The sequence below is a fragment of the Psychroflexus sediminis genome (assembly GCF_900099815.1).
In the GTDB taxonomy this organism is placed as follows: domain Bacteria; phylum Bacteroidota; class Bacteroidia; order Flavobacteriales; family Flavobacteriaceae; genus Psychroflexus; species Psychroflexus sediminis.
This window is the reverse complement of record NZ_FNCW01000007.1, coordinates 57672-115342: the sequence shown is the minus strand read 5'-3', so window position 1 is coordinate 115342 and position 57671 is coordinate 57672. Positions and strand designations below refer to the sequence as shown.

The window sequence follows — 57671 nt, the reverse complement described above, 5'->3', positions numbered from 1 at the left end:
AGGAAACTTTTTCGCTACTACCGGTAATGATGGCTACCAGAAATTTGGTGGTACAGTTTCTACTGGACGTATGGAGAATGGCTGGGCGGCTACAATTTCAGCGTCTAAAACAACTGGTAACGGTTTTATTGATGGAACCTGGTTTGAAGGCTATTCCTACTTTATAAACGTAGCCAAAGATTTAGGAGAAAATCATCAGCTTTCGTTTACAGCTTTTGGTGCACCACAAAAACACGGTCAGCGTCAAAACAGAGAACTGATCAGTACCTTCCAAAGAAGCGAAAGAGGGATCAAATTAAACCGGGACTGGGGTTATAAGAATGGCCAGGTCACGAGTGTGGAAGACAACTTTTACCACAAGCCTCAAATGTCCTTAAACCACTACTGGGACATCAGTGAAAAAACACAGTTATCTACTGCGCTTTACGCCTCGTTTGGTACTGGTGGTGGTGGAGGTTTCTCCGGTGTTAATAAATTTGGTTTGGATTCTGATTACAGAGATGGCTTTGCTCAACCTGTAAACTTTGATAAAATTGTGGATGAGAATGTGCAACGTGGAGCCCTGGGTTCTGAAACGATCCTAAGAGATTCCAGAAACGATCACGTCTGGTACGGAGGTTTGTCTACGTTAACGACAGATTTAACTGAGGATATTAAATTATTAGCCGGTCTTGATCTAAGATATTACGAGGGAAAACACTTTCAGGAAGTAAAAGATTTATTGGGAGGTCAGTTTTATTTTGATGACAGAAACGTAAATAATCCAAATAACACTGCTGAAGTTGGAGATAAAATCAGCTACTGGAATGACGGTATTGTGCTTTGGGAAGGTGGTTTTGTTCAGGCGGAGTATGCCACTAACGACCTGTCAGCATTTGTATCTTTTGCGGCTTCCAATACCTCCTACAAGCGTATTGATTATTTCAATTACTTAGATTCTGATCCTGAACAAGAAACAGATTTCCAAAACTTTTTTGGTTACTCTGCAAAAGGTGGCGCAAACTATAACCTAGATGATAATCAAAACGTCTTTGCTAACATTGGTTATTTTGAAAGAGCACCATTCTTTAGAGCGGCATTCCTAAATTTTGATAATGATATCAATGCAGACGCAGTAAACCAAAAAATATTTAGTGCGGAAGTTGGCTATGGTTTTAGATCGAGCAAATTCTCTGGAAACCTGAATATTTACCATACGCGCTGGAATGATAGAACATTAATACAAGGATTCCAAAACCAAGATGGTACGTTTGGTTCTGCAAACATTTCAGGGGTAAATGCGATTCACCAGGGTATTGAACTGGACTTCAGATACAAGCCAACTAACCGTTTAACAATCACAGGTATGGTGTCTTTGGGAGACTGGACCTGGGAGAATAATGTGACTGATGTTCAGATTTTCGATGATGAACAAAATCTTGTAAGAACCATAGATTTGTATATCGAAGATTTAAAAGTGGGTGACGCTGCTCAAACAACTTTTGCCTTAGGTTCTCAATACGAAGTATTTCCAGGAACCAACCTTCGTTTAGATTACAACTTTGCAGGGGACTTCTATGCAGATTTTGACCCAAATTCAAGAACTACAGAAGGCGCACCACAATCCTGGAAAGTTCCTGAATATGGTCTTTTTGATTTTGGCTTAACGCATAACTATAAAATAGGGGCCTTAAACGGTACTATCATTGTAAACGTCAACAACTTATTTGATACCGACTATATTGCTGATGCAAGAAACGGTTCTAGTGCAACGGCTTCAGATGCACTCGTATGGTACGGTTTTGGAAGAACGTATACAGTAGGAACTAAAATTAACTTTTAAAACACATTAAAATGAAAAATATATCTCTCTTAGCAGGCTTGTTTTTTAGCTTATTCATCTTAAGCTGTGAGCCGGTAGAAGACATTGAAAACGAAATCAATGCGCAACTTGACAGTGAGCCTGTGGTAGGCGCTGTGGAATACACCTTGGTTGAAGAAGACTATACGGATGTTCTAGACCTCAGATTTCCTAACTTCAGCAATACAGACCAGGCCAAAGAACTCGTACCTGTGCTGCTAAGTGACATGTTCCCGTTTTGGGGAAAGGGTTCTCAGGCACTAATCACATATGATTTATATTCACCTGTATTAAGAGTTAGAGACAATACCACTAGATATAGGTTGACAAGTGAAGACTATGAACCCTATTCAAGATATGGTAACTTCGATAACTACGCAGACATCAAAGACTTCTTAAGCAATAAATATCCAAATGCCGAAGAAGACGAGCTGGTTTTATTGACGTTTAAGTTTTATGACGGATCGGTGAATACTTGGACTGAAGGATTCATATTTGACGGTTCAAAGTGGAACGAAACCATGAGAGTGACAGATGCTCAGTATGAGGAAATGGGACACGGTAGATTCAATAATTTCAACAGCCAGGATCAGGCGGAAACTAAACTTCAAATTTTACTAAACAATACCGTTTTTTATGATGAGGAAATTGTGGATGGTACTGTAAAACATGTCTTATACAAGTATTATGATGGCTCGGTAAACTATCAATTTGCCAATTATATATTTAAGGATAACATGTGGACCTTATTGACCAACGTGGTTCCTGAAACGCTTCAGTTTGGTAATAACGGTGAAACCTGGGTTCCGGATAATACGATTAAATACGAATTAACCGCTGGTGATTTCAGTATCATTGCTGATGCTTTAGCAGGTAAATATCCTGAACCAGCAGGCAGTGCAGGCAACTATGCCAACTTTGACCGCAGAGAGGGAAGATCTGCTTACTGGAGTGAAGACATGATCCTGGAAGCGATGAACATCTTATTAGAGAGTAAAGTTCCTGATGCTGAAAATGGACAGAAGTTTGTTGTAACCTATGCCGTATATACGGGTACTTCAGGTACAGAAACCGTTTATTTAATCAAGGAAGAGGGAAGCTGGATCTACAATCCGGATGCCTAAAAAAATAACTTATTTTATTTTTAAACGAGATCCTTTATGGGTCTCGTTTTTTTTTACAATTAATTCAAACCTGTCGTAAGTTAAGTTGCGTTTTTTCTTGTAATTTTAGCCAAGTCTATGATTAACAAGCGCCTCCTTATCAAAAATCTTCTTGCCCATAATGGGGAGAATAGTTTCTATGACAAGAAACTACTGGTCGATATTGGCTCCAAAGAGGGCAAGGCTAAATTCCTGAAACACGTTTGTTCCCTGTCCAATACCAACCCTGTAAGCAATAGTTATATCGTCATAGGGGTTGAGGATGAGAACAACCGAATTGTTGGCGTCGATTTTTTTGATGACAGCAAGATTCAGAATCTGGTGAATGCCTATCTGGAACATCCACCCATTGTTTCTTACGAGAATGTACAATTTCCGCATTTGCCAGAAGATAAAGTCGTGGGATTGGTCTCCATACGTCCCAAAAACGATAACAGCATTTGTGCCCTGAGAAAGAACATCTGGAAATACTGGGGCGGAACTGTTTTTATGCGGGAAGGCAGCATCAGTAAGCCCAAAGTGTTTGACATCGAAATAAAGGATATCAATTCTGAAATTGTCGCTGCCATAGAACAAAACTCTCAGAATAATATTGAATTAACCCTGGATGGCTTTCATGATTTTATTCTGAAGAGTCGTGATTTTAACCCTAAATACAAAGTCTTTAAAGAATATTTCGTCTTATGTTGGGCAGCCAAGCCTAAACTTGTTGGCGATAAAACCTTTTATTCCAGAGTCAATATACAATTGATCAACGAACAGGTCAAGCTCTTTTATTCCGATCTTGATGAAGTTGAAATTCAATACGATGATGACAAGTTCGAGATTTTAGAATACGTTCAGCTGGGACTTCAAAATAAGTTTAAGTACTATCCTTTAGAAAAAGTGTCTATTCAGTTTAAAGACAATATGCATTACGACATCGAATCGCAACTGGTCTTTCAGCCGCCGCAATACGATCAAAAAACCCTGAGACACTATCTTAATCATAACGATAGTTTGTTGAAAAAACTAACCAAAAAGTTGCCCCTGAATTCAGCAGAAAAAAAAGAACTGATCAATATGTCTACGATCTATCTTATCGCCTACCTCAATGGTTTTGAGAACTCTTTGGAAAAACTGGAAGAAGCCAAGCCTTTGCTGAAACAGATTCAAAAGAAAGCCTACGAGCGGCTTAAAGACAACATGAGAATTTTACGAAAAATTAAATACAATTAAGATGAGCAGAATATTAGCAATTGGAGATATACACGGAGGATTTCGAGCTTTAGAACAGGTTTTGAAACGGGCGGAGGTAAGCAAAGGTGACCAATTGATTTTTCTTGGAGATTATGTAGACGGCTGGAGCGAAACCCCCGAGTTGTTATCCTACCTCATCCAGCTTAAAGAAGAGCAGGAGTGTATTTTTATAAGGGGCAATCACGACGATTTGGTTCTGGACTGGTTTCGCACCGGAGAAACCAATGCCAAATGGCTTGAACATGGCGGCGGAAGTACCTTAGAAGCCTACCGTGACGTGAGCTCTACGATAAAAGACCTGCACCATCGGTTTTTAGAAAACCTGACCAATTATCACATCGACGAGCAGAATCGCCTGTTCTTACATGCTGGTTTTGCCAATCTGCATGGCCCTACAGCAGAGTTTTATCCCAATACGGTGTATTGGGACAGATCGCTTTGGGAAATGGTGAAAGCTATGGATAAGACACTGTCTCCTCAGGACGATTTTTATCCGGATCGCTTAAAATTGTTCAAGGAAATATACATCGGTCACACGCCTACCACGCGCATGGGGAAGACCAAGCCGGTGAATCTGGCCAATGTCTGGAATATAGATACCGGTGCGGCCTTTAAAGGCCCTGTAAGCCTTATTGATGTTGATACTAAAGAAGTCTGGCAGAGCGATGCTGTGTACGAGTTATATCCGGAGGAGCCGGGCAGAAATCAGGATTGATTCAAAATGCAAAGGATTATTTCTTTTATTTTTTCTGAAGAAATTCCCGCCAAGGCATAGAGTTCGTCGGTATCCCCGTGTTCAATAAACCGGTCAGGAATGCCCAGCTTATGGATATGGCCCGTGTAGTTCTGGGTTTGGGCAAATTCCAGAACCGCATCTCCAAATCCGCCTTTTACGGTTCCGTCTTCAATGGTGATGATCTGCTGAAACTTATCAAAAACAGATTCTAGTAAATTTTCATCAAGAGGTTTCAAATACCGCAAGTCGTAGTGAGCTATGCTGAACCTGTCACCGACAGACCTGATGCTTTCAGACACGTGCCTCGAAATACTTCCTAAGCTTAAAACTGCCACATCCGAACCTTCCTGAAGGCATCTTCCTTTGCCAATGTCCAGCTTTTCGAAAGGCGTTTTCCAGTCTTTAATCTGTCCGCGTCCTCTTGGATACCTGATGGCCATGGGTTGTTGAAGATTTTGAGTAGCGGTATAAAGAAGCTGCCTCAATTCAATAGCATCTGCTGGTGCAGCAATAATCAAATTAGGGATACATCTTAAAAAAGCCAGGTCAAACACCCCATGATGCGTGGCACCGTCATTACCGACCAGTCCGGCCCGGTCAATGCAAAACACAACCGGCAGATTTTGCAGGGCCACATCATGAATCACCTGATCGTAGGCACGCTGCAAAAAGGTGGAATAGATGGCACAAAAGACTTTATGCCCCTGAGTAGCCATGCCCGCAGCAAGAGTAACCGCGTGCTGCTCGGCAATACCCACATCAAAGGCACGGTCCGGAAACGCATCCATCATATACTTCAGCGAACTTCCCGTAGGCATCGCCGGCGTAATGCCAACAATGGCCTCATCTTGTTGGGCCAGTTCCAGCAACGTCAGTCCAAAGACATCCTGAAACTTGGGGGCTAAGTCCTGGTTGTTTTTGGGCAGGACTTCGCCGGTAAGTTTATCAAATTTGCCGGGAGCATGGTATTTCACCTGGTCTTCTTCGGCTTGTTTTAAACCCTTGCCTTTTTTGGTAATGACGTGGAGGAGTTTAGGGCCCGATTTGGTTTTCAGGGTTTCGAATGCTTTTAAAAGCTCGGGTAAATCATGTCCGTCGATAGGCCCTTCGTAGTGAAAGTTGAGCGCTTCAATGATATTATCCTGACTTGGTTTTTTACCGATTTTAGCTTTGGTGAGGTAGGTTTTAAGAGCGCCCACGCTGGGATCAATACCGATGGCGTTATCGTTGAGTACAATCAAAAGGTTAGCTTTAGTCACTCCGGCGTGATTCAGGCCTTCAAATGCCATCCCAGAGGCTATGGAAGCATCTCCAATCACAGCGATGTGCTGTTTTTGGAAATCCCCTTTCAGCTGAGATGAAATCGCCATGCCCAGAGCAGCAGATATCGAGGTGGAACTATGGCCGGTGCCAAAGGTGTCGTAAATGCTTTCTTCCCGTTTAGGAAATCCAGAAATCCCATTGAGTTTTCTATTGGTCTCAAAACGGTCACGACGCCCGGTCAGGATTTTATGCCCGTAGGCCTGGTGGCCTACATCCCAGACCAATAAATCCTTTGGGGTTTCAAAGCAGTAGTGCAGGGCAATGGTGAGTTCCACCACACCAAGGCTGGCCCCGAGATGACCTTCTTTGGTGGAGACTACGTCGATGATAAATTCTCTCAGCTCTTTGGCTAATTGCTCCAGCTGCTTAGCCTTAAGCTGACGTAAGTCTTCAGGTGAATGTATGTGAGAAAGCAAATCTAAAGTCATGAGACAAAGTTACCAATAGTCTGTGAGTTTTTAAGCGATGAGAGGTGAGTAAAACTCAGTGAATTTAAAACCTGATCTAGGTTTCATGCTGAACCTGTCTTCCAAAGTGAAACGCGGGCAGGATGATGGTTTTTTCACCACTAAGTCACGGAGAACACTGAGAGTTGTTTTTGGTTTTTTTTATAATCCATTCGAGTTTTTAGCGCCTCTGCTTAATAAAATACTACACAGGAAGGTTTTTTGGTTTTTTCTCCGCCATTCGGTTATACTCAGGGCAGGCTGAGACCCGTAGAACACAAAATTTTATAACTAAAAATTATTTAATTTAATCCTTTTCTCTGTGAACTTTGTGACTCCGTAGTTTTTTCTCTGTAGAGCTGAAGTTAACACAGGGTTGACTTGAAGAAGGTAATTTAAGATATGAAAATTATTTTAAGCAGACCTGATTTCTATCATAAACTTAAACTTTAGTTTTCCTTAAATTAGTGATACTTCTAAAGATAGGATTATGAAAATTAAAAAGAATCCAAAAAAAGACCTCTCCAGGTATAGTCTTATCTTTTTTCAAATAGGACTTATCATATCCCTTTCGTTCTCACTTATAATGATAGAACGTAAAACTTACAGAAATGAACACACCGAAACAGAAGTCTTATATCTTAATTTAATAGAAAAAGAATCTGCACCTATAACAGAAATAAAAAATACTCCACCACCACCGCCTCCAGCCCCGCCGGCACCTGTTCCGGAGGCTATTAGAATTGTTGATAATGATTTAGACATACAGGAGGTGAACATACAATCTAGCGAAACCAACCAAAATGAGAGTGTAGAAGTGAAAGCAGCTTCAAACACAGGAGAAATTGTGGGCGTGGGAGAAGTGGAAGATGTAGAAGAGGAGATAGAAGACGTGCCCTTTTCGGTGATTGAAACCGTACCGGTGTTTCCTGGATGTGAGGGCCTGAATAGCAATGAAGAGCGAAAAGAATGCATGAACCGGAAAGTAAATGAATTTATGCATGAAAAATTTGATATGGATATCGCGAACGATTTAAAACTCAGTGGAACACATCGCGTATTTATAGGCTTTAAGATTGATCATACAGGATCTATCGTTGATATTGCTGCCAGGGCTCCTCACCCAAAATTAGAGGCTGAAGGTATAAGAGTTGTTGAAATGCTGCCAGACATGAAGCCTGGTGAACAGCGCGGTCGACCTGTGGGAGTATTATTTTCACTATCTATCATTATCAAAATAATAGAATAAATTCTTTTCATGTTAACTATTTGGCTTTTTCACCACAAAGTCACGGAGAACACAGAGAGTTGTTTTTTGGTTTTTTTATAATCCATTCGAGTTTTTAGCGCCTCTTTTTAATAAAATACTACGCAGGCAGGTTTTATGATTTTTTTTACCAGCCTTTGATTATACTCAGAGCAGGCTGAGACAAGGAGTTTAACTTTGTGACGCCGTGGTTATTTTCACCACAAAGTCACGGAGAACACAGAGAGTTGTTTTTTTTGGATTCTTTTATAATCCATTCGATTTTTTAGCGCCTCTGCTTAATAAAATACTACGCAGGCAGGTTTTAAGATTTTTTCTCCGCCATTCGGTTATAATCAGGGCAGGCTGTGATCCGTAGGACACAAAATTTTATTTGTAACTAAAAATTATTTAATTTAATCCTTTTCTCTGTGAACTTGGTGACTCCGTGGTTTTTTTCTCTGTAGAGATACAGTTAACACAGGGTTGACTTCAAGAAATTATAGTTTAAATTATGAAAGAGAACGAACTTGCTACCAAAATAATTGGAGCTGCCATAGAGGTTCATAAGCAACTTGGTCCAGGTCTTTTAGAAAGCACTTACGAAACCTGTCTAGCATTTGAGCTTAGACAGATAGGACTGGATGTGAATCAACAAATTGCACTACCTGTGATTTATAAGGATGTAAAGCTTAATGCAGGTTATAGAATAGATTTATTGGTCGAAAATAAGGTGATTATAGAAATAAAAAGTGTTGAAGCTTTGGCAGATATCCATACTGCTCAACTTTTGACTTATTTAAAATTGAAAGATTTAAAATTAGGCTTATTGATCAATTTTAATGAAGTGTTATTAAAAAATGGATTAAAAAGAGTGTTGAATGGATATTTGTAGTTTTTAGCTTATTTGGTTTTTTCACCACAAAGTCGCAGAGTTCGCAGTGTTTTTTAATGCGAGACTTCTTTGCGTTCTCAGCGCCTTTGCGGTTAATTTTAGTAACTAAGAGGTGAAGAACAGAAAGGTTGTGACTAAGAAATACTATTTTTGACTATGCTAAACCCTTTTGACGATACCTATTTTATGAAAAAAGCCCTGGAAGAAGCCCATTTGGCTTTGGAAAAAGGCGAAGTTCCTGTGGGGGCTGTCATTACGCATAAGAACCAAATCATCGCCAGAAGCCATAACCTTACCGAGCTTTTAGTGGACGTCACTGCTCATGCCGAAATGCAGGCGATCACTTCGGCAGCTAATTTTATAGGTGGTAAATACCTCAGAGATTGCACCATGTACGTCACTTTGGAGCCCTGCCAGATGTGTGCCGGGGCTTTGTACTGGAGTCAGTTGTCTCGACTGGTCTTTGCTGCCGAAGATGAAGTCCGTGGCTATAGAGCCATGCAGACAAAGCTTCATCCCAAAACCAAAGTAGATTTTGGGACGCTTAAAGAAGAAGCCTCCAAACTGCTCAAGGCCTTTTTTATACAGAAGCGGAATTTGAATTGAAACCCCATTTTTAAATTTAAAATTATCAAAAAATACTTCATTATTGTTGCGAATCGTTACGGTTCATCCGTAATTGAATTACGGTTTAACCGTACATTTTACCCTATCATTAAAAATATAACAGTTTAAGATATGATAGTTAATTTTTTTTTCTAGTTTAGAGTAACAATATAAAAATCATGTCAATGTTCTTCTAATTTTTAAAAAAGGAAATGCTTCTCCGAAGAAAAGCATTTCACAAACCAAGCATGAAAAGATCCATACTCGCTCACGCTACAAGTATATTCATTTTTCATGAGATCTTTACTTAGGTTTTGACCTATGTTCAATAATCTGGCAAGATTTAAACTTGCAACATATAATTCTTAAATTTAAATATCATGAAAACTTTATTAATTTCATTTTTGATGTTACCCTTATTGACTCTGAACTCTATTTCATCTGAAGAAACTTCTATTGAAGCTTTAGGTGGTAACCAATGCTCGGCTTATGTAGATTGTGACGGAGATGGTAATCCTGAATATGATATGCCTGTAGACTGTGAGTTTGCAGCTGAGCTTCGAGATCAATTTGAAGATTCATGTCAGTAAATTTTAGTACTATGGCTGGAGTTTGAGACTCCAGCCTTAATCTTAGTAATATGAAATATTTTTTAATTTTTATCTGTTTAACTAGTCTAAATGTTTTATCCCAAACTGGTATAGTCAATTATGGCGAAATCCAAAGTATGAGAATGGGAGAATCTATTGGACCAGATTATAAAGCCATGTTGGTGTTTAATAAAGATAACTCTCTATATGTGACAAGAAAAGACTCTTTAGAAGGAGGACATATTCGTGAACAAAAATCATATTTTAATAGTTCTGGTAATGGTCATTATATGACAGTTGTTACCAATCCTGATGGCTTTCAATATTATTATAAGCCAAAAAAGAAGATTTTATATTCTCGAGATTTAGGGTTTCAATACGTTAAGGATACGACAATAAATATTCCTTGGGATATACAAAAAGAAACCAAAATGATAGGGATTTATAAAGTTCAAAAAGCAACCGCTCACTTTAGAGGGCGAGATTACACAGCTTGGTTTACATCACAAATTCCCTTACCTTATGGTCCTTGGAAATTAGTAGGTTTACCAGGTTTAATTTTGGAAGCTTATGATACCAATAAAGAAATCTACTGGTATTTCAAAAATATAGAATATCCTACTAAACACTCTCATTTGCTTCAACCAATAGACAACCCAAATTCATCTTGGATATCATTTGAAAGCTTTAAAGAAAACCAAATTAAATCCTTTCTTGATGCTAGAATGGGAGGAAGAATGGTTGCAGAAAATATAGGTATATCGAGCGGAGAATCGAAAATTTTAAAAACAAATTATTTTATAGAAGTTTTTGAAATCAAAAAAAAGTAGTCAATAAAGTTTAATATGTTAAAGCCTAAAACAATTAAACTATGTATTTAGTTTATTATTAGCTTTATGTAAAATCTATTTTATGAAAGCTTTAATTCTACTTATAGTTTCAAGTGCAGTGTTGTTCTGTCATAACATTAACGCCCAAACAGGCATCGTAAACTACGGTGAAGTTCAAAGTATGGAAATGGGAGCTCCTATTGGACCAGATTATAAGGCCATGCTAGTGTTTGATAAAATTAATTCTCTTTATGTGACAAGAAAAGATTCCTTAGAGGGAGGGCATATCCGCGAGCAAAAATCATATCAAGCTTCTCCTGAACAAGGCTTTTCTATTACTGTTGTGACTAATCCTGAAGGCTTTCAATACTATTACAATCTTAAAGAAAAGGTTTTATATTCTCGAGACTTAGGATTTCGATATGTCAAGGATAAGACCATAGATATATCATGGGACATCACAGATGAAACAAAAAAAATTGGAACCTATGAAGTCCAAAAAGCAACGGCTCATTTTAGAGGGCGAGATTATACCGCTTGGTTTACATCAGAAATTCCTCTGCCCTACGGCCCATGGAAGTTAGTAGGCTTACCAGGTTTAATCTTGGAAGCTTATGATACTGATAAAGAAATCTACTGGTATTTTAAAAACATAGAGTACCCAACTGAGAATTCTTACCTCCTGAAACCTATAGACAATCCGAACTCTTCCTGGATTTCATTTGAAGAACTTAAAGAAAGGCAAATCAAATCTTTTATTGATGCAAGATATGGTGGTAGGGTGATTGCAGAAAATATGGGAGTATCTGGTTCAGAATCAAAGGTTTTGAAAACAGATAGTTATATAGAAGTCTATGAAATTAAGGAATAATATTAGCTAACTAACTTAATAATCAAAATCCAATTACTTGAAAATCTTTCGTTTTGTCCTTCTTCTTGTTTGCTTTATTGTATCTGCTATAAGTTATGCCCAAGAGTTTAAAATAAAAGGTCAAATCCTAGAAAAGGAAACTAAGATACCGCTAGAAGGATCTAGTATCGTTATAAGTTCACCCACCAAAACTATTTTAGATTACACTTATTCTAAAGAAGAAGGACTGTATGAATTAGCAGTAGACTCAAAGGCTGATTCACTTTACGTCAAAGTGAGTAGTTTTGGTTATGAGTCGCAGGAAATCATTATTCCTAATACTAAGTCTACTATCAATCAAGATTTTGAACTCATACCTAAAGTAGAGCAACTCAATACAGTCGTTCTGGAAACTGAAGAAAAAATAAAAGTCAATAGAGATACTGTAGCGTATCGGGTATCTGCTTTCACAGATCAGACGGAGCAAACCGTGGAAGATGTTTTACAAAATTTGCCGGGTATTGAAATTGATGAGGATGGGAACATCAAAGCCCAAGGCAAGAATATTCAAAAAATACTGATAGAGGGAGATGATCTTGCCGATAGAAATTACAAAGTGATTTCCAAAAATCTGGATGCCGACGTGCTAAGCAAAGTGGAAGTCATCAACAACTATAGTGAAAATCCAGTCTTGAAACAATTTCTGGATAGCGAAACCGTGGTGCTCAACTTAAAGCTAAAAGACAAAGCCAAATCTATTTGGTTTGGAGCTGCTAAAGCTGGATTAGGAAATGAAAGCCGCTATGAAGCGGATCTTAACCTTGGATTAATTAGGCCAGAAATCAAGTTTCTGGATTTAGGAAACCTCAACTCCATAGGTAAGCCTGCTGGAGAACAGTTAGATAATTATGTATATCAGCAAATGGGGTTCAATGATTTTGATGAAAACTTCAGCCTGGATCAAAACTCATATCTGAACTTGAGGACAAGCTCTATATTAATCGACGATAAGTTTTATGTCGAGAACCAAAGTCTATCCAACAATTTATTAGCTAATAAAACCATTTGGGGCGAGAGCAAGCTAAGGAATTCTTTGTTTGTCACCACAGATCAGCTGAACAGTGATTATAGGAATAGGGTTTCTTATTTTCTGCCAGATGGTGATATTGATTTTCAGGAAGATAATGCCTTTGACACCCAAAACTTAAATCTAAAGAATGATTTTGAAATTAAACATTCTATAGATGAAGACCATTTCATCACGTTTCAAACCGATGTGTCAGCGACCAATTCTGATGTGAGTCATGAGTTGCTTTTTAATTCTAATGAAAGCATTGCTCAGGTTTTGGATGAGCGCAACTTAAGTTTATCAACCAATATTCATCTCACCAAGAAAATCAAGAACGGAGCGCTAAGCTTTTACGGGTTTATGGGTTTTAATCAAGATCGGCAAAAATTCAATATCTCACCAAACACCATTGCTGAAGAAGAGAATTCCAACCAACTTCAAACCAAAATAAAAGACAATAGGGTTTATCAAGGTTTGGAAGGCAGTTCCATTTTTCAGTTTAACGAACTCAGTTTTGCTGTAAAGCTAGGGGTTTTAAATCAAGAACGAGAGTTTAATTACAGCGCTTTAGACCTAGAAAATGGCTTAGGTTCTTCTGAAATCGATAGTCTAGCAGGATCAAATTCAGAAGCAAGATTCAAATCTTTTGTAAATTTTAAAACACAATACCATTTTATTCCCGATCGATTGATTGCTGAAGCGGATGTAGAATTGTCTAACTTGAACATGCGAACAAATGTGGATTCCAGAAGTTTTCTTTTTCTTAATCCTAATGTTACTCTTCGTCTTAGAAAAACAAAAGTTGGCAGTTTTTCTTTGCGTTACAAACGAATTAATGAGCTTCCAAGTTTAACCGACCTTAACCAGAATTTTATTGTGCAAGATTATAGAAGCTTAGTTCTGGGTGTCAATAGGCTTGAGCAATTGACTAGAAACCAATATTCATTCAATTATATCTTTTCAAAACCTAAAAAACGAATTCTTATTGAGGCTGGTATATCTTATTCAGATTATGAACAACAGTTATCTGCCGATAAACTGCTAAGTGAAAGACTCAGTTTATCACAACGCCAATTTATACCTGGAGGAAGTTTATTGACTGGAAGACTTGGTTTTACCACGTTTTTAAAGTTTATAGATGCCACATTGAAGCTGGGGTATACCAAAACCAGATTTGAAAATCCGTTTGTTTTGAATGATGAATTATTTAAAGTGACCAATGAGAGTGATAATTACTATTTCCGAGGGACAACGTATTGGGATGGAATCTTAAATTTTAAGTTTTCTGGAAGTTTAAATTCTAATTCTGGAGGTATTGGAAACTCTTCAAATGCTAATGACATTTATAATGCTAAACTAGAGACTGTCCTGAAACTCTACGATAGGCTTTTCGGGAATTTCAAGAATGAAATTTATGATGTGAATTCTGAAGTTTATCAAACCAGTAGCTTTAATTTAGAATATCGACCGAAGCAAAAATCTTATGTATTTGGAATCGATGCTCAGAATATATTCAATACAAAGAATTATACCTTTAGTTCCATCACGAACTTTCAAAGAGGAGATTTGGTGTATAGAGCTGTCCCCCGTTTTTTTGTAGGGTATGTGAAGTTTAGGTTTTAAGTTCAGCACCTAAATCAATAGTAGCTCCGCTAAGAATCGAACTTAGATCTAAAGTTTAGGAAACTTTTGTTCTATCCATTGAACTACGGAGCCTATTATCATATTATTCATCCTTGTCCTTAGGACGATCTTCATACCAGTCCCTAAAGGTCTTATCGGTCTGGTAATCGTCGGTGAGCACCTTATACACGGCAAACACAAGCGTAGCCTGTCCTAAAACAGTAAGGTAAAACACCCAGGAAAATGCCATGTCAAGTGCTGCAAAGATAGTGACAAGAATCAGAATTAAGGTGGTGAGAATCAATAAAGGTATGCCGGGATTTTTCATTTTTTATTTTAAACTTAAATAAAATACACCTATGCTCCTGATAAAGAGGTATTAAAATAATCTTATTTATTCAGTAAGAGTCACTTCGCCAGAATCGGTTTTTTTTTGATAAGATACAAATAGACCGGAAAGTGATCGCTATAGCCTCCAGTGAATCCGCCATCGGCAAAGGCCCGGTAAGGATAACCTTTGAAGCGGCCTTTTGGGTTTTGTAAATAAAAGGGATTGAAAATATGAGCCTGGTAAAGCCTGTACGTGCTGTAGTTTTCAGTATTAATTAAAGGTTTGGTGACTAGCATCATATCGAAAAGGTCCCAGGTATCCATCCAGGCAATGCTTCCTACGCCTTTTTTGTAAAGCTTTTCGAAAGGATTGTAAAGGTCGGTGAGATTGACATCGTCGGCATGCGCTTTACCTTCCAGCACTTCTTTTATGCTTTCATTGTAAGGCCCGTCATTAAAATCACCCATGATCATGAGTTTAGCATAGGGATTTTGTATTTGAATAGAATCTTTTAGGGTTTTGGTAAGTCTGGCTGCTTCTACTCTAAAAGGCCTGCTTCTCTTTTCACCCCCGCTTCTGGATGGCCAGTGATTCACGATAAAATGCATGTCTTCGCCGTCCAGTTTGCCTTTGACGTGAAGCTGATCTCGGGTATATTTACGTTTACCGCTGTCGGTCTCACTGAATAAAATGAGTTCGTGGGCTTTGGAATAGGAAGGGCGAAAGAGGTTTTTTTGATAAAGTAAAGCTACGTCTATGCTTCTGGCATCTGGTGAGTTATAATGAATGATCCCATAATCGTAAGCAGATAAATGCTTGTCGTTTACCAGGTCTTGTAAGACCTTGAAATTTTCAATTTCACAAACCCCGATTACCGCCGGTGGCATGCCTGTAACCTCAGTGCCTATATCGGCAATCACTTTAGCCATATTGGCAACTTTCTTTTGATAAATAGCCTCGCGTTCTCCCTCAGAAATCTCCATAATGGGTGAGGATTCATCAAATTTATTTGGATCGTCTTCGGTGTCAAACAGATTTTCTAAATTATAAAACGCAACAGTCGTGATGAGGAATTCGTCGGCTTTCTGTGAGGCAGAGCTTGTTTTCCGGGCAGAATGACAACCCGTCAATACCAGCAGAAAACTTATCAAAAATACCAGTGGCTTTAAACCTGATCTCATCCCAATCCTGTTTGTGAGAATTTTTTTTGAATGCCTAAGATACAACTTATCTATTATTTAAATATCTTAGTAGTATTCAAGCATTTGATAATCAGGGTGATATGATAAGGTTTGGGCAAATATTTGTGATATTAGTGTCGATGCTAATTAGCTTTGAGTTTTATGCTCAAACCACAGATATTGTTGGGATCATCTTAGATATAGATACCGAAGAGCCACTTCCGGGAACCCGGATTTCTATAGGAGGAACCGGGATTGAAGTCCTTACCGATGCGCAGGGTAAATTTTCCTTTGTCAACCAGGAATTGCCCTTGGGAGAACAAATTTTAGGAGTCCAGCGAAACAATTACGAGTCAAAGCGGTATCCGGTGATTATTGAACAGGGACAAATACTCAATCTTGGCGAGTTGTTTCTGGAAGTCGATATCAGTGAAGTCAACCGGCAAATAGGAACCATTTCTTTGTCTGAAGATGAACTCGACGGAGAAGATGCCTCTTCTTTCAATATTTCAGGTCTTCTGGCGGCATCTCAGGATACGTATTTACGGGCGGCCGCTTTCGATTTCAGCGCCGCCTTTTTTAACCCGCGAGGTCTGGATAATGCCAGCGGGAAACTCCTGATCAATGGTATTGAAATGAACAAACAATTCACCGGAAGACCCAACTGGGCCAACTGGGGAGGACTTAACGACGTGCAGAGGAATCGGGTGTTTTCGATGAGTACATCCGCAAGCGATTATACCATAGGAGATGTAGCCGGGGTGTCCAACATTATCATGAGAGCTTCCAAAATGCGAAAAGGCGGCCGTGTGTCCTATGCGAGTTCCAACAGGAGCTACCAGGGCAGGGTCATGGCAAGTTATAATACTGGCCTGATGAATGGCGGGTGGTCGTATTCGTTGCTGTTATCCAGGCGGTTTGGCGAAGAAGGCTTTAGAGAAGGAACCCTGTACGATGCCAATTCCATAGCACTTTCCGTAGAAAAACGCATCACCGATAAACACAGTTTAAACTTTACCGGGTTTTATGCGCCCAACCGACGAGGGATGGGTACCCCGGTCACTCAGGAGGTCGTGGATTTAAAAGGCATTGAATACAACCCGAACTGGGGGCTGTTGAACGGCGTTCAAAGGAATTCCAGAATCCGAAAAACCGAGGAACCTGTTTTGATGCTGAACCATTACTGGGATATAAGCGACAGGCTTACGCTCAATACCAATATCGGTTACCAGTTTGGCTTCTCTTCCACAACCAGAATCGATAATGGAGGAACACGGCTTTTTGAAGACCCGGCTACCGGGGAACAGGTTTTCCTGGGAGGCGCCCGAAATCCGTCACCCATTTATTATCAAAACTTGCCGAGTTATTATTTGAGAAACCCAAATCCTTCACCCTTCGATTATCAAAGTGCCTATCTGGCTCAAAGAGAATTTCAGGCGGACGGGCAGTTCCCCTGGACGGAACTTTATTTTGCCAACTACTTAAATCAGTCCAGAGGTGGGAATTCTACCTATGCGCTTCAGTCTGATAGGGTAGAGGATAAAATGTTTTTGGCTAACTCGATTTTAGATTATAAAGTAAAAGACAATATCACCATCAATACCCGACTCAACTACAGAAGTCTGGAAAGCGAAAACTTTGCCCAGATGGAAGATCTTCTTGGTGGAGAACGCTTTCTTGATGTCGACTTCTTTGCGGAGGAAACAGATTTACTCTCAGGTTTGGGGTCAGATTTGGCCCAATCCAACTTAAGAACTCCCAACCGGAAGGTGCAGGTGGGAGACCGCTATAAATACAATTACAAAATCCATGCTGAAGTCATGGATGCCTTTGCTCAGGTACAGTTTCAATTTAGAAGACTTGACGTTTATACGGGTCTGAGTTTTGGGAAAACAAGCTACCAGCGCACAGGACTTTATGAGAATGGATTTTTCCCGGGGGACAGGTCTTTTGGGCCTGGAGAAAAACTGGATTTTACCACCTATGCGCTTAAGGCAGGATCGACATACAGATGGTCCGGGCGTCATATATTCACCTTAAATGCAGCCTATTTCCAGAACGCACCAAACCTCCGAAATTCTTATAGCAATGCCAGGCAAAACGGGGATACGGTGGACGGTATTTCAGAAGTGAAAATCCAGTCAGCAGATCTTAGTTATATCTATAAGTCCCCCGTTTTAAGCGCCCGTCTTACGGGCTTTTACGCCAGCTTTCAGGATGAAACCAGTGTAGGCTTTTATTATACGGAGGAGCTGACAGGCCTGCCCTCGGCCAATAATCAAAACAATGCCTTTGTACAGGAAGTGATGACGGGGATGGACAGGTTGCATTACGGGCTTGAGTTTGGTGTGGAAGCCCAGGTTTTACCAACTTTAAAACTCAAAACGGCGGGTTCATTCGGGCAGTATGTCTATACTTCCAATCCAGAGCTTTATTTGACCAGTCAAAACTTTCCGGATATGCAGCTGAGGTTTGGGGACGGAAAAACAGACATGAAAGGCCTGAGAGTTCCGGGAGGACCAGAGCGTGTGTTTCAAGTAGGATTTGAATACAGAGATCCCAGCTACTGGAATCTTGGCGTGACCCTCAATCACTTTTCTCACGCTTTTATAAGTCCAGGGGCCTTGTTAAGATCAGATAATTTTGCCCTGGATACCGACGGGATTATCTATAACGACTACGATGAAGAGCTGGCAGGCGAAATTTTAAAACAAGAACGGTTTGAGGCGTATAGGCTTGTCAACGTCATTGCCGGGAAGTCCTGGAGAGTCGACCAGTATTATATTGGATTTTTCGGAGTCATCAATAATATACTCGATCAGGCGTATAAAACCGGAGGCTTTGAGCAATCCAGAACCAGCAATTTTAGAAGTCGAGGCGAAGACCTCAGCAGGGAAAACGGAGCATTATTCGGTAACCGCTATTTCTTCGGCTTTGGAACGACCTATTATTTGAGTGCTTATATACGATTTTAAAAAACTTAAAACTAAAGCGATGTACATTTTAAATCAACACCCGGCCTTCTTCTTCCTCGGTTTAGGGATGCTTTTAGCCTTCAGCTCGTGTGTGGAAGATGATGATTTTAGCGCCCCCGAGTTTGAGCAGACGCCACCTGAAATAGAAGGAAATAAAGTGAGTCTTTCTGTGTTAAAAGGCATTTTGGCACAGAATGATAACGGGCCTTACACTTTTGAAGATACTCAGGATTATGTGGAAGCCTATGTGATTTCAAGCGATGAATCCGGCAATTTCTTCAGGGAACTCATCGTCCAGGATAAACCGGAAAATCCAACCTACGGCATAGGGGTTCAGGTGGATAAGAATCCGCTTTTTACCAAATATGATTTTGGAAGAAAGGTGTATATCAGGCTGGAAGGGCTTTCGGTAGGTAAACGGGAGGGCAGCGAACCAAGACTGGGCATTGTGAATGGCATCGATATTGGAAGAATTCCGGAAGCCCTGGTCGAAGAGGTGATCCTAAGAGATACAATCGTGGCAGAAATCATCCCCCTGCAAAGACAGCTTTCAGACTTATCCTTTTCAGAGGTGAATACCTATGTAGAACTTATGGATGTCCAATTTTCAAAAATTTATTTTTCAGAAAATTCATCAGCTACTTATGCGGCTGGAACCGAAGATAGTTTTGACGGGGAGCGCATTTTAGAAAGCTGCGCAAGTGCTTATAAACTGATTTTTAGCACCAGTACCTTTGCCGATTTTAAGACCCTGAGTCTGCCCTCGGGCTCTGGTTCTGTGCAGGGGGTTTTAACACGGGATTTCCGTGGAGATTTTTTTACGTTTTATATCAACTCGCCGGAAGCTGTGGATATGACCGGGGAAAGATGCGATCCGCTCGTGTTTTCCTGTGGCTTAGCGGCCTCTCCGGCGTCCAGCCCGTTCATCGCTGTGGACTTTGAAGATCAAAGAACCAACAGACCCATCGCTATTCCTGGCTGGACCAATTATATCGAGGCCGGAACTGAAGCCTGGGAAGCTTATTCTTCACGAAGTGACAGCAGTAACCCTTCACTGGGCATTTCTGCAAGAGTAAGGTCTGAAAATTCCGGGGATGCCCATACGATTTCCTGGTTAATCACTCCTGAAATTCCTGTCGAAACCAACTCCAAAATCACCTTGGAATTCAAAACCTCCAACAGTTTTGCGGATGCCAGTTTTATGGAGGTCCTCTATTCTGTGAATTGGGATGGAACCGAAGAAGGCATCTCCAGTGCAGAGTGGGGTAATGTTCAGGATGCATTTATCGTTTCAGACGAGCAGTTTTTTGGAGACTGGGTAAGCTCCGGCCTTGTGGATATGTCCTGTTTTGACGGGAATGGTCACATCGCTTTCAGATACACGGGCAAAGAAACCGAAGACGGCGAGTTTAACGGGGTTTATGAATTAGATGATATCGCAATTCATGTGGAGTAAAATTTTTTTTTATTCTGAATTTGCCTCCGTTAGCTTGTGTGCTCATAGATACATTTCTTCACGCTCTTTCTTAACTTGATGCGGATGTTCGGATCTAGCTGGCCTGGTTGATATCAACTCCAATTGAAATGAGAGCTAACCTGAATTCAATAAGACAGAAGCAAAAAGGCACAGATGGGGGATCAAGATTTTTGACTATAAGACCTTCGATGGTCTGAAAGTCCCCTCCAAAATGACCTCCACCTGGAAACTCGAGCAGGGGGACTGGACCTGGTTGAAATTGGAAGTGACCGATATACAGTATAACGGGAATGGGAGTCGCTAGAATTCACTTTGATAACATGCATCTTTCTTAGCTTAGAGTTGTGATCTTAATTATTTAAGCAGGATCTCCATGTTATTCCCTAAGTTGGAAGCAAGACGATCTCGCGTTTATACTTCATATTTTGCTACATTTGAAAAATCAATTTTAGCCAGTGAATATCTACAAAAAGCTTTTTCAACAAACCTTCATTTATGGATTAGCGACGGTTTTACCTAGAATGATGAGTTTCTTACTGGTGCCTATTCATACTGAATATCTTTCTGATGAATCCATTTATGGCGAAATCTCTGTGATTTTTGCCTATTTCGTGCTGTTCAATGTGGTGTTGTCCTATGGTATGGAGACTGCGTTTTTCAGATTCTTCAACATTAAAGAATCAAAAAACCAGGTCATGTCCACTTCGGCATGGTCAATAGTCATTTCTACATTGGTTTTTCTCGGTCTTGGAATTGGATTTCAAAATCAAATTTCAGTATGGGTTCAGATTCCTGTAGAATACATCAAACTGATGATTTGGATTTTAGCTCTGGATGCTTTTGTGATTATACCATTCGCATACCTGCGTGCGCTTGGTAAGCCTAAAAAATATGCTATTATTAAATTCATCAATGTTTTCATCAATGTTTTACTGAATTTCTTTTTCCTGGCCTGGCTTGTAGAATGGCAGTCTGGTTCCGGTGTTTTAAAAGAAATTTATGTTCCAAACTTCCAAATCAACTATGTATTTATTGCCAACATTGTGGCTAGTGCAGCAACTCTGGTGTTGTTATTACCGTTTTATTTTAAGTTGAAATTTACGTTCAATGTCCCGCTTTGGAAAAAAATGATGAGATATGGAATTCCCGTACTTATTGCGGGTGTGGCTTTTTCTATCAACGAGGTTTTTGATAGAATTTTGCTGAAATACCTTTTGCCGTCAGATATCGCCGAAGCTCAAATTGGTGTGTATTCGGCTTGTTATAAGCTGGCTGTTTTTATGACCTTATTTGCCACTGCTTTTCGATTGGGGATAGAACCTTTCTTTTTTAGTCACGCCAAAACCAAAAACCCGCAAAAGGCTTATGCTTTGATTACTAAATATTTTGTAATTACAGGAAGCTTGATCTTTTTAGGAGTCATCACCTTTATAGAACCTTTAAAATTATTACTTGTAAGGGACGATGCATATTATGAGGCTTTAGATATTGTTCCTATTATTCTTTTAGCCAACTTGTGCTTAGGGATATATCATAACCTGTCAGTATGGTATAAAATAACAGATAGAACAAGGTTTGGAGCCTATATTTCTGTTGTGGGTGCCATTATTACTTTAGCGGTGAACTTTATTTTAATTCCAATTATAGGCTATTATGGTTCTGCCATAGCAACCCTTTTGGCATATTTCACGATGATGACTTTGTCTTATATTCTAAGTAAAAAGTATTATCCTATTCCGTTTCAGGCCAATAAACTTATGTTATATCTATTAGTATCAACGGTATTGGGTAGCATAACATTTTATTATTTTGCAGAAAACTATATATTCGGCATTCTAAGTATTTTGATGTTGACAAGTTGGATGTATGCCAACGAACATAAAGAAATCAAAAGCCTGCTGAAATCATAAACGAAATAAACCCATGAAAGTAAATATCATTAACCGTTCGGGATTCGATTTGCCTCAGTATGAAACCTCACTGTCTGCTGGCGTAGACCTCAAAGCACATATCGATGAACCTATACATCTGGAAAGTCTGGAGCGTTGCCTGGTCAAAACAGGTTTGTTTTTGGAACTTCCTGTCGGTGTAGAAGCTCAGGTAAGGCCACGAAGTGGTCTGGCCCTCAAAAAAGGAATTACAGTACTTAACTCGCCTGGAACCATCGATGCCGATTACAGGGGCGAAGTGGGCGTGATTCTTATCAATTTATCCAAAGACACCTTCACTATAAATCCAGGTGATCGTATTGCTCAGTTGATATTTGCAAAACACGAACAAGCCGATTTTAATGAAGTCGAAATCCTGTCCGAAACCGATAGAGGCGGAGGCGGATTTGGAAGTACAGGGAAAAACTAATGGATTCGAAATTACTTTAGTCAAAATTGAGATATGAAATTTAGCAAAGAACTCAAAGAAGCTATCAGTCATTTACCGGATAAGGAAAAGGATAAATTGTTGATCCGTTTGCTCAAAAAAGACCTCATTTTAGCAAAACGCCTGGAGTTTGAATTGGTAAGTGCCCAAAGTGTCGATGAAAAACGGACAGAGATGGAAGAGCAAATCAAAGAACGCGTAAAGGAATTTAGTGAAGGGTTTTATTCTTTGGGCTATCTCAATATGGACATTCGGTTTTTGAGTGGAGACATCACCGAGTATGTGAAAGTGACTAAAGATAAATTTGGGGAGGTAAGTTTAAATGTTTTATTGCTTACAGAAGTTTTGAATAGAAACAATTATAGAATTCAAAGTTTCAGCATGCAAAAAGGGAGAAAACTTCTTGTGGCCATTATAGCAAGAGCCTTTAAGATTATTTTGCTTGCTCATAAGCTACATAAAGATTACCATATTGAATTGGAAGACCCGATGCGAAAATTAGGGCGTTTGATAGGTCAAAATCATTACCTGATGAAAACTGCGATTTTTAATGGATTTGACGTGAACTGGATGATAACGGGTGATATACCAGAGGATATCGAAAGTCATTACAAAGATTTAAGAAAACAAGGATATTTAAGATAAAGAAAATAAACGATTTGTAAATTACAGAATATGAAAATTATAGTTCCCATGGCCGGAAGAGGCTCAAGACTAAGACCCCATACACTTACCATACCCAAACCCCTTATTCCTATTGCTGGAAAGCCTATCGTTCAGCGCCTTGTAGAAGGCATTGCTGAGGTTCTGGAGGAAGAAATTGATGAAATCGCTTTTATTATTTCTGAAGATTTTGGAGTCGAGATTGAAGAAAAACTGAAAGAAATCGCCAAAGGACTTAAGGCCAAATCGACGATTTATTACCAGGATAAACCCTTGGGGACGGGACATGCGATCATGTGCGCCAAGGAATCTTTGGAAGGACCGGCAGTGATTGCCTATGCCGATACTTTGTTTAAAGCTGATTTTAAACTTGATAAAGAGGCCGATGCGGTGATGTGGGTGAAGAAGGTGGATAATCCTGAAGCTTTTGGAGTGGTGAATTTAAATGAAGACGGTCACATCACCGAGCTTGTAGAAAAGCCTCAAGACTTTGTTTCTGACCTGGCAGTGATTGGGATTTATTACTTTAAAGACGTTGCTCAGCTGAAAACCCAGCTGGAGAAAGTCATCGAAGAAAACATCATGCATGGCGGGGAATACCAGATCAACGATGGTATCAAAAAGATGCGGGAACAGGGAGCTGTCTTTAAGCCTGGCCAGGTGGACGAGTGGATGGACTGCGGGAATAAACACGTGACTGTCGAGACCAATTCACGTATGTTGAAATTTATTCACGAAGAGCAGAAAGAAAAACTGATCTCGTCTTCACTCAAAATTCATGATGCTGAAATTATTGAGCCTTGTTTCATCGGTGAAAATGTATTTTTAAAAAATGCTAAAATCGGTCCAAATGTTTCTATAGGAAATGGCACGGTTGTCGATAACTGTACTATCAAAAACTCCCTGATTCAAGAGCACTCCGAAATTACCAATGCGAAGTTAGATAAAGCCATGATAGGCAATTTTGCTAAATTTAACGGGGAGTTCACCTCGGTAAGTCTTGGAGATTATTCCACTTTAGAATAAAACCTATGTCTCACGCGATTCGTCTTCTTTTTTTCTTCTGCCTTGCGGTGGTGTTAAGCAGTAATGCCCAGGATAAAGACAATTTATCTAAGGACCTCAATGTGGATGAGCTTGGGAATAACACAGACGAATTTCAGGAGGTATTTTTTAGAGCCATTGCTCAGCGAGCAGTAGAAAATCCGGATAAAGCCATAGAAGCACTGGAAAAGTGTCTTATACTCAAACCTGACCATACAGCGGTTTTTTATGAACTGGCCAAAAATCATCTCGATTTAGAAGCTTACGAAAAGGCTGAAGAATTTCTCAAAAAGACACTGGCAGATTCAGCTTATCAAGATGACATCTACATCCACAAGCAATTATTTTATGTCTATTCCATGCAAAAAAAGTATGATCAGGCGATAAATGAAGCCGAATTTATTTCTGAATTCGATCCTGTTTATTTTCAGGAACTGGCCAATATATATTTGTTGCAGAATAAGTATCAACTTGCATTGATGGCTATAGATGAATTTGATGCGATTGAAGGGTCTAATAAATTTCGAGATGATTACAGAATGCTCATTTATAAAGAAGGCTCGCTACTAGATCAAGGCATTGAGTTTTTCAAAAATAGATTTCAGAATTCAGAAGAGGATATCAGAGCTGCCACCTTACTCATGCAGCTTTACAGGCTCAATAATTCACCACAACAAGCCATTGAAGTCGGTAGAGCCTTGCAAGAGAATTCAGTCCTTAATCCCGAGCTTTATGTAGAAATGGCAATGTCTTTTTTGGCCAGTAAAAATATACCTGAAGCACAGAGATACAGCAGAAAAGTTGTGGAAAGTCTGACTTTAGACGAAAAAGACAAAGTGAAAGTCATCAATACCTTTAAAGCTTTAGCTTTACAGGATCCGGCTGCCCAAGATGCCTTTGTAAGCGTTTTGGATACTGCTCTGTCTTCAGAAAAAAATTCGTCCAGCAAAGCTGAGTTGGGACAATTTTACAAATCCAGAGATAAAGACAAAGCTCTGGAAAATTTCAAGTCTGCTTTGCGCAATAAGCCCAACGATTTTATGTTGATTAGGAACATACTTGATTTGGAAATAGAATTACAGAAATACGAAGACGCTCTGGCAACAAGTGAAAAGGCTTTGGAAAGTTTTCCGTCTCAGGCTTATTTGTACTTTGCAAAAGGCCTGGCCTTAGGGCAATTGAATAAAGATCAGGAGGCGATTGAAGTTTTAGAAAATGCTTTGGATTATATTTTCGAGGATAATGAACTGAAGCAGAGAGTGTATCTGGCCTTGAAAGAATCCTATCTTGCTTTAGGAGAGCAGGATAAAGCTAAGGCTTATGAGCAGAAATTAATCATAATATCTAATTGATGTATAAAAGATTTTTTAAAATAAGTAGTGTTTTAGTACTATTGATTGCTTTTTCAAGTTGCAAATCCTCTAAAGTCGAGGGTTCTACTAAAGCAAAATCCGCCAGAGTTGTTTTGAATACGTTTGAAGATAATTTAGCCGGTTTTAAAACGGTCAACGGCAGAATAAAAGCGGGTTATATTTCGGAAGACAATTCGCAATCTATCAGCATCACGTATAGGATAGAAAAGGATAAAGCCATTTGGATGAGTGCTAAGGTGATGGGCTTGTTGCCCGTGGCTAAGGTTTATATCACACCAGATCGGTTACAGTATTATGAGAAGATAAACAGAACGTATTTCGATGGAGATTTTGCTTTGGCAGAAGAGTTTCTGGGCGTAGAAGTTAACTTTGAAAACCTTCAAAATTTACTCATCGGCAGACCTATGTATGAACTTAAAAGGAATCAAATGCTCTTTGATGATAATGCCTATGTTTTTCTTCAGAATATAAAATCTATCTTAGCCTACTCGGCTATTATTGACAGTCGCCAATTTGAACTGAAATCCCAGTCTTTACGAAATGTAAAAAATGAAAGTCTCGATATTAATTACTCCAGGTTTCAATCTGTCGGCCAGAAAAACTTCCCGAGTAAATTGATTATGACCGCCAAAAAAGATGAGGAAGTTGTCGTTATCGATTTGGAATACCGCTCTGTCATTTTTGATGAAGACTTGAGTTTTCCGTTTTCAATCCCTAACAATTACGAACGTATAGAATTTTGATAAAATATTTTCAGTACATACTTTTATTTATCATGCTCTTCGGAAGCACTACCTTACTGGCTCAAACCAGGGAAGAGCTTGAAGCCAAACGTCAGGCGATTCAGCAGGAAATAGAACAAATCAACAACATTATCAGAACTGCCGAAACCAAAGGCCGTTCTGCCTTGAATGAGTATGAAGACCTTCAGAAAAGGATAAACGCTACAGAAAAGTTAATACAGGTCAACAACCAGGAAGCCAATTTACTCACCAGAGAAATCAACGCCAATGCCAATAAAATAGATAGATTGAGAAACGAGCTAAAACAGCTGAAGACCGATTATGAGCAGATGATCCAAAAGTCCTATAGGAGTAAATCCGACAAAAACCGAATTATGTTTTTGTTTTCTTCAGAGTCTTTTTTACAGGCATACAAACGGATTCAATACATGAAGCAATTTGCTCAGTATAGAAAAAAGCAGGGGGAGGAAGTCATGAAGCAAACCGAGGAGCTTCAGGAGCTCAATTCCACTTTGTTTGAACAACGCAGGGATCAGGAAAAAATCATTGCTGAAAACCGGAAAACCAAATCCAAACTGGTAGGTGATAAAAACAATTTAAATCAGTTGCTTGCCAGCATCAATAAACAGAAACAGAAATATTCAAAAGAACTCAAACAAAAGCAGAAGGAAATCAGCCGAATAGATCGAGAGATAAACCGATTGATACGCGAAGCCATTGCCAGGGAAAACAAAAAAAGCGGTTCGGATGCGAAAGCGACCTTCAATCTGACTCCCGAAGCAAAAGCGCTTGCTAAAGATTTCGCACAAAACAAAGGTAAATTGCCCTGGCCTGTAAGGTCCGGGCAGGTTTCAATGCGTTTTGGAGAACGGCCACACCCCATTGTAAAAACTATTAAAATCATGAGTAACGGGGTAAGGATAGACACCGAGAAAAATGGGAAAGCAAGAGCTATTTTTGAAGGCGAAGTCAGTCAGGTGAGCAAAATCCCCGGGGCTAATATATTGGTTATGGTTAGGCATGGGGACTATTTGTCTATCTATAATAACCTGCAAAAAGTTTTTGTGAAATCAGGTGATCAAGTAGCCAGAGGAGAAGAACTCGGCGAAGTGGGAATCAATTCTTCTTCTGGAAAAACCACACTTTTTTTTCAACTTTTCAAAAACACCACCAAGCTCAATCCAGAGCAATGGATTTATAAATTGTAGGTATAAGTTGAGTTTAAATCAAAACCGAACTTAATCATAAGCTTATCGTAAATCCCTGATTTTTAACCAAGCCTTAACAACAAGAAATGGATTAAATTTTCATTTTGCATCGATTTATAAGAATAGATTATAACACTATAAGAAAATGAATATGGAACAGGATCAAGCTAATGTAGACATTGCCTCCATCAACGAAAAGATAGAACGAGAAAGTGCCTTTGTAGATGTACTCACCAACGAAATGAATAAAGTTATTGTTGGGCAAAAGCATATGGTTGAGCGATTATTGATAGGACTTTTAGGTCAGGGTCATATTCTGCTGGAAGGTGTTCCAGGTTTGGCAAAGACACTGGCCATTAATACATTGGCCAAAGCCGTACAAGGCAGTTTTAGCAGAATTCAGTTTACCCCAGATTTACTTCCCGCCGATGTCGTGGGGACGATGATCTACAACATGAAGGAAAATAGTTTCAACATCAAGAAAGGGCCGATTTTCGCCAATTTTGTGCTGACCGATGAGATCAATCGTGCGCCTGCCAAAGTTCAGTCTGCCTTGCTGGAGGCCATGCAGGAAAAGCAGGTGACCATCGGGGATGAAACCTTTATTCTCGACAGACCCTTTCTGGTTATGGCCACCCAAAACCCCGTAGAACAAGAGGGAACCTACCCCTTGCCGGAAGCGCAGGTCGATAGGTTTATGCTTAAAACAGTCATCGATTACCCCAACCTGATGGACGAACAACTGGTGATGAGAGCCAACCTGAACAATAGTTTTGGAAAAGTAAATCCGGTAGTGACGACAGAACAAATCCTACGGGCACAGGCAGCCGTAAGAGAGGTATATATGGACGAGAAAATCGAGAAGTATATCCTGGATATTATATTTGCCACCCGTTATCCTGAAAAATACAAACTTGCTGAAATCAAACCTCTTATCAGTTTTGGAGCTTCTCCAAGGGGAAGTATCAACCTGGCCATCGCTGCCAAATGTTATGCGTTTATCAAACGAAGAGGTTACGTGATTCCTGAAGATGTTCGTGCTGTGGTTTATGATGTCCTAAGACACAGGGTCGGTATTACCTATGAAGCTGAAGCAGAAAATATCAAATCTGAAGATCTGATCAGTAAAATTATAAACGAAGTAGAGGTCCCTTAAAATTTCTTTAGAATACAATCAGAATAAGCTTAAAAGTTTCTAGATAATGTTTTTGCGATTTAGTTCTAAATCGAATGACACGTTTTTATACCCTATGGATACCAAATCACTTTTAAAAAAGGTAAGAAAAATTGAAATCAAAACACGGCGATTAAGCGATCATGTGTTTGGTGGAGAATACCATTCTACGTTCAAAGGTCGGGGAATGACTTTTAGCGAAGTGCGTGCTTATCAATTTGGAGACGATGTCAGGTCTATAGACTGGAATGTGACGGCAAGATATAACGAACCCTTTGTCAAAGTCTTTGAAGAAGAGCGGGAACTTACGATGATGCTGCTTGTGGATATTTCAGAATCTACAGCCTTTGGAACCCGGGAAACCTTTAAAAAAGATATCATTACGGAAATAGCCGCTACACTTGCCTTTTCTGCTACTCAGAACAATGACAAGATAGGACTGATGTTGTTCTCAGATCAGATAGAACTCTACATTCCCCCTAAGAAAGGCAGAACACATGTGTTGAGAATCATAAGAGAACTGATAGAGTTTGAGCCTTCACACAAAACCACAAACCTGAGCAAAGCCTTTAGAAATCTCATTGATATGATGAAGAAAAAGGCCATTGTATTTGTGATGTCAGATTTTCTGGCAGACGATTATGAGCATACGCTGAAGATCCTTGGAAAAAAGCACGATGTGACAGGAATCCGAATTTACGATGAACGCGAGGAAGAATTACCAAATCTGGGCATGGTGCAAATGAAAGATGCGGAAACGGGGAAAGCCGTGTGGGTCAACACCTCCAGCGGATCCACGAGGAAAGCTTATACCAAACACTACAGAGACAGAGTCGATTATTTTCAAAGAGCGTTTAAGCTAAGTGGATCGGGGTTTATGAGTACCCGTGTCGATGAGAATTACGTCATTAAACTACTGGGATATTTCAAATCCAGATAAAAATATATGAAGAGAAAACAACTTACTTATAACTATTATTTAGCCTTCAAACTACCTTTGTTTTTGATGCTGTTTTTGGTCTGTGGTATTGGATATTCTCAAGAGGTAAGATTCAGCACCGATAGAGATACCATTCAAATTGGTGAACAGCTGGAATATGAAATAAAGGTCGATGAGGTGAGTCTTGAAGATGTGGTTGTCTTTCCAAAAGATCAAACCTTTGTTCCTCTGGAAATGGTGGAAGCCTACAAAATCGACACCTTAAATCCACAGGCCAAAACCTTTCAGCTTACCAAACTTTATAAACTCACTGCCTTCGACTCAGGTGCTTATGCGGTTCCGCCGCAACTGGTGAAAATAAACGATAAGGCCTTTTATACAGATACGCTCAAAGTAAGCGTAAAGGATGTGGTCCTGGATACGCTAAACCAAAAGTTATATCCTATCAAACCTTCTTTGGAAGCCGATAAACCTTTTGCGATTCCGTCCTGGTTTTGGTGGACTCTGGGAATCATTGCCCTTTTGGCAGTCATCGCCTATTTCATTTTCAAACTGAAGAAAAAACGAGATGAAGCCAAGCGAAGAATCCCTCCTTTTGAGCAGGCGATGTTGTCTTTAAAAACCCTGGATAAATCTTCAGTCCTGGAAAACAGAGACTTTAAAGCTTACATCTCAGAACTGACGTATATCACCAGACGATATCTGGAGGAAAAACTAGAGATAAGAGCTTTGGAATATACGACCAGCGAACTTATTTCTGAGTTAAAATCTAGAAAGGAGAAAAAGGAACTTTCGCTTAAAGAAGAGATGATTTCTGACTATGAAAAGATCTTAAAACGTGCAGATCTCGCCAAGTTCGCCAACAGAAAACCGGATTTGCTCACTTTAAAGTCGGACAGGAAACAGATTGGAAAGTTCCTGAAACACGTTCAAAATGCCATTCCACAAATCACCGAAATCGAGAAACAGAAAGATGAAGCTTTCCAGAAGGCTTTAGCCAAAAAGAGAAGAAAACAAAAATGGGTGGTTGGAATCCTACTTGGTATTATATTGATTTTTGTAACGGCTACGGCTGTTGTAGCCACCAAAGGCTATGAGTACCTGAGAGACAGCCTTATAGGTAATCCCTCCAAAGAATTGCTCGAAGGAGACTGGATTACAAGTGATTACGGCGTGCCGCCGGTAAGTTTAACGACGCCGGAAGTTCTGGTAAGAGGAGAGATTGAACTTCCCGAAAGTATATCGGAAAATGTAACCGATAAAGAGACCTATAGTTTTGGAAGCCTCTATCAGAATTTATACGTCACGTTAAATCAGGTTCGGTTTAAGGAGAATCAGGACATAGATTTGAATGCAGTTGTAGACAGGGTTTATAAAAATTTGGAAGAACGCGGCGCTTACAACATCATCACCAAATCTGAAGATTTCGAAACCCTCGGTGGGGTTCCCGGTAAAAAGGTGTTTGGTAGTTTCTCCATAGAAAATCCGATTACAAAGGAAGACATTAAGAAAGAATATCAGATTCTGAATTTTGGAAAAGGGGGACTGCAACAGATCATTATTTTCCATGATCGCGATGATGAATATGGTGAGAAAATTGCTAATAGAATAGTGAATGCCGTGGAATTTAAAACGATGGAAGAATGATTTTTGAAAACTTCACCTTTGAAAATCCAGCCTGGTTCTGGCTATTATTGGCTATTCCGCTGGCGGTATTCTGGTATTGGAAGAAACGGCATAAACAAAATGCCACCTTAAAAATATCGAGTACGCAAGGATTTACTAAAAGCACATTGGCCCGACTTCGTCCCCTGCTGTTTTTCTTAAGAATGCTTGCTCTAGCGCTTTTAATTATTGCCATGGCCAGGCCCAGAACAGTAGATGTCACGACCAAAGTAAAAAAGACAGAAGGTATCGACATCATCATGGCTGTAGATGTTTCCGCCAGTATGCTGGCCAGAGATCTGGAGCCTAACCGACTGGAAGCGCTTAAAAATGTGGCGAGTAATTTTGTAAATGGGAGACCTAATGACAGAATAGGTCTGGTGGTTTACGCTGGAGAAAGTTATACCAAAACACCGCTGACCAGTGATAAATCCATCATCTTAAATGCTATAGGTGATTTAGAATACACTCAAACTATAGAAGGAGGTACGGCCATAGGCATGGGTCTGGCTACTTCCGTAAACAAATTGAAAGACAGTAAAGCCAAAAGCAAAGTCATCATCCTACTAACCGATGGTGAAAATAATGCGGGCTTTATAGATCCCATTACATCAACACAGCTGGCGACAGAATACGGGATTAAGGTATATACAATTGGCGTAGGAAGTAATGGCACTGCATTATCCCCCGTAGGGATTAAGCCTAACGGGCAATTTGAATATAGAAGGATAGAAGTGAAAATAGACGAAACTTTATTGAAAACCATAGCAGAAAAGACAGGGGGAGAGTACTTTAGAGCGACAAACAATGAAAAATTTCAATCCATTTATGAGGAAATCGATGCCCTGGAAAAAACGGAAATAGAGGAATTTAAATTTTATAATTATGATGAGAAATATAGAATTTTTCTTATCCTGGCAGGGGCCTTATTGTTTTTAGAATTTTTACTAAAACACACACTTTTTAGAAGCTTTGTATAAATGATTTTAGAAGAACAGATATATTTTTGGGGTTTTCTGGTGTTGCCGGTATTACTGCTTTTGTTTCTAACTTACGCCTACTGGAAAAAAAAGACGCAAAAGAAATTTGCAGAGAACAGGCTGTTCAAAAAACTGGCTCCAGACCAATCCAGGTTTAAGTCCAACTTAAAATTTCTAGTTTTAAGTTTAGCTTTTGCCTGTTTTGTGATGGCACTTGTAAATCCAAAACTGGGAACCAAACTGGAAACGGTTAAACGAGAAGGTGTAGATATTGTTTTTGCTTTGGATGTTTCCAAAAGTATGCTTGCAGAAGATATTGCTCCCAACAGACTCGAAAAGTCTAAGCGAATCATTACGGAAATTATCAACAACCTTGCGGCAGACCGGGTGGGCCTGGTAGGTTATGCAGGAAGTGCCTTTCCACAGGTGCCGATTACAACCGATTACTCCACGACCAAGACCTTTTTGCAAAGCATGAATACTGAAATGGTCTCAAGCCAGGGGACGGCGATTTCTCAGGCTATCGATCTGGCCACGTCTTATTATAACGACGATGACCAGACCAACAAAGTTTTAATTATTCTTTCTGAAGGAGAAGACCACAGCGATAATGCTATAAGCATGGCAGAACAGGCTGCAGAAGAAGGCATAAGAATATATACAGTTGGCGTTGGAACCGAACGCGGCGGACCTATTCCCATAAAAGAAAATGGAAGAATTCAATCTTATCTTAAAAATGATGCCGGGGAAACTGTCATTACCAAAAAAGACACGGAAACCCTGAGAAAAATTGCAGAAATTGGAAATGGGGCTTATATCGATGGCTCAAGTACTTCTGAGGCTGTTGACGAAATCTTAAAAGAATTACAAAAAATTGAAAAAACAGAGTTTGAAGCGAAACAATTTGCAGATTTTAAGAGTAAATATCAGTGGTTTTTGGGGTTTGGTATATTTTTGGTACTGATTGATATCCTCTTACTCGAGAGAAAAACATCCTGGGTAAGACAATTAAATTTATTTAATGAACGCAAGAACGATGAGACTTAAGCTATTTTTTTTAACGCTGATGCTAAGTGTAAATACGGCCTTTGTGACTCAGGCACAAAATTTCACCAATGCACCCAAAAAGGCAAAAGCCCTTTTGGCAGAATCGCAATCTGAAGACCTTAGCTTTCCTCTGTCTGAAGCTAAAATCAGGAAAGCCAAAGCCATAGATCAAGACAACTCAGACATCAGCTATAACTTCGGTAATCTCTATATTAAAAACAACGAACTGGAGTCGGCCAGACTTCGCCTCATCGAATCTATAGAAAGCACAGAGGATAAATCTTTAAAGCATAAAAGTTACCATAATTTAGGCAATGTTTTGATGGAGGAAAAACAGTATCAAATGGCTGTAGAGGCTTATAAAAACGCTTTAAGAAACGATCCTACCGACGAAGAAACCCGCTATAATCTGGCTTATGCGAAGTCCAAGTTAAAAGACGAAAAAAACGACGACAGCAAGGACGGAGACGACAATAAGGATAAAAATCAGGATAAAAAAGAAGACGACAACAAGGATAAAGATAAAAAGGATAAAGGAGAAGACGAAGACAAGAAAGAAGGCGATCAGGACAAGGAGCAGGGCAAAGAAAAAGGAGATCAGGACGAAAGCGAACAGGATCAAAAAGACGATAAGGGCAATAAGGATAAGCAGGAAAAAGAAAAAGAAGGCGAGGGAGGCGATAAAGATAAAAAGCAGCCACAGCAGCCGCAAAATACAAAAGGACAGATTTCTCCACAGCAAATTCAGCGCTTGCTGGAAGCTATTGAGAACCAGGAAAAAGACATTCAGGAAAAGCTCAATGCTCAAAAAGCAAAAGGGCAAAAATCTCAAACAGGAAAAGACTGGTAACATGAAACAAATTGCATTTTTATTGTTTTTATTACTCGGCTGGTCTTCAATTGCACAAGTCACTTTTACAGCAGAAGCCAGCAGACCCCAGCTCGGCATCAACGAACGCTTAAAGGTTGAGTTTAAGGTAGATGCCAACGGCGACAATTTTATTCCACCGAGTTTTAATGGATTTACGAAAATAGGGGGTCCTAACCAATCTATTTCTCAATCCTGGGTGAATGGGAAGAGTACCTTTCAAAAAACCTATACCTATTTTTTCCAACCTGCAAAACGGGGAACATTCACCATTGGCCAGGCCGAAATTACAGTAGACGGGCAGGTATATAAAACTTCGCCTATCCAAGTGGAAGTAACCGCTGCTGTGGATACGCCTAACCAGTCCAGAGCTGTGGCAGAAGCCGAAGACGGCATACATCTCATCGCCGAAGTCAGCGATTCTAAACCCTACCTCAACGAAGGGATTTATGTGGTGTATAAGCTGTTTTTCAGTTCTACCGTAAACATCAGGAACTGGAGACCTCTGGATAATCCTAAGTTTGAAGGATTCTGGAGTCAAAACATCGATATCGATCAACTCGAGTTGAAAGAAGGCGAGTTTGGCGGACAGCCTTACCGCTATGTCGAGCTTCGCAAAACCGTATTATACCCCCAAAAAACAGGGGAACTCAAAATTGAGCCTTTATCCCTTGCCGTTTCTGTGGAAGTGCCTACCGACAGGAGGGATTTTTTTGGCAGACGTATGTACGATGTGGTGGAAAAAAACTTTTCTGCCAATACCAAAACCATCGATGTAAAACCTTTGCCGGAGGAAGGGAAGCCCGAAGGATTTTCTGGCGCAGTCGGTGAATTCGACTTTCAACTCAAAGCCAGTGAAAAGACGGTAGTAGCTCAAACCTCGTTCGAATTAAGTTCAGAAGTCAGCGGAAAAGGGAATTTGAAACTTTTTAATCTGCCAAAAATTCAGACACCCTCAGCTTTTGAAGTCTATGAGCCTGAACGCAGTGAAAATGTGAGGACTTCCAGCCTTGGAATGCGTGGAAGCATTACCGAAAAATATACGGTGATCCCCGAATTTAAAGGCGATTACGTTATCCAGCCAACGACTTTTTCGTATTTTAATCCGAGGACCGAAGCTTACGAGAGACTGCAATCTGAACCTATAAAAATAAAGGTGGAACCCAATCCGCAGCGTCCGGAAGAAACTGTGGCTTCAGCAAACGATACTGCAAAGCCTCAAAACATGATAGCTTCCAAAAACACTTTCAATTATATCAAGCTGGATACCAGCTTGAAAGCAAAAGGTAAAACTCAGTTTTTTCAATCTCCTCTTTACTGGACTTTGTTTTTTATCCCCTTTTTGAGTATTCCCCTGATGCTGATTTTCGGTAAGGTAAAAAACAGAGCTACCGATGAAAATCAGTTGCAGCAAAAAAGAGCCAGTAAATTAGCTAAGCGCTATTTATCTGAAGCCAAAAAAAACATAGGGGATTCTAAAGCCTTTTATGAGTCTTTAGAGAGAGCTTTGCATAATTATATGAAAGCCAGATTGAAGATACAAACCCTGGACATGCAGAAAGAAAAAATACAGGCTTTATTTGCCCAAAAAGGAGTTTCTCAGGAAACCACTGAGAATTTCATCAAGATTTTGGAAAGCTGTGAGCTGGCCAGGTATACGCCAACAGTCACAGAAGATATGCAAAAGAATTTTAAGCAAGCAGCCAGGGTTATTTCTGAAATTGATAGAGAAGTTTAATATGCAGCAACCCGTATGCTTATTTTAATCGTCAAAGCTTAGACCCTCCCTTCTGTCTTATTCAGGCGGGAGTGGCCTTAAAAAAAATAAACACATGAAATTCTATACGTATTTACTGTTCTTTTTATTCACCTCGTTTGGGTTTTCTCAGGCTGAAGAAACTTTTGAACAGGCTAATTCTGCATATGCAGATGATCAGTTTGCAGAAGCGATTCAGTTTTACAACAGTATTCTGGAAGAAGGTTTGGTGTCTTCCGAAGTTTATTTCAATCTGGGGAACGCATATTTCAAACAGAATGCGCTGGCCAATGCGATTTACCATTATGAAAAGGCCCTGCAGTATGACCCTGCCGATCCGGAAATAAAAGAAAATCTTGAGATTGCCAAAACACAAACCATAGACAAGATAGCAGACGCCCCGGAGTCGCAGCTCAATGCTTTCATTTACGATGTCACTCACATTTTCAAACTAAATACTTGGGCCTGGGTTAGCCTTGTTTTTTCAGTCTTATTCGGCGTTTGGATGGTCTTCTACTTTAGGTCATCAACTGCGAAAGGCAAGCGAAAAAATTTTTCTATTGCTCTTATTTTTTTGGTGCTTGCCATTGGAAGTTTACTCTTGGGACGCTTTCAGAATCAACTTCAGAACGAGCGCTCCTATGCGATTATTTTTGAAAATCAGTTGCCTGTTTATGGGGAACCAAACCCAAGAAGTGATGTGAATTTCGAACTCAACGCGGGTACAAAAGTAAGCCTGGGCTCAAGCTTTAGAGAATATACAGAAATCGAACTTTCCGATGGCTCTAAGGGCTGGGTAAAAAGAACAGCTTTCAAGAAATTATAGGAGGAATCCAAAGCCTGATTTCTGATAAATCCATATATTTGTTTAATATATGCGATTAAAATTATTTATACTTGTTTTTTCCTTTGCCAATCTTTTGGTAACACCAACCCTGCTCACTTTACAGGGGAGTGGAGATATTTCTTTTTTTATAAGTCTTAATGAAGAGGAAAATTCAGAAAAAAATAATGTCTCCTTCGGCGAATATATTTTCGATGAATCTGGCAAAACAATCCATTCTTTAGACGCGTATTATTCCCAATCTTTTGCACACTACGTATCCAATTATAAAAGTGTAACTCAAAAAATAGTCTCCCCCCCTCCCGATTTTAAAATTGAATCTTAATTAAGTTAATCATTTCATTTTCAATTTTAAAACTAAATACTTTTCTAAGAAAAGTATTATTACAACTATTTTATGTTTAAACATTTAAACAAAGACATTCCATCTAGTGTGGTTGTTTTTTTCGTGGCTTTACCTTTATGTTTAGGTATTGCTCTGGCCAGTGGAGCGCCACTTTTTTCAGGACTTATTGCAGGAATCGTAGGAGGAATCGTGGTGGGATCGCTTAGTGGTTCTTCTGTGGGTGTCAGTGGTCCGGCGGCAGGACTTGCAGTGATTGTACTCGGGGCTATTGCAAGCCTTGGTAAATACGAATACTTTCTTGTCGCAGTCGTCATCGGTGGCGTTTTTCAAATTCTTTTAGGGTTTCTCAAAGCTGGAGTTATAGGCTATTATTTCCCTACTTCAGTCATCAAAGGAATGCTGGCTGGTATAGGAATCATTATTTTTCTCAAACAGTTTTCGGTGGCCTTCGGACTGCCGGATGATTACCGGTTTTTTGATTATAATTTAGAAGTCTTATTTGATAATATAATTCTAGGCTGGGATCAGCTTTCTCTGGGGACCTTAACCATTACCATTCTCAGTATTGCCATCATGGTGCTTTGGTCCAATATTCTTGAGAAAAAGCATAACATTTTCAAAATTATTCCAGGACCCTTAGTTGCAGTAGTTGTAGGGGTGCTGTATAAGCTGTTTATCGATGATTCGAGTTTGCTTGGAATATCCGATTCAAATTTGGTAAGCGTACCGGTACCGGATAATTTCTCCGATTTTATTGGCCAGTTTACCTTCCCGGATTTTTCAATTATTACCTCGAGTCAGGTTTGGGTGGTAGGAATCACTATAGCCATTGTAGCCAGTCTGGAAACTTTATTGAGTGTGGAAGCGACAGATAAGCTCGACCCAAGGAAAAGGGTAACACCCACCAACCGAGAGTTGCTTGCTCAGGGAACCGGGAATATGGTTTCTGGGTTCATCGGGGGTTTGCCGGTAACTCAGGTCATTGTGAGGAGTTCTGCAAATATTCAATCGGGCGGACGAACAAAAATGTCAGCTATATTACATGCCTTGTGGTTACTGCTTGCAGTGGTTTTTATTCCAAATTTACTCAATCTTATTCCTCTAGCTGTTCTGGCAGGGGTTCTGTTAATCGTTGGATACAAACTGGCAAAACCCTCCCTTTTTATAAAATCTTATAAGTTAGGTAAAGCTCAATTCGTTCCCTTTATGATCACAGTTGTTGGAATTGTGTTTGGGGACTTACTTATCGGTATTGGTCTTGGGCTTGCTTCGGGTTTGCTTACCGTTCTTTACAATTCTTTCCGGAATTCACACTTCTTACACATCAAAAGAACTGAAGGAGAAGATAAAAACGATATTATTCATATGACCCTGGCAGAAGAAGTTACTTTCTTTAATAAAGGAGCCATTTTAAAAACTTTAAATGAGATTTCAGAAAACACCAACTTAGTCATAGATATCCGAAAGTCTAAATATCTGGATTACGATGTGTTGGAAATTCTGGATGATTTTTCTATCAAGTCAAAAAATAGAAATATCAATATTACCATCATTTCGGAACTTGGAGAGTTTGAAAATCCAGAAACCTATGATAAATTTTTCAATATCAATTCAAAAAACGATTAATCATGTTTAAGAACATAATAACAAAACAAGAACAGGAAGCCTTAACCCCGGATGAGGTCTTAAAAGACCTAATGCAAGGAAACAAACGATTTACCTCAGATGAGTGTCATTCAAGAGATGATAATGCGATGAAAGTGAGTGCCACTGGCGGACAGTATCCCAAAGCCATTGTTTTATCCTGTGTGGATAGCAGAGTGCCGGTAGAAACAGTTCTCGACCAGGGTATAGGAGATATTTTTGTAGCCAGAGTTGCTGGTAATTTTGAAAATACAGACATACTTGGAAGCATGGAATATGCCTGTAAAGTGGCCGGGAGTAAACTCGTTTTTGTGCTTGGTCACGAGAGCTGTGGAGCGGTAAGCGCAGCCTGTGACGGCGTGGAATTGGGTAATATTACGCATTTGCTGGGCAATATCAAACCTGCGGTAAAAGCCGTGGAGACTGAAGGTAAAAGAGATTCTTCCAACAAAGATTTTGTGCATAAAGTAGTTGAAAAAAATGTTGAATTGACTATGGACAGAGTTAGAGAAAAAAGCCCCATCTTAAGAAGTATGGAAGAACAAGGAGAAATTAAGATAGTTGGAGGGGTCTATTCCCTGCAAACAGGTGAAGTCGTATTACTGTCTTAAAAACCGATTTCAAATTGAAATTTCAACCCTCAAATTTTGTTTGAGGGTTTTTTATGCGTCTTCCTTTCCATTCAGGAGATCACTCTCATCCAGAAGCTCTTCTAAAGATGGTAAGAGTGTAGAGCTCAATTCTCGAATAGTAGAGACTACGACAGAATCATCCAGTTTTGTTTCTGAAACAAATCGGCCATCATCATTAATATAATCAAAAATAAGAAGCAAAATAAAAATGAAAAGCCCCGTTTTGATGACGCCAAATACAGCGCCAAAAATCCTGTTGATCAATCCCAAGGCAATGCTATGAATGATGGTCGTGAGGATTTTTGCCAGGATTGAAACCAGGATTATAATGCCTATAAATACGATAAAAAAGCTTGTGATTTCAATACTTGAGGGCGACCAGCTGGTCCAGTTTTCCAGATAACTTTCAGCGATATAGCCATATTCTAAGCCGCCAAAAATACCTGCGAGTAAAGCCACAATTCCCGCAAGTTCTATAATGAACCCTTTTTGGTATCCCCTTATAAAGCCAAGCAGGAGTAAAACTCCAAGAATAATATCTATTACATTCATGTGGTCAAATATAATCATTTCGGTTAAAGCGATTACCTTTGTACTATGAGAGATGAGTTATTAAAAACACGCTGGGAAAGCCTTCAAAAGAAGTTATCCGACCAGTTTGCAGATGGTGAACAAATGGACCTGGATGCCATCATTTATATGGTAGGCGTTCAGGAACTCGGGAAGCCGCAGGCTAAATTTAAAAAAGATGACAAAATAAATTTGATGCACATCGCGATTTGCACGCTTTTGGAGCCCTACGGATTTTATGAATTCGATTTTATTGATGAAGAGGGCTGGCCGCATTTTACCAATACGTCCAAGCTGCCAGCACTCAAAGCCGGAGAGCAGACCGTCCTGATGAAAGAAGCCCTGGTCAGTTATTTTTTAAAGCGCGAGTATATCGTGTAAACAGTTAAATTTAAATAATGGATTTTCTAAGTAGGAAACAGCCTATTTTTTCTAAATTTGCTAATTCACTTTACCAAATGCCATGATAGATAAGATTAAGGGATATATTGATGAGGTTGAGCGTTTTACAGCGGATAAGGCTGAAGATGTTGAGCAGTTTAGAATACAATATTTAGGAAAAAAAGGAATTTTGAATGCGTTTTTTGCTGAATTCAAAAATGTACCTAACGAACAAAAGAAGGAGTTTGGTAAAACCATCAATCAGCTAAAGATTGCGGCTCAGGAAAAAGTAGATCAACTGAAACTGGAAATCGCTTCCAATATTCAAGATACCGGAGTTTACGGGGATCTTACCAGACCTGGAGAGCCTCTTCAAATTGGAGCCAGACATCCGATTTCTCTGGTTAAAAACAGGATTACAGAAATCTTTTCCAATATTGGATTTAATGTATCTGAGGGTCCGGAAATCGAAGACGACTGGCACAACTTCACGGCTTTAAACTTACCGGAATACCATCCGGCAAGAGATATGCAGGACACCTTTTTTATACAGACCGATCCTAAAGACATCTTGTTGAGAACGCATACATCCAGCGTTCAGGTGCGTTATATGGAAAACAACCAACCTCCTATTCGCACGATTTCTCCCGGAAGAGTGTTTAGAAATGAAGACATTTCGGCGAGATCACATTGTATTTTTCATCAGGTAGAAGGTTTGTATATCGATAAAAATGTGTCTTTTAAAGACCTGAAGCAGACCCTGATTTACTTCACCAAAGAGTTGTTTGGAAAGTCAAAAATCAGACTAAGACCCTCTTATTTTCCTTTTACAGAGCCAAGTGCTGAGGTCGATATCTACTGGGGTCTGGAAACGGAAACCGATTACAGAATTACCAAAGGTACAGGCTGGCTGGAAATTATGGGCTGTGGTATGGTAGATCCCAATGTCTTGAAAAATTGTAATATAGATCCTAAACAATACAGCGGGTTTGCCTTTGGAATGGGGATTGAACGCATTGCTATGCTGTTGTATCAAATAGGAGATATTCGTATGTTTTACGAAAATGATGTCCGCTTTTTAGAGCAGTTCAAATCGTCTTTATAAGCTTATGAAAAAGGATATCGATAAACATATTCCTGAAGTTAAACATGTTTACGTCGTTGCTGCATTTGAATATAATTCTGCCTTCAAGACTGAAGAGTGGACCATTTATCTCGTCAATGATCATTCTGAAGCCATAGAGACTGTTTTGGTGGTCTCTAAAGGCGAAAGCAAAACAAAAACAACTTCTGTGCTTAGAAAGAAACTGGAAGTCTTACCGGCGAAATCTTATGCCAAATTAGAATTTCTGCATGAAGACGTGTTGGAGGTTGATAATATATTTCAAGTCACCTTTTTTCTGGATGGTAAATTGATGCACAAGGATTTCAAATTTCCAAAACACAGCTTAATATCCAGTGACATTAAACCCTTACCGCTTCTTTCTTCAGAAGGAATTATAGCGGAGTAGCTTTTGCTTTACAACGGCTCTTTCTGAACTTTTTTCAGGTTCATAAGGACTATCGATGATAAAATCAAAAGAATTCCTATCCATTTATAGATGTTTTGATTTTCCTGTAAAACAAAATACCCCATCAAAACAGCTACAGGAAGTTCTATGGAAGAAATGATGGCGCCAAGGCCAACGTTTATTTTGGGCATGCCTGCTGTAAAAAATAAGGGGGGTAAAATAGTTCCAAACAAAGCTAAAATTGGTCCCCAGACTAAGAAAATTCCAAAATCCATGGCTTTTATAAGTTCTGGTAAAGTGATTATGGAAACGACGATGAGTCCCCCAAGCATCATCCATTTGCTTCTGGTAATGGGGTGGTATTGCGTTCCAACGCTATTTGAAGTCATTATGGTGACGGTGTAAGACAAGGCCGCCAGGATGCCAAATCCAATACCTGACAGGCTTACATCCTGTTCTTCTATCAATAGATCTGCGGCGAGAACGGTTCCTATCAAAATGAGAACCACCGAAATGATTTTTATTGGAGTGGGTTTAATCTTATTGATGATGCCATCCAAAACCACGCCTATCCATACGCTTTGCATGAGTAAAACGATACCTACAGATACGGTGACATATTGTACAGCCAAATAATAAAATATACTGGTGAAGCCCAAAGAAGTTCCTGCCAGAATGAGATAGAAAATGGTTTTACGTCTCAGTTTTGGATCTGTGATGGGAGATTTTTTCTTTTTCAGAAAAAGATTCAAAATCATCAAGGCGATAAAACCGATTAAAATCTGTGAAAAAGTAACCTCATAGGCCGTATAATCCTCTTCGTAGGCTAGTTTCACAAAAGTGGTGAGCAAGCCATAACATGAAGCACCCAGGGCAACCAGAATGCCGCCTTTTAAAACTGAATTCATTTAAAATCGTGTATTAATTAAGCTTATCAGCTAATTTTTCGAAGACTTTTTTCGGATCTTTTTTTTCGTATAAGACTTTGTAAACGGCATTTATAATAGGCGTTTTTGCCTTTTTATTTCCGAAGGTTTTGCTTATTTCGTATGCGGAATTAGTGGCGTAGTAACCTTCTGCCACCATGCTCATTTCCATTTGTGCACTTTTCACTGTATAGCCCTTGCCAATCATATTTCCAAAATAGCGATTTCGACTAAAAACGGAGTATCCCGTTACTAATAAATCACCCAAATAGGCAGAATCATTGATGTTGCGCTTCATCGCATAGCATTTCTTGATAAAGCGCTTCATCTCCCGAATGGCATTGCTCATCAGGACACTCTGAAAGTTATCTCCATAACCCAGGCCATGAGCTATTCCTGCGGCAATGGCATATATGTTTTTTAGTACTGCGGCATATTCGGTACCGATGATATCTTCAGAAACATTGCATTTGATGTATTCGCTACTCAGATACTGCGCCAGCGTGTTGGCGTGGCCCTCATCGGCGCAGGCAATGGTCAGATACGACAAGCGTTCCAGGGCGACTTCTTCTGCATGACAGGGACCGGTAATCACACCAATTTTCTCAAAAGGAATGTTGTATTCCTTATTGAAATGCTCGCCTACCAAAAGTTGAGATTCGGGGACTATGCCTTTAATTGCACTGAAAATGAGTTTATCTGAAAGATCAGTTGTGATCTTATCGAGTTCTTTCTTTAAAAAAGCAGAAGGCACCACAAAGATCAAAATATCGGATTCCTGAATAACCTTATTGATATTGCTGGATAATTTAATTTGTTTAGGGTCAAATTCAACAGCACTCAGGTAATTGGGATTGTGGTGTTCTTTCTCAATATAGTCTATGACTTCCTGTTTTCGGATGTACCAATTCACATCCGGAACATTTTCACAAAGCATTTTCACAATAGCTGTTGCCCAGCTTCCGCTGCCGATAACTCCAAAATTTGGATGGGTATTTGTCATTTGTCTTAGCTTTTAAAAATGGGTTTTGTCAGTTTTTTTGAAACAGACCTTGGATTCAAAACTTGATAAATATGAGTGTTTTTTAGATCAGATTAAAAAAGATTTAAACAGAAGGTCCGGGTTTACTTATCGATAAAAATTCATTTCGTCAATATATTCCCATACCCTGTGCTGGAGTAGGGGGTTAACATTTTTACCCGATTTAATCATTTTCCTTATTAAGGTAGATGAAATTTCCATGACAGGGGTGTCGGTTATATGAATTTTAGGATTGTTTTGGAACTGCTCGGGAATTTCGATAGTCGTTTGCCTGGGGCACACATAAATGTCATGATGTTCCAGGATGCTTTCGTAATTTTTCCACTTGTGAAAATTCACCAGATTATCTTCTCCCATAATCAGCGCAAAATCCAGGTCGGGATGGGTGTCTTTCAGTTCTGCTAAAGTTTTGGAGGTATAATTGGGCTGAGGTAATTTGAATTCAACATCGCAGGGCTTTAGCTTTTCGTAAGGTTCTGTCGCTCGATATACCAACTCAAATCTGTGGTGGTTTTCCAAAAGATTATTTTTCTTTTTGAAAGGACTTTGCGGTGTAATCACCAGCCAGATCTCATCCAATTCGGTATGCTCTGCCAAATGATTAGCAATGATTAAATGCCCTATATGAAACGGATTGAAGGTCCCAAAATAAAGTCCTATTTTTTTCATTTGATAAAGGCTTTGACCAATTGATAAGCTTCGTCCAGGGCGGTGTCTAAATCTTCATTCACAATGATATGATCAAACTGAGGAGCGGTAGCCATCTCAATTGAGGCTTTGGCAACTCTCATCGCAATGCGGTCTTCAGATTCGGTTTTGCGTTTTTTGAGCCTTATTTTCAGCTCTTCAATACTCGGCGGTTCTACAAATACCGCTAAGGTTTGCTCTGGATAAATCCTCTTGATGTCTAAGCCGCCTACGACATCAATGTCGAAAACCACATGTTTTCCCATGGCCCAGATGCGTTCGACTTCGGAGTTTAAAGTACCGTAGAAATTATCTCTGTAAACCTCTTCCCATTCTAAAAAATCATCATTTTTAATATGAGATTTGAATTCCTTCAAATCCATGAAATAATAGTCCTTACCGTCCACTTCATTTCCTCTTGGCGCTCTGGAAGTCGCGGAAATAGAAAACTCCAGGTCCAAGTCTTTTTGCGCTAGAAGATGCCTTACAATGGTTGTTTTCCCGGATCCTGAAGGTGCAGAAAAGACAATGAGTTTGCCTTGTTTTTTATCGTTCATACCTAGAGTACATTAAGCATTTGTTCTTTTATTTTCTCCAGCTCATCCTTCATCTGAACCACTGTTTTTTGCATAGCGGCAAAGTTGGATTTACTTCCTATGGTATTGATCTCCCTGCCGATTTCCTGACAAATGAAATTGAGTTTTTTGCCGTTGGAATCCGGAGAATTCAGCGCTTTGATGAAATACGACAAGTGATTGTCCAATCTTGTCTTTTCTTCGGTGATATCGTATTTCTCGATGTAATAAATCAATTCCTGTTCAAATCGATTTTCATCTATTTTTTCTTTCAGTTCTTCAATGCCTTTTCTCAGTCTCGTTTTTACATGTTCAATACGTTCGGGATCTATGGATTTTACTTCTGAAAGTAACTCGTTAAGGTTTTGAATGCGGAGTTCAAAATCTGCTTTCAAGACCTGACCCTCATCAGTTCTGAAGGCATTGATCTGCTCTAGAGCTAAATCCAAAACGCGATACACAGCTTCAGAATCTTTCTTTTCCAGTTCGTTTTTTTCTGAACTCAGGGCATTGGGCAGCGACATCGCAATCTGAAGTAGTCGGCTATCGTCTTTAGAGGTGGAAACTGGAAGCTGCTTAAGTTGCTTTAGGTAACTTTCAACAACTTTAGTGTTGATTTTAGCAGAGCTTTCTTCTTCATGCTTTTCAACCTGAAGTGAAAAATCTACTTTCCCCCGACTCAGACTTTGCGAGAGTTTGTTTCTGATGGGAAGTTCCAACTCTCTAAATTCTGAAGGAATTCTTACATTGGCATCTAAGCTTTTACTATTGAGAGATTTTAACTCTACAGTAAAGACTTTACCGCCGACTTCCAACTTGCTTTTACCGTAACCGGTCATGGATTGAATCATAAATACGTGGTCTTAAAAAGATTTGGCAAATGTAGCGAATCCGAGAGGAACTGAATAATTTGGGCTAAGGTCTAATCCTTATTTTATCGTAATTTCGTTTTTAGATATCAGTAAACAAACTAGATGAAATATTATATCATAGCTGGTGAAGCTTCTGGAGATCTTCATGCCTCCAATTTGATGCAGGCTTTAATGGAAAAAGATGCTTCTGCAGAGTTCAGATTTTGGGGCGGTGATCTTATGGAATCCGTTGGCGGGACACTTGTGAAACACTACAGAGAACTCGCTTTTATGGGCTTTTGGGAGGTGATTACCAACCTGAAGACGATTCTTAGTAACATCAAGCTTTGTAAAGAAGACATCTCTCAGTTTCAGCCGGATGCTGTTATTTTTGTGGATTATCCTGGTTTCAATATGAGGATTGCCAAATGGGCAAAACAGCAGGGCATCGCAACACATTATTATGTTTCACCGCAAATTTGGGCCTGGAAAGAGAATAGAATTAAAGAGATCAAAAGGGATGTAGATCATATGTATGTGATCCTGCCTTTTGAAAAGGACTTTTACGAAGAGAAACATGATTTTAATGTGCATTTCGTTGGGCATCCACTTTTAGATCAGATCGAAAAGCGAAAAGAAATCAGTTTTGAAGACTTTAAAAAGAAGCATCAACTGGAAGATAAGCCTATTATTGCTTTGTTGCCAGGAAGTCGAAAACAAGAGATATCCAAAATGCTTTCCGTGATGCTTTCCATCGTTAGCGATTATCCGGCCTATCAGTTTGTGATAGCCGGAGCACCCAGCCAAGATGAAGAATTTTACAACTCAATTATACCAGACCCGTCTGTGTCTTCAGGTGAGTCAGGTGAAACAGTAAAATTAATTCAAAATGACACCTATAATCTGCTGAGCAAATCGCATGCGGCGCTGGTGACTTCAGGGACTGCTACTCTGGAAACCGCTTTGTTTGAGGTGCCAGAAGTAGTTTGTTATAAAGGAAATGTAATCTCTTATCTGATCGCTAAACAAATTGTGAAGCTGGATTATATCTCTCTGGTGAATCTGATTATGGAACGTGAAGTAGTCAGGGAATTGATTCAAAATGAGTTTACGGCCAAACAGCTTAAACTTGAGCTGGATAAAATTCTGAATTCAGATCGAAGAGAAAAACTAATGTCGGATTATAAAGACTTAAAAACCAAACTCGGCGGAGTAGGTGCAAGTCGCCGCACCGCTGAATTGATAGTGAATACGTTTCATCAACACAATACCCAGTAAACTCGTACGGAGTTCCCCTTTACCTCTCCTTTGGAGAGGTCAGATTTATGGAATAAATCTGGGAGAGGATAAATTTAGCCATTGTAAGCCACTACATTATTGATTTTGCCTTGAAGCATCTCCTTAAGCATGGTTTCGATCCCATTTTTTAAGGTGATAGTCGAGGAAGGACAGCCACTGCAAGCACCCTGCAGGATCACCTCCACGTCTCTGGAGTCTGTATTATAGGATTTAAAAACAATATTTCCCCCGTCACTGGCAACAGCAGGTTTTACATATTCTTCTAAAATCTGGATGATTTCTTTGGATACATCATCCAAATTGGAGGTGTCAATACTTGGCGTTGCAGCTTCTTCTGATTTACCTTTTGAAACGCTTCCCGTTTTTAAAATACTACCACCTTCTTCGATATAATCCTTGATAAATCCTCTTAGTTCATTGGTGATCATATCCCACTCAGCCATGTCGTATTTGTTGATGGAGATATAATTTTCATCCATAAAAACTTCCTTTACGAAAGGGAAATGAAATAATTTCTGGGCTAAGGGAGACCGGTCGGCATCATCTATAGTTTTGAATTCTGCAGATTCCAGCACCAGCTTTTTATTGGCCACAAATTTCATGACGGAAGGATTCGGCGTGCTTTCGGCATAAACAGTGACCGGCACTTTTTTAGTTGATTGTGTTTCCTCTTCGTTTACGATTTGACCGCCTTCATTAAGGTGTTTGAGCAACTGCTCAGCCACTTCATCCTGAACCTCATTCCATTCTACGATATTGAATTTTTCAATGGCAATAAAGTTTTGAGAGATGTAAACCGTTTTTACAAAAGGCAGATAAAACAGCTGCGAAGCAATTGGAGAATTGGCTGCTTCTTCAATATTATGATATTCATAACCCTTCTGTTTAGTGAGAAATTCATTGAATTCAAACTTCAGGATTGAAGGCTTATTGGTTGATTTGATCTCTAAAGTATACTTCGACATAACCCGCTTTTTTTTGCAAAACTACAAAACAAAAGCCTAGTAAGTTTAAATTTGAGTTTCTATTAGCAATTGTATTCTCATAGCTTTATAAGTCTTAAAGTTTGTAAGATTTAAGTCAAATAAGATTAATAAAGAGCAATAAAACGTATATTTGAAATTGCTTTAAACTTTTAGTTCAATTATCTTTGAATCCTCTCAGTTCTTACTGCAATCTACATAAAGGACTCCTTCTAGCGGGGCTGATCTTTATGATGTTTACTTCAGAAAACACCTATTCTCAGAGGCTCAGTTTGCCTATTTATTTGGATTACCTGACAGATAATTACTACCTGGTTCATCCCTCTATGGCTGGTGCTTCCAATTTCAACAAGGTGAGACTGACAGCAAGGCAGCAGTGGTTTGATGTAGCAAATGCTCCAAGTTTACAAACTTTGAGTATAAACGGAAGAGTAAATGATAAGGTGGGATTAGGCGCAATTTTATATAATGACTCCAACGGAAGGTTCACCCAGCAAGGGGCACAAGCCACTTTTGCCTACCATCTTATGTTTTCAAGGTCCACCGCCGACATCAATCAGCTATCTTTTGGATTAAGTGCAGGGGTACTTCAGGATCGCCTGGATCAAACCGGACTCAATACAATTGGAAATCCGGATCCTGCCATAGATGGTTCCCAGCGTTCTGAAACTTTTTTCAATGTCGATGTCGGAGTGTCTTATTTTTTTCTGGATTTTTTTGCTCATGTGACTTTCAAAAACTTACTCCCGCAACAGCGTCAGGTGTTTTCTGAAGTTTTTGAAATCAGTAATCAAAGGCAATATTTAGCTTCTGTGGGTTATACCATAGCTTCTTTGCAATCCCGCTGGATTTTCGAGCCTTCGTTGTTTTTTCAGCATAGAGAGGCTTTGAGTCAGACCAATATTGATTTCAATATCAAAGCCTATTATCAGCTTGATCAAGGTCAAATCTGGGGTGGTATTTCCTACAGGAGAGCCCTCGATGGAATAGATTTTACAGCACAAAATTCCATAGCTCAATCTGAAAAGCTGCAGTATATTTCACCTTTTATCGGGTTTAATTACAAGCGCTTTATGGTCGCCTATACCTATTCTCATCAGGCTTTTTCTGAAGTGCTTTCCACTAGTGGTTTTCATCAAATCACACTAGGCTACGATTTTGGAGAAAACCGAAAACGACAAAAATGTATTTGTCCTGCAGTGAATTATTAAAAATCCATGCGGTTTACTTCTGAAGTTGGGATTTCTTCAACGAGTTTTTTTAAATGAAATATATTATCGGCATTGGAATAGAGGCTAATTCTGCCCCTGGCTGTAGTTAACGTCTTCAAGTTGTTTTTTTCTAAAACCGCCTGGGTTTGTTTTGCAACTGCTCTTCCGGAATCTATAATTTTAACATGAGCAGGTAATAGGTGTTTAAGCTGAGGTATGATGTAAGGAAAATGCGTACAGCCCAAGACCAAATAATCTATGTCTTCCTTGATAAATGGCTGAATTTGATGTTTGAGCCGGTCTACAAAAGTTTTGTCGGACGTCCAGCCACCCTCAACAGCTTCCACAATTCCTTTTCCCACAATTTCTATGACATCTATTCCTTTTGTAAATGCTTCTGAGGTTTGTTTGAATAAGGCGCTACTCAAAGTTCCTTTGGTAGCCAGGATTCCAATTTTTTTTATTTCTGAATTTAAGGCTGCTGGCTTTATAGCGGGTTCTATACCTATAAAGGGGACTTGATATTCAGCCCTCAAATGTGAAATGGCATTAGTCGTTGCCGTATTACAGGCCACGACAATAAGCTTGGCATTCATACGTAAAGCCAGGTCTGTATTTTTGATACTCAGTTCGATAATTTCCTGTGGAGTCTTTTCTCCGTAGGGAGCGTTTCTACTGTCGGCCAGGTAGATAAAATCTTCATGAGGTAACAGCTGGGCTATTTCTTTTAAAATAGAAGTTCCTCCCACGCCTGAATCGAATAAAACAATAGGTTGTTGAGACATATAACATAAAAAAGACCATCACAAAGATGGTCTTTTTGTATGAATTAAAATACGGTAAACCGTATTACTCTCCGATAGCAGCTTTAGCATCAGCCATCAAATTGTAACCGTCAGCCATCAATACTCCAGCGCCAAGGGAAGAGTCAAGTACATAGTCAAAGCCTTTTCCTCTCGCGACTTCTTGAATCACAGCTCTTGCCTTTTCCAAAACAGGTCTCATCAATTCCTCCTGCTTTTTTTGAAGGTCCTCAGAAGCTGTTTGTCTATACTCCATAATGGATTGCTGCATCTCCTGAAGTTCCATAGCTCTTTTCTGATTTTCTTCCTCAGTTTTAGTTGGGGCTTCTCTTTGATAACGCTCATTTGTTTTTTGAGCCTCTTTCAATAAATCGTCAATTTCTTTACGGTAGGTTTTTTCACGCTGGTCTACCTCTGTCATTGCAGCCTGATAACTCGGTAAGCTTCTTACAAACTCCTGAGAGTTGATGTGTGCAATATTGGATTGGGCGTTTGTAGCGGACATCAATCCGAAAGACAATACCAGTGCTACTACAATTGTTTTTAAAGTTCTCATTCTCAATTTAATTTAGTGTTTAATTTAATTATTTTCTCTTGCGTTTTTTATAGAGTCTCTTTCTCTTTGTCGTTCTTCTCTTTGTTTTAGTATTCTCGCTCTCCGCTCTTCAAATTCTCGTTGTCTTGCGTCTCTAAGCGAATCTCTCTTTCTTTGGCGCTCGTCTATAAGCGCTTCTCTTTCGCTTTTTCGCTCTTCTTCTTTAAGGGCTTTCTCTTCTTGCTTTAGTTCGTCCTCTTCAGCTTTTTCTACAGATTTGTAATCCTCTATGTCTTCAATGATATCCGCTGTTTCAGTTCCAGCTCCCCTGGAGTTTCTGTTGATCAATTTTAAAATAACTTCACTTAGATCATGCCTTCTTGCAGAAAACAAAAGTAAAGCATCTGCAGAATTTTCAAAAATAAAATCGTAATCTCTACTTTCCCCTATTTCCTGAATAGCGTTGAAAACCTGATCTTGAATTGGCTGAATCAATTGCCGTTTCTGAACGATAAAATCACCTGAAACCCCAAATCTTTTATTGCGATAGTCCAGTAATTGATTTTCCAGAAAGCTGATTTCATCTTCCATATCTTGAATAAGATCTGTGGTAAGAAGAGGTCTCTCGTTTTCCAGTTCTGCTTTTAAGTTCTCAATTTTTTGCTGCCTGCTTTCAATTTCAGTTCTCCACTCCTGAGCTTTTAAGTTCAATTGGTTTGAAGCCTGTTTATATTCCGGAATTTGTTCCAGGATATAATCCATATCTACATAAGCAATCTTCAAGCCGCCTTGTCCAGAAACGGAAAAGGTGAAAAGGGTAAAGATGAAAATGTATTTAAATAACTTCATACTGTATAATGCTTAAAAACCGTGCCACTTTTAAAATTGCTGACCAATAATAAAGTGAGTTTCCCAACCGTTGGCTCCAGTGTTTGAGCCAGGAATTGGATCGAATCCATATCCGAAATCTATACCTAGCAGACCAAATGCGGGCATAAAGATACGCAAGCCTGCACCTGCAGAGCGACTCATTTCAAAAGGCGTAAAGTTTTTAAATTCGTCAAAAGTAGCTCCCCCCTCTACAAAGGCAAGGCCATAAATCGAAGCCGTTGGTTTAAGTGTGATTGGGTATCTCAATTCTGCGGTATATTTATGATATATAGAAGCACCATCGTTAAAGCTTTCTTCGCCTCCTACGGTTCTAGACCTTGGAAGAATAGATTGGTTGGGGTAACCTCTTAAGGCTACGATCTCACGTCCGTCTAGAGCAAATCCAGCCAGGCCATCACCACCCAGGAAGAAACGTTCAAATGGAGGAATGCCTCTGTCATTATTGTAAGCTCCTAAAAATCCGTACTCAAACCTCGTTCTTAAAACTAATTTATCAAACAAATTATTATACCAGTCTCCACTAAATTTTACTTTGTAAAATTCTAACCAGTTGAATCTTTGTTGATCAATTTCGGCTAAGGCTTCCTGATTATTTGTCGCTAAGGCTTCATCTCGCTCCTCTCTAAGCTGAGCGTAATCTACATCATTGAACGCAGAATAAGGCAAGGTGAACTTCACGGAAAAGTCAAATTCAGAACCACCCGTAGGGAAGATAGGATTGGTGAAGGTGTTATTTCTATTTAGTCCAATAGTGAATGACAAGTTATTGGAATAGCCATTAGGAAAATTAAATAAACCGATGTTGTAATTGTTCAGTTGGAAATTTTGGTACCCAACCGCAGTAGATAGTGTAAAGTTTTGATCCGGCTCTCTCAGTCGTTTGGCAAACCCAACATTGATACCGGAAATTGTAAAACTACGGTCATTGTCCGCTCGCCTGGTTAAGGGGTTAAACAAAAACTGAATGGTTTGAGATAGAGAGACAGAAAGCTGTACAGGTTTTTTACCTCCAAGCCATGGCTCTACAAAAGACAAGCTATAATTTTGAAAAGCCAAACTCGCTTGGGCTCTTAAGGAAAGCGATTGGCCATCGCCCATAGGAACGGGCTTATAGGCTTCTTTGTTGAAAATGTCTTTAATGGCAAAGTTGTTAAACCTCAAGCCCAGGGTTCCAATAAAGCCGCCACCACCATAACCACCCTGTAGTTCTATCTGGCTACTGCCTTGCTCTTCTACCACGTAATGCAAATCCAGAGTACCAGACTGTGGATCTACGTTTTCAAACTTTGGCTCCAGGTTTTCAGCATTGAAAAAACCTAGCTGACCGAGCTCACGAATGGTATTCATGACATCCTGTTTGCTGTATTGCTGGCCAGGACGTGTTCTTAAGTTTCTAAAAATGACGTTGTCATTGGTCTTGTCGTTACCAGTAACCAGGATTTCATTAAAGTAAGCGATTTTACCTTCGTTAATTCTGATTTCTAAGTCGATGGTATCGTTATAAATTCTGGTTTCTACAGGAGTTATATTAGAAAATAAATACCCGTTATTTTGATACAAATTGGTGAGATCATCTGCATCGGGTTTCTCGGTATTGGCAATTTTATTTTGTAGAATAGTCCCATTATAGGGGTCGCCTTTGCGAATCCCCAGCAACTGCTGAAGCTGAGCATCTGTATATGCAGAATTTCCAAGAAATTCTATATCTCCAAAATAGTAACGATCTCCTTCATTGACTTCAATATTAAGCGCGATGTCAGTGTCGGAATTCACCAGCATGGAATCGCTTATAATTCTAGCATCTCTATAGCCTTTTTCTTTGAATTTTTTTACGATTCTTTCCTTATCCGCTTCATAGTCATCTTCGATAAATTTGGAGCGTTTCCAAAACCTCAGGAAAAATTTCTCTTTGGTCTTTTTCATCATACGTTTCACCTGCCAATCTGAAAAATTCTCATTCCCTTCTATGTTGATAGAGCTGATTTTAACCTTATCTCCGGGCTCAATATTAAGGGTCATATTGACCAAATTATCAGTGGAGGCAGTGTCTATCACAGGGCTTGTATTGATGGTGGCCTCAGCGTTTAAAAACCCCTTTTCTCGGTATTTTTCTTCAATGGTATTACGAAGGTTTATGATAAAATTTTCAGTAACTTTTGTATTCTTCTGAAGTTCATTATCCTTGATAATCTCTGCTCTCTTTCGCTTTTTGATTCCTCTGACCTTGACTTCATTAAGCTTGGGAACTTCTACGATTTCTAACTGTAAATCCGCAACATCGCCATCAACATTTTTAAGGTAGAAATTAATATCACTGAACAAGCCAAGATCCCAAAGCTTTTTCAAAACTTTGCTTATTTTATCTCCTGGAATATAGAGTTCTTCTCCTGTTTTAAGTCCAGTAAAAGCAATAACCGTTTGTTCATTATAACTTGTAGAACCTATCACTTCAATTTCTCCTAAAGTATATTTTTTGCCAGCAGCTTCTAAAGGTGAATTTTGAGCACTTGCAAAGGCACTAAATAAAATAAGCGCTAGATAAGTTATACGTCTACTTGATCTAGCAAACAATAAGTTATACTTAGAGTTGTTCACTTGTTTTTCCAAATCTTCTTTCTCTTTTTTGGTATTCGTAAATTGCTTCAAAAAGGTTTTCTTTTCTGAAATCTGGCCAGAGAATATCTGTAAAATACAGTTCTGCATAGGCCATTTGCCAAAGTAAGAAATTACTGATTCGCTTCTCTCCACTTGTGCGAATCATCATATCTACGTCTGGCAGATTTTGGGTGTAAAGATGCTTATTTATTGTAGATTCATCAATAGTTTCTGAATCTATTATGTTATTTTTTACTTTTTCACTTATTTGTCTGACAGCTTGCGTTAATTCTTCTCTGGAACCATAACTCAAAGCCAAAGTTAGAGTCATGTGTGAGTTGTCACTCGTTTTGTCAATGACTTCCCTGAGTTCCTTTCTTGCCTTGGACGGGAGATTTTCGATGCATCCAATAGCCTGAAGCTTGATTTTGTTGTCCTGTAAGGTCTTGATCTCTTCCTTTAAAGAAGAGACAAGAAGTCTCATAAGGGTCTGTACTTCCAGTTTTGGGCGTTTCCAATTTTCGGTAGAAAAGGCATAAAGCGTCAAGTTTTCTAAACCTAATTCTGCGCAGGCCTCGACGGTTTCTCTTACGGCTTTAGTCCCTTTTTCATGACCACGAACCCGCATTAAACCCTGGCTTTTAGCCCAGCGTCCATTTCCATCCATAATGATGGCAATGTGCTTGGGCAACTTTTCGACTATGATGTTTGATTTAAAATCCATTCACTATAAATTGCAGTAACAAGGCTTACGACCGAAGGTGTACGTAAGTGTGATTCCTGAAAAAAAATACCAATCGTTCATGTTAGAATTGCCAAAGGTAGGATAATTTGTTCGACTGTTTATTTCTTCGGGTTCACTTCCGTCCAAATTATCTGTAAAGGTATACCTGGCCCCGAATTCTGCAGCCAAAATCCATTTCCTGCTTAAGGTGCCTTTTACGCCAATTAGCATTGGTATTGCAAAATTGGAAGTTGAGCCTCCTTCTACCAGGACATTGTTTTCTACATAATATTCATTGGTGAAAAAATAAGTAGGCCCTGTATAGATATAGGGAGTGAATAGGGGTCGATTTAATTCATGAAGATCCCATTCAAAAAAATTGAATTCAATTCCTAAAGAAAGTTCTGTGATATCAGTTTCAAAAGCATAACCGCGGCTCAATTTTCTAGGTTCATCCGCTCTCAAATCGTTTCCAAAAGTATTCAGTCTCATCGCAGTAAAGCGAAAAGCATGTCTTGGACTTCTATTCCATTTAAGAATAGCCCCGTAAGATACTTTGTCCTGATTCAGATAATCTTTAGGCTGTATAAATGATGGGGATCCTACATCGCCGACAAAATTTGTAGCCCCAAAGATTAAACCAAATTCATAAGTTTGAGCACATGCAAAATTAATTCCTAAACATAAAAAGATGACGATAAGAATAGATTTCATATAAAACTTAAAGGTTGCAAATATATAAATATTCTCAAACGCCCTGTGTTTAAGAATGGGTGCCATTTAAACACAATAAAGCTAAATTTATTGTTTCAATTGCGCTTATCTTGCCCCCACAATAATTTCTTCCTAAGCGTTGTAATGAAGCTATCGCTGTGAAGCCAAACCAGTTTGATGTTAAAATCTGCTTTCTTAATTTTGACTACAGTGTCTTTGTCTAAGCTGGCTAATCTTGAATCCAGAGATAGAAGGTATTGATCTTCTCGCCCGGAAATTTTTAACTTTATTTCCAAATCATCTGGTATAACAAGTGGCCTTGCATTTAGATTATGAGGAGCGATAGGCGTGATGATAAAGCTTTTGGTTTGCGGAGTGATAATTGGTCCTCCGCAGCTCAGCGAATAACCTGTGGAGCCTGTAGGAGTGGATATGATAATACCATCTGACCAATAGGAGTTTAAAAATTCATCGTTTAACCAGGTTTCGATAGTGATCATGGACGTGGTTTCCTTACGGCTGACGGCTACTTCGTTGAGGGCATAGGGAATCCCTAAGGCCGAATTATCAGATTCTAATTTAACTTCAAGTAAACTGCGTTCAGAAACTTTATAATTTCCATTGAGAATGTCTTCAATGCTTTTTTTGATTTCGTCTTTATGTACTGTAGCCAAAAATCCTAATCTTCCCGTATTGATTCCGATTATGGGAATATTCAAATTTTTGACAAATTTTACTGCAGATAAAATGGTTCCGTCACCACCAATTGTAAAAAATAAATCTACAGTTTGATCCAAGGTTTCAAAAGTGGTATAATCCTGTAAATTTTCAACAGACTGTTCCTTTTTCAGCAATTTAAAATACTCTTTTTCTATGATGACTTCAACATCATTGGTTTTCAATACTTCCAAAAGCTGAGCAAGGTATTTTTCAGTTTCAGGATAAAATGCTTGACCGAAAATGGCAACACGATTTGTCATAATGCTTTAAATATCTAAGTATTTATTGAGGTAATCTGAATGTTCTTTAAGATCTTCTGCAAACAGATCTTCAGGATGTTCACTGGCGATCTGATAGTCATACCGTCTGAAAGTTTGCAAAATTTCATTGATGCCCTGGTGCTCTACCTTCACCGTTACTTCTACCGCATCTTGTGTAAGCTGGCTGATGTACATGCCGGAAACTCGGGCGTTCAAGGTCTCGATAAGTTGTGCTACTTCACTAAAGGCAAACTTTGTCCTTTCTTTTCTTAAGATGATGACTTCGCCCTCGTTTGCTACAAAAGGACTTTCACCAAATAAATCAAGCACATCTTCCAGTTTCATAACTCCCATGTATCTTTTGTCATGATCCAATATAGGAAGCAAATTGGTTTGATGGTTGGCAAATTCATGGATGAGATCCAGATTTGTCTTATGAATTTCTACATAGAACACTTCGATGAGGTATTTGTGTTCTGAAAGCTTTGAGGAAGGCTCCAGATCGATTAAATCACCAGCTTGGATACTACCTTTAAAAACCTCTTTTTTAAAGACGGGCAGATGATTAAAGGGTGAAGCTTCAAACGCGGTTTTTACCTCTGAAATCGTATCGGATACGTTTACAGGTTGTAAAGTTTGGTCTATAAAATTTTGCCAAATCATAAGTGAT

The 57671-nt window shown here is 39.3% G+C and carries 54 protein-coding genes, 1 tRNA gene and 1 pseudogene (1 of these 56 only partly in view); 37 read left to right on the top strand and 19 right to left on the bottom strand.

Annotation, left to right across the window (positions count from 1 at the left end):
* The 4 genes from BLP81_RS08500 to BLP81_RS08485 all read left to right on the top strand — a co-directional run.
* Positions 1 to 1822: the 3' portion of a TonB-dependent receptor gene (locus tag BLP81_RS08500; protein WP_093368028.1), read on the top strand. The gene continues 713 nt to the left of window position 1, outside the view; 1822 of the gene's 2535 nt are visible here — the last part of the coding sequence; its start codon lies off the left edge, out of view; it ends in the stop codon at positions 1820 to 1822.
* 11 nt (positions 1823 to 1833) lie between these two features.
* A complete protein-coding gene (locus tag BLP81_RS08495; protein ID WP_093368027.1) occupies positions 1834 to 2964 on the top strand; it encodes a hypothetical protein in 1131 nt (376 codons plus the stop codon).
* Positions 2965 to 3081: 117 nt separating this feature from the next.
* Positions 3082 to 4221 (top strand): ATP-binding protein, encoded by a 1140-nt coding sequence (locus tag BLP81_RS08490; protein WP_093368026.1) that lies wholly within the window; start codon positions 3082 to 3084, stop codon positions 4219 to 4221.
* 1 nt (position 4222) lies between these two features.
* Positions 4223 to 4957, top strand: coding sequence for a metallophosphoesterase (locus tag BLP81_RS08485; RefSeq protein WP_093368025.1), 735 nt, complete (start codon positions 4223 to 4225; stop codon positions 4955 to 4957).
* Here the strand turns inward: BLP81_RS08485 and BLP81_RS08480 are convergent.
* Positions 4948 to 6729, bottom strand: coding sequence for a 1-deoxy-D-xylulose-5-phosphate synthase (locus BLP81_RS08480; RefSeq protein WP_093368024.1), 1782 nt, complete (start codon positions 6727 to 6729; stop codon positions 4948 to 4950). The genes BLP81_RS08485 and BLP81_RS08480 overlap by 10 nt on opposite strands.
* Positions 6730 to 7237: 508 nt before the next feature.
* Here BLP81_RS08480 and BLP81_RS08470 point away from each other — a divergent pair.
* From BLP81_RS08470 to BLP81_RS08440, 7 genes are all read left to right on the top strand, one after another.
* On the top strand, positions 7238 to 7996 hold the full coding sequence (locus tag BLP81_RS08470) for an energy transducer TonB (protein ID WP_093368022.1): 759 nt from the start codon (positions 7238 to 7240) through the stop codon (positions 7994 to 7996).
* A 511-nt stretch (positions 7997 to 8507) separates the two neighbouring features.
* The gene (locus BLP81_RS08465; RefSeq protein WP_093368021.1) at positions 8508 to 8888 is read left to right on the top strand and encodes a GxxExxY protein; all 381 of its coding nucleotides are present in this window, start codon (positions 8508 to 8510) and stop codon (positions 8886 to 8888) included.
* A 156-nt stretch (positions 8889 to 9044) separates the two neighbouring features.
* Positions 9045 to 9494 carry a nucleoside deaminase gene (locus tag BLP81_RS08460; protein WP_093368020.1) on the top strand — a complete coding sequence of 150 codons (450 nt, stop codon included), beginning with the start codon at positions 9045 to 9047 and terminating at the stop codon, positions 9492 to 9494.
* Between the two features lie 380 nt (positions 9495 to 9874).
* Positions 9875 to 10084, top strand: a complete 210-nt coding sequence (locus BLP81_RS08455; protein WP_093368019.1) for a hypothetical protein — start codon at positions 9875 to 9877, stop codon at positions 10082 to 10084.
* Between the two features lie 50 nt (positions 10085 to 10134).
* Entirely contained in the window at positions 10135 to 10914 is a 780-nt protein-coding gene (locus BLP81_RS08450) for a GLPGLI family protein (protein WP_093368018.1), read from the top strand.
* A gap of 82 nt (positions 10915 to 10996) precedes the next feature.
* Complete coding sequence (locus BLP81_RS08445) at positions 10997 to 11785, top strand: GLPGLI family protein (protein ID WP_093368017.1); 789 nt, start codon at positions 10997 to 10999, stop codon at positions 11783 to 11785.
* Positions 11786 to 11822: 37 nt separating this feature from the next.
* On the top strand, positions 11823 to 14456 hold the full coding sequence (locus BLP81_RS08440; RefSeq protein ID WP_093368016.1) for a carboxypeptidase-like regulatory domain-containing protein: 2634 nt from the start codon (positions 11823 to 11825) through the stop codon (positions 14454 to 14456).
* 21 nt (positions 14457 to 14477) lie between these two features.
* On the opposite strand, the gene BLP81_RS08435 is transcribed toward BLP81_RS08440, so the two are convergent.
* The 3 genes from BLP81_RS08435 to BLP81_RS08425 all read right to left on the bottom strand — a co-directional run bounded on the left by BLP81_RS08435 (position 14478) and on the right by BLP81_RS08425 (position 15968).
* A tRNA-Arg gene (locus BLP81_RS08435) sits at positions 14478 to 14549 on the bottom strand.
* Between the two features lie 10 nt (positions 14550 to 14559).
* Complete coding sequence (locus tag BLP81_RS08430) at positions 14560 to 14784, bottom strand: hypothetical protein (RefSeq protein ID WP_093368015.1); 225 nt, start codon at positions 14782 to 14784, stop codon at positions 14560 to 14562.
* Positions 14785 to 14864: 80 nt separating this feature from the next.
* Entirely contained in the window at positions 14865 to 15968 is a 1104-nt protein-coding gene (locus tag BLP81_RS08425; protein WP_093368014.1) for an endonuclease/exonuclease/phosphatase family protein, read from the bottom strand.
* A gap of 140 nt (positions 15969 to 16108) precedes the next feature.
* On the opposite strand from BLP81_RS08425, the gene BLP81_RS08420 reads away from it, so the two are divergent.
* From BLP81_RS08420 to BLP81_RS08325, 21 genes and pseudogenes are all read left to right on the top strand, one after another.
* Positions 16109 to 18943, top strand: a complete 2835-nt coding sequence (locus BLP81_RS08420; RefSeq protein ID WP_093368013.1) for a TonB-dependent receptor — start codon at positions 16109 to 16111, stop codon at positions 18941 to 18943.
* Between the two features lie 19 nt (positions 18944 to 18962).
* Complete coding sequence (locus BLP81_RS08415; protein ID WP_093368012.1) at positions 18963 to 20399, top strand: DUF5689 domain-containing protein; 1437 nt, start codon at positions 18963 to 18965, stop codon at positions 20397 to 20399.
* Positions 20400 to 20562: 163 nt separating this feature from the next.
* A pseudogene (locus BLP81_RS13785) lies at positions 20563 to 20724 on the top strand (DUF6920 family protein); the annotation flags it as partial.
* A gap of 151 nt (positions 20725 to 20875) precedes the next feature.
* Complete coding sequence (locus BLP81_RS08410; RefSeq protein ID WP_093368011.1) at positions 20876 to 22330, top strand: lipopolysaccharide biosynthesis protein; 1455 nt, start codon at positions 20876 to 20878, stop codon at positions 22328 to 22330.
* Positions 22331 to 22343: 13 nt separating this feature from the next.
* Positions 22344 to 22778, top strand: a complete 435-nt coding sequence (gene dut, locus BLP81_RS08405) for a dUTP diphosphatase (protein ID WP_093368010.1) — start codon at positions 22344 to 22346, stop codon at positions 22776 to 22778.
* 33 nt (positions 22779 to 22811) lie between these two features.
* Complete coding sequence (locus BLP81_RS08400) at positions 22812 to 23441, top strand: hypothetical protein (protein WP_093368009.1); 630 nt, start codon at positions 22812 to 22814, stop codon at positions 23439 to 23441.
* 30 nt (positions 23442 to 23471) lie between these two features.
* A complete protein-coding gene (locus BLP81_RS08395; protein ID WP_093368008.1) occupies positions 23472 to 24485 on the top strand; it encodes a sugar phosphate nucleotidyltransferase in 1014 nt (337 codons plus the stop codon).
* Between the two features lie 5 nt (positions 24486 to 24490).
* Positions 24491 to 25855 carry a tetratricopeptide repeat protein gene (locus BLP81_RS08390; protein ID WP_093368007.1) on the top strand — a complete coding sequence of 455 codons (1365 nt, stop codon included), beginning with the start codon at positions 24491 to 24493 and terminating at the stop codon, positions 25853 to 25855.
* Entirely contained in the window at positions 25855 to 26619 is a 765-nt protein-coding gene (locus BLP81_RS08385) for a lipoprotein insertase outer membrane protein LolB1 (RefSeq protein ID WP_093368006.1), read from the top strand. The genes BLP81_RS08390 and BLP81_RS08385 overlap by 1 nt, the downstream gene beginning before the upstream one ends.
* Positions 26619 to 27827 (top strand): murein hydrolase activator EnvC family protein, encoded by a 1209-nt coding sequence (locus BLP81_RS08380; protein ID WP_245686438.1) that lies wholly within the window; start codon positions 26619 to 26621, stop codon positions 27825 to 27827. The genes BLP81_RS08385 and BLP81_RS08380 overlap by 1 nt, the downstream gene beginning before the upstream one ends.
* A gap of 151 nt (positions 27828 to 27978) precedes the next feature.
* Positions 27979 to 28983 (top strand): AAA family ATPase, encoded by a 1005-nt coding sequence (locus tag BLP81_RS08375; RefSeq protein ID WP_093368079.1) that lies wholly within the window; start codon positions 27979 to 27981, stop codon positions 28981 to 28983.
* Between the two features lie 94 nt (positions 28984 to 29077).
* Complete coding sequence (locus BLP81_RS08370) at positions 29078 to 29941, top strand: DUF58 domain-containing protein (RefSeq protein ID WP_093368004.1); 864 nt, start codon at positions 29078 to 29080, stop codon at positions 29939 to 29941.
* A 6-nt stretch (positions 29942 to 29947) separates the two neighbouring features.
* Positions 29948 to 31588: a hypothetical protein gene (locus BLP81_RS08365; RefSeq protein WP_093368003.1), complete on the top strand. Its 1641-nt coding sequence runs from the start codon at positions 29948 to 29950 to the stop codon at positions 31586 to 31588.
* Complete coding sequence (locus BLP81_RS08360) at positions 31585 to 32586, top strand: vWA domain-containing protein (protein WP_093368002.1); 1002 nt, start codon at positions 31585 to 31587, stop codon at positions 32584 to 32586. Before BLP81_RS08365 ends, BLP81_RS08360 begins: the two co-directional genes overlap by 4 nt.
* Positions 32587 to 33633 carry a VWA domain-containing protein gene (locus BLP81_RS08355; RefSeq protein ID WP_093368001.1) on the top strand — a complete coding sequence of 349 codons (1047 nt, stop codon included), beginning with the start codon at positions 32587 to 32589 and terminating at the stop codon, positions 33631 to 33633.
* On the top strand, positions 33608 to 34483 hold the full coding sequence (locus BLP81_RS08350; protein ID WP_245686436.1) for a tetratricopeptide repeat protein: 876 nt from the start codon (positions 33608 to 33610) through the stop codon (positions 34481 to 34483). Before BLP81_RS08355 ends, BLP81_RS08350 begins: the two co-directional genes overlap by 26 nt.
* Position 34484: 1 nt before the next feature.
* Positions 34485 to 36239, top strand: a complete 1755-nt coding sequence (locus BLP81_RS08345; protein ID WP_093368078.1) for a BatD family protein — start codon at positions 34485 to 34487, stop codon at positions 36237 to 36239.
* A 94-nt stretch (positions 36240 to 36333) separates the two neighbouring features.
* Positions 36334 to 37083 (top strand): tetratricopeptide repeat protein, encoded by a 750-nt coding sequence (locus BLP81_RS08340; RefSeq protein ID WP_093367999.1) that lies wholly within the window; start codon positions 36334 to 36336, stop codon positions 37081 to 37083.
* A 49-nt stretch (positions 37084 to 37132) separates the two neighbouring features.
* On the top strand, positions 37133 to 37426 hold the full coding sequence (locus BLP81_RS08335) for a hypothetical protein (RefSeq protein WP_093367998.1): 294 nt from the start codon (positions 37133 to 37135) through the stop codon (positions 37424 to 37426).
* A gap of 72 nt (positions 37427 to 37498) precedes the next feature.
* Complete coding sequence (locus BLP81_RS08330) at positions 37499 to 39073, top strand: SulP family inorganic anion transporter (protein ID WP_093367997.1); 1575 nt, start codon at positions 37499 to 37501, stop codon at positions 39071 to 39073.
* 2 nt (positions 39074 to 39075) lie between these two features.
* A complete protein-coding gene (locus tag BLP81_RS08325; protein WP_093367996.1) occupies positions 39076 to 39702 on the top strand; it encodes a carbonic anhydrase family protein in 627 nt (208 codons plus the stop codon).
* 51 nt (positions 39703 to 39753) lie between these two features.
* Here BLP81_RS08325 and BLP81_RS08320 read toward each other — a convergent pair whose 3' ends face one another.
* On the bottom strand, positions 39754 to 40275 hold the full coding sequence (locus BLP81_RS08320) for a CvpA family protein (protein WP_093367995.1): 522 nt from the start codon (positions 40273 to 40275) through the stop codon (positions 39754 to 39756).
* 45 nt (positions 40276 to 40320) lie between these two features.
* On the opposite strand from BLP81_RS08320, the gene BLP81_RS08315 reads away from it, so the two are divergent.
* The 3 genes from BLP81_RS08315 (at position 40321) to BLP81_RS08305 (ending at position 42185) form a co-directional block, all read left to right on the top strand.
* The gene (locus BLP81_RS08315) at positions 40321 to 40674 is read left to right on the top strand and encodes a hypothetical protein (RefSeq protein WP_093367994.1); all 354 of its coding nucleotides are present in this window, start codon (positions 40321 to 40323) and stop codon (positions 40672 to 40674) included.
* Positions 40675 to 40756: 82 nt separating this feature from the next.
* A complete protein-coding gene (gene pheS / locus BLP81_RS08310; RefSeq protein WP_093367993.1) occupies positions 40757 to 41779 on the top strand; it encodes a phenylalanine--tRNA ligase subunit alpha in 1023 nt (340 codons plus the stop codon).
* Positions 41780 to 41783: 4 nt separating this feature from the next.
* Entirely contained in the window at positions 41784 to 42185 is a 402-nt protein-coding gene (locus tag BLP81_RS08305) for a hypothetical protein (protein ID WP_093367992.1), read from the top strand.
* An 8-nt stretch (positions 42186 to 42193) separates the two neighbouring features.
* Here the strand turns inward: BLP81_RS08305 and BLP81_RS08300 are convergent, their stop codons facing one another.
* The 5 genes from BLP81_RS08300 to BLP81_RS08280 form a co-directional block, all read right to left on the bottom strand.
* The gene (locus tag BLP81_RS08300) at positions 42194 to 43093 is read right to left on the bottom strand and encodes an EamA family transporter (RefSeq protein ID WP_093367991.1); all 900 of its coding nucleotides are present in this window, start codon (positions 43091 to 43093) and stop codon (positions 42194 to 42196) included.
* 13 nt (positions 43094 to 43106) lie between these two features.
* Positions 43107 to 44114, bottom strand: a complete 1008-nt coding sequence (locus BLP81_RS08295; protein ID WP_093367990.1) for an NAD(P)H-dependent glycerol-3-phosphate dehydrogenase — start codon at positions 44112 to 44114, stop codon at positions 43107 to 43109.
* 126 nt (positions 44115 to 44240) lie between these two features.
* Positions 44241 to 44822 carry a nicotinate (nicotinamide) nucleotide adenylyltransferase gene (gene nadD, locus BLP81_RS08290; protein ID WP_093367989.1) on the bottom strand — a complete coding sequence of 194 codons (582 nt, stop codon included), beginning with the start codon at positions 44820 to 44822 and terminating at the stop codon, positions 44241 to 44243.
* Positions 44819 to 45397 carry a guanylate kinase gene (gene gmk / locus BLP81_RS08285; protein WP_093367988.1) on the bottom strand — a complete coding sequence of 193 codons (579 nt, stop codon included), beginning with the start codon at positions 45395 to 45397 and terminating at the stop codon, positions 44819 to 44821. The genes nadD and gmk overlap by 4 nt, the downstream gene beginning before the upstream one ends.
* 2 nt (positions 45398 to 45399) lie before the next feature.
* Complete coding sequence (locus BLP81_RS08280) at positions 45400 to 46266, bottom strand: YicC/YloC family endoribonuclease (protein WP_093367987.1); 867 nt, start codon at positions 46264 to 46266, stop codon at positions 45400 to 45402.
* Positions 46267 to 46389: 123 nt separating this feature from the next.
* Here BLP81_RS08280 and lpxB point away from each other — a divergent pair, with 123 nt between their 5' ends.
* Positions 46390 to 47544, top strand: a complete 1155-nt coding sequence (gene lpxB, locus BLP81_RS08275) for a lipid-A-disaccharide synthase (protein WP_093367986.1) — start codon at positions 46390 to 46392, stop codon at positions 47542 to 47544.
* A gap of 74 nt (positions 47545 to 47618) precedes the next feature.
* Here the strand turns inward: lpxB and BLP81_RS08270 are convergent, their stop codons facing one another.
* On the bottom strand, positions 47619 to 48530 hold the full coding sequence (locus BLP81_RS08270) for a NifU family protein (protein ID WP_093367985.1): 912 nt from the start codon (positions 48528 to 48530) through the stop codon (positions 47619 to 47621).
* A 248-nt stretch (positions 48531 to 48778) separates the two neighbouring features.
* Here BLP81_RS08270 and BLP81_RS08265 point away from each other — a divergent pair, with 248 nt between their 5' ends.
* Positions 48779 to 49759, top strand: a complete 981-nt coding sequence (locus BLP81_RS08265; RefSeq protein ID WP_093368077.1) for a PorP/SprF family type IX secretion system membrane protein — start codon at positions 48779 to 48781, stop codon at positions 49757 to 49759.
* On the opposite strand, the gene murI is transcribed toward BLP81_RS08265, so the two are convergent.
* The 8 genes from murI to BLP81_RS08225 form a co-directional block, all read right to left on the bottom strand.
* Entirely contained in the window at positions 49756 to 50544 is a 789-nt protein-coding gene (gene murI / locus BLP81_RS08260; protein ID WP_093367984.1) for a glutamate racemase, read from the bottom strand. The two genes, BLP81_RS08265 and murI, sit on opposite strands and share 4 nt — an antisense overlap.
* A gap of 64 nt (positions 50545 to 50608) precedes the next feature.
* On the bottom strand, positions 50609 to 51118 hold the full coding sequence (locus BLP81_RS08255; protein ID WP_093367983.1) for an OmpH/Skp family outer membrane protein: 510 nt from the start codon (positions 51116 to 51118) through the stop codon (positions 50609 to 50611).
* Between the two features lie 24 nt (positions 51119 to 51142).
* A complete protein-coding gene (locus BLP81_RS08250; RefSeq protein ID WP_093367982.1) occupies positions 51143 to 51946 on the bottom strand; it encodes an OmpH/Skp family outer membrane protein in 804 nt (267 codons plus the stop codon).
* Between the two features lie 30 nt (positions 51947 to 51976).
* Complete coding sequence (locus BLP81_RS08245; protein ID WP_093367981.1) at positions 51977 to 54634, bottom strand: BamA/OMP85 family outer membrane protein; 2658 nt, start codon at positions 54632 to 54634, stop codon at positions 51977 to 51979.
* Complete coding sequence (locus tag BLP81_RS08240) at positions 54570 to 55307, bottom strand: isoprenyl transferase (protein WP_093367980.1); 738 nt, start codon at positions 55305 to 55307, stop codon at positions 54570 to 54572. The genes BLP81_RS08245 and BLP81_RS08240 overlap by 65 nt, the downstream gene beginning before the upstream one ends.
* Before the next feature lie 3 nt (positions 55308 to 55310).
* Positions 55311 to 56087, bottom strand: coding sequence for a type IX secretion system protein PorG (gene porG, locus BLP81_RS08235; RefSeq protein ID WP_394330530.1), 777 nt, complete (start codon positions 56085 to 56087; stop codon positions 55311 to 55313).
* A 29-nt stretch (positions 56088 to 56116) separates the two neighbouring features.
* Positions 56117 to 57001 carry an NAD kinase gene (locus BLP81_RS08230; RefSeq protein WP_093367978.1) on the bottom strand — a complete coding sequence of 295 codons (885 nt, stop codon included), beginning with the start codon at positions 56999 to 57001 and terminating at the stop codon, positions 56117 to 56119.
* A 6-nt stretch (positions 57002 to 57007) separates the two neighbouring features.
* Entirely contained in the window at positions 57008 to 57664 is a 657-nt protein-coding gene (locus tag BLP81_RS08225; protein ID WP_093367977.1) for a CBS domain-containing protein, read from the bottom strand.
* Between the last annotated feature and the right edge of the window lie 7 nt (positions 57665 to 57671).

What these genes read in the sequence shown, in the direction of transcription:
- BLP81_RS08460 (WP_093368020.1), top strand. Translation starts at nt 9,045, where the DNA reads ATGCTAAACCCTTTTGACGATACCTATTTTATGAAAAAAGCCCTGGAA.
- BLP81_RS08355 (WP_093368001.1), top strand. Translation starts at nt 32,587, where the DNA reads ATGATTTTAGAAGAACAGATATATTTTTGGGGTTTTCTGGTGTTGCCG.
- BLP81_RS08395 (WP_093368008.1), top strand. Translation starts at nt 23,472, where the DNA reads ATGAAAATTATAGTTCCCATGGCCGGAAGAGGCTCAAGACTAAGACCC.
- murI (WP_093367984.1), bottom strand. Translation starts at nt 50,544, where the DNA reads ATGTCTCAACAACCTATTGTTTTATTCGATTCAGGCGTGGGAGGAACT.
- BLP81_RS08335 (WP_093367998.1), top strand. Translation starts at nt 37,133, where the DNA reads ATGCGATTAAAATTATTTATACTTGTTTTTTCCTTTGCCAATCTTTTG.
- BLP81_RS08430 (WP_093368015.1), bottom strand. Translation starts at nt 14,784, where the DNA reads ATGAAAAATCCCGGCATACCTTTATTGATTCTCACCACCTTAATTCTG.
- BLP81_RS08250 (WP_093367982.1), bottom strand. Translation starts at nt 51,946, where the DNA reads ATGAAGTTATTTAAATACATTTTCATCTTTACCCTTTTCACCTTTTCC.
- dut (WP_093368010.1), top strand. Translation starts at nt 22,344, where the DNA reads ATGAAAGTAAATATCATTAACCGTTCGGGATTCGATTTGCCTCAGTAT.
- BLP81_RS08295 (WP_093367990.1), bottom strand. Translation starts at nt 44,114, where the DNA reads ATGACAAATACCCATCCAAATTTTGGAGTTATCGGCAGCGGAAGCTGG.
- BLP81_RS08255 (WP_093367983.1), bottom strand. Translation starts at nt 51,118, where the DNA reads ATGAGAACTTTAAAAACAATTGTAGTAGCACTGGTATTGTCTTTCGGA.
- BLP81_RS08360 (WP_093368002.1), top strand. Translation starts at nt 31,585, where the DNA reads ATGATTTTTGAAAACTTCACCTTTGAAAATCCAGCCTGGTTCTGGCTA.
- BLP81_RS08480 (WP_093368024.1), bottom strand. Translation starts at nt 6,729, where the DNA reads ATGACTTTAGATTTGCTTTCTCACATACATTCACCTGAAGACTTACGT.
- porG (WP_394330530.1), bottom strand. Translation starts at nt 56,087, where the DNA reads ATGGCACCCATTCTTAAACACAGGGCGTTTGAGAATATTTATATATTT.
- lpxB (WP_093367986.1), top strand. Translation starts at nt 46,390, where the DNA reads ATGAAATATTATATCATAGCTGGTGAAGCTTCTGGAGATCTTCATGCC.
- BLP81_RS08470 (WP_093368022.1), top strand. Translation starts at nt 7,238, where the DNA reads ATGAAAATTAAAAAGAATCCAAAAAAAGACCTCTCCAGGTATAGTCTT.
- BLP81_RS08350 (WP_245686436.1), top strand. Translation starts at nt 33,608, where the DNA reads ATGAACGCAAGAACGATGAGACTTAAGCTATTTTTTTTAACGCTGATG.
- BLP81_RS08315 (WP_093367994.1), top strand. Translation starts at nt 40,321, where the DNA reads ATGAGAGATGAGTTATTAAAAACACGCTGGGAAAGCCTTCAAAAGAAG.
- BLP81_RS08415 (WP_093368012.1), top strand. Translation starts at nt 18,963, where the DNA reads ATGTACATTTTAAATCAACACCCGGCCTTCTTCTTCCTCGGTTTAGGG.
- BLP81_RS08455 (WP_093368019.1), top strand. Translation starts at nt 9,875, where the DNA reads ATGAAAACTTTATTAATTTCATTTTTGATGTTACCCTTATTGACTCTG.
- BLP81_RS08425 (WP_093368014.1), bottom strand. Translation starts at nt 15,968, where the DNA reads ATGAGATCAGGTTTAAAGCCACTGGTATTTTTGATAAGTTTTCTGCTG.
- BLP81_RS08325 (WP_093367996.1), top strand. Translation starts at nt 39,076, where the DNA reads ATGTTTAAGAACATAATAACAAAACAAGAACAGGAAGCCTTAACCCCG.
- BLP81_RS08370 (WP_093368004.1), top strand. Translation starts at nt 29,078, where the DNA reads ATGGATACCAAATCACTTTTAAAAAAGGTAAGAAAAATTGAAATCAAA.
- BLP81_RS08270 (WP_093367985.1), bottom strand. Translation starts at nt 48,530, where the DNA reads ATGTCGAAGTATACTTTAGAGATCAAATCAACCAATAAGCCTTCAATC.
- BLP81_RS08400 (WP_093368009.1), top strand. Translation starts at nt 22,812, where the DNA reads ATGAAATTTAGCAAAGAACTCAAAGAAGCTATCAGTCATTTACCGGAT.
- gmk (WP_093367988.1), bottom strand. Translation starts at nt 45,397, where the DNA reads ATGAACGATAAAAAACAAGGCAAACTCATTGTCTTTTCTGCACCTTCA.
- BLP81_RS08465 (WP_093368021.1), top strand. Translation starts at nt 8,508, where the DNA reads ATGAAAGAGAACGAACTTGCTACCAAAATAATTGGAGCTGCCATAGAG.
- BLP81_RS08495 (WP_093368027.1), top strand. Translation starts at nt 1,834, where the DNA reads ATGAAAAATATATCTCTCTTAGCAGGCTTGTTTTTTAGCTTATTCATC.
- BLP81_RS08265 (WP_093368077.1), top strand. Translation starts at nt 48,779, where the DNA reads ATGATGTTTACTTCAGAAAACACCTATTCTCAGAGGCTCAGTTTGCCT.
- BLP81_RS08300 (WP_093367991.1), bottom strand. Translation starts at nt 43,093, where the DNA reads ATGAATTCAGTTTTAAAAGGCGGCATTCTGGTTGCCCTGGGTGCTTCA.
- BLP81_RS08485 (WP_093368025.1), top strand. Translation starts at nt 4,223, where the DNA reads ATGAGCAGAATATTAGCAATTGGAGATATACACGGAGGATTTCGAGCT.
- pheS (WP_093367993.1), top strand. Translation starts at nt 40,757, where the DNA reads ATGATAGATAAGATTAAGGGATATATTGATGAGGTTGAGCGTTTTACA.
- BLP81_RS08320 (WP_093367995.1), bottom strand. Translation starts at nt 40,275, where the DNA reads ATGAATGTAATAGATATTATTCTTGGAGTTTTACTCCTGCTTGGCTTT.
- BLP81_RS08385 (WP_093368006.1), top strand. Translation starts at nt 25,855, where the DNA reads ATGTATAAAAGATTTTTTAAAATAAGTAGTGTTTTAGTACTATTGATT.
- BLP81_RS08305 (WP_093367992.1), top strand. Translation starts at nt 41,784, where the DNA reads ATGAAAAAGGATATCGATAAACATATTCCTGAAGTTAAACATGTTTAC.
- BLP81_RS08340 (WP_093367999.1), top strand. Translation starts at nt 36,334, where the DNA reads ATGAAATTCTATACGTATTTACTGTTCTTTTTATTCACCTCGTTTGGG.
- BLP81_RS08225 (WP_093367977.1), bottom strand. Translation starts at nt 57,664, where the DNA reads ATGATTTGGCAAAATTTTATAGACCAAACTTTACAACCTGTAAACGTA.
- BLP81_RS08280 (WP_093367987.1), bottom strand. Translation starts at nt 46,266, where the DNA reads ATGATTCAATCCATGACCGGTTACGGTAAAAGCAAGTTGGAAGTCGGC.
- BLP81_RS08365 (WP_093368003.1), top strand. Translation starts at nt 29,948, where the DNA reads ATGAAGAGAAAACAACTTACTTATAACTATTATTTAGCCTTCAAACTA.
- BLP81_RS08450 (WP_093368018.1), top strand. Translation starts at nt 10,135, where the DNA reads ATGAAATATTTTTTAATTTTTATCTGTTTAACTAGTCTAAATGTTTTA.
- BLP81_RS08330 (WP_093367997.1), top strand. Translation starts at nt 37,499, where the DNA reads ATGTTTAAACATTTAAACAAAGACATTCCATCTAGTGTGGTTGTTTTT.
- BLP81_RS08490 (WP_093368026.1), top strand. Translation starts at nt 3,082, where the DNA reads ATGATTAACAAGCGCCTCCTTATCAAAAATCTTCTTGCCCATAATGGG.
- BLP81_RS08375 (WP_093368079.1), top strand. Translation starts at nt 27,979, where the DNA reads ATGGAACAGGATCAAGCTAATGTAGACATTGCCTCCATCAACGAAAAG.
- BLP81_RS08240 (WP_093367980.1), bottom strand. Translation starts at nt 55,307, where the DNA reads ATGGATTTTAAATCAAACATCATAGTCGAAAAGTTGCCCAAGCACATT.
- BLP81_RS08390 (WP_093368007.1), top strand. Translation starts at nt 24,491, where the DNA reads ATGTCTCACGCGATTCGTCTTCTTTTTTTCTTCTGCCTTGCGGTGGTG.
- BLP81_RS08230 (WP_093367978.1), bottom strand. Translation starts at nt 57,001, where the DNA reads ATGACAAATCGTGTTGCCATTTTCGGTCAAGCATTTTATCCTGAAACT.
- nadD (WP_093367989.1), bottom strand. Translation starts at nt 44,822, where the DNA reads ATGAAAAAAATAGGACTTTATTTTGGGACCTTCAATCCGTTTCATATA.
- BLP81_RS08420 (WP_093368013.1), top strand. Translation starts at nt 16,109, where the DNA reads ATGCTAATTAGCTTTGAGTTTTATGCTCAAACCACAGATATTGTTGGG.
- BLP81_RS08345 (WP_093368078.1), top strand. Translation starts at nt 34,485, where the DNA reads ATGAAACAAATTGCATTTTTATTGTTTTTATTACTCGGCTGGTCTTCA.
- BLP81_RS08445 (WP_093368017.1), top strand. Translation starts at nt 10,997, where the DNA reads ATGAAAGCTTTAATTCTACTTATAGTTTCAAGTGCAGTGTTGTTCTGT.